Origin of the sequence: Actinoplanes couchii, assembly GCF_016862075.1 — a bacterium.
Classification (GTDB): Bacteria; Actinomycetota; Actinomycetes; order Mycobacteriales; family Micromonosporaceae; genus Actinoplanes; species Actinoplanes couchii.
In genome coordinates, this window is the sequence record NZ_BOMG01000004.1 from 57,672 (window position 1) to 114,281 (window position 56,610).

Below are 56,610 nucleotides of genomic sequence, written 5' to 3' on the forward strand. Positions count from 1 at the left end.
TCGATGACGATGCCGCGCCGGACATGATCCAGCGGAAGGCCCAGCTCCCGGGCGATGCGTTTGCCGCGGTCGGACAGCGAGCGGGCCAGATCGGCCGCCGGTCGCGAGTCGTCGGCGAGCAGATGGCGGCCGTCCAGGAGCGCGGCCCACACCGCCAGCTCCCGCGGCGGTGGTGGATCGGCGGCCCAGGCCCTGGTCAAGGACATGATCAGGCGTTCGCAGTCCGGGCCGAACTCGGCTTCGCAGCGGGATCGCTGCCCGGTGAGGAAGGTGGCGGGATCGAGCGCCCCGGTGCTCTGCGTGGTGTCGAGCAGCCGGGCGAAGACGGACCGCACCCGGGCCTGCGGCACCCTGGTCAGCATGGACACGTAGGCCGCCGCGGCCAGCCGGCCCCGGTTCGGCGTCATGCGGCGGCTCCGTCGTAACCTGCCGCTTTCAGCAGCGCGGTCAGCACCAGCGGCCCCGGATCGGCGCCCGGCAGGCCGAGTCGCCCACCCTTGGCGTGCAGGTGCCGGGACAGGCCGGCGAAACTGTCCCGCCGGGCGGCCAGTAGGTCGGCCGCGACCTTGCCCACGTGTGCCGGATCGTGCCCGCCGAAGCGGTCCTCGAGCAGGTCCGCCACGGTACGGCCGGGACCGGTGACCGGCAGGCCGTCCACCACCGTGACGTCCGCGGGATCCAGATCGCGCACCCGGAACCGGACGTCCTGCTGCCGGCTCCACCGGCGGTGCGCGACGGTGAGGTCCACCGGCCAGGCCGGCAGGTCACCCGCGCCCCAGACCTGAGCGGCCGCGGCGTGTGACAGGACCGGGCCGTCGAGCGGCTCGGCGCCCGGGTCTCGGGCCGGGTCGGCGGCCAGCCAGACGGCCCGCAGGTCCAGCAGGCCCGGCGTGTTCCCCCGCAGCACGTAGATCCCCCGGCGCAGCGGCGTGATCACTCCGGCCTGCGCCAGTCTGCCGAGCGCGGGCCGGGTGATCCCGCCCGCGCCGGCCTGAGCGGTGCTGAACAGCCCCGCCTGTTGTTCTGCCATGGCGGCGAGTATCGCGAGCCGTCGGGCATCCATCCAACGAATGTAACGCTCAGCGTTACAAAAGTCCCCCATTGGAGGTGCGATGTCGTCTCATGTCCGGCAGGTGCGGCCCGCCACCCCGAGAGTGACGGGCCGCGCCGGAGGGGGTCAGGAGGGTAGGCCTCCGACCTGGGTGTTGACCCAGGCCCGGATGGACGGGAGGTCTCCGTAGATGGACGGGGCCGTGGCGCAGGTGGAGCTGTTGTTGCCGGCCCGGCTGGTCACGCCGATCAGGTTCCAGCGGCCGCTCACCTGGCGTACCTGCGGGCCGCCCGAGTCGCCGTAGCAGGCTCCGGCTGTGCCGTTGGTGTTGTTGGTGCAGATCTCGTAGGCCGCGTTGATGCCCGAGCAGCGGCTGTCCGCGACGATCGACGTGTCCAGCTGGTTGGCGACCCTGGGGGCGGAACCGCAGCCACGGGTGGGGCAGGTCTGGCCCCAGCCGATGATGCGGGTGGCGGTGCCCACCGCCCCGGACGTGGTGGGGATCGGGGCGGGGGCGTGGGTCACCGACGTCGACAGTTGCAGCAGCTTCACGTCGATGGTCGGGTGGTTGACCGCGCGGGAGACGGCCACCACCGTGCCGCCGGCCGATCGGTCGGTGCTGCCCACCCGTACCGAAGAAGGGGTGGTGCAGTGTTTTGCCGTGACGGCCCAGTTGGCTTTGATCAGCGAACCGGTGCAACCCGACACGTAGACCATGAACGAGTAGTTCTCGGTGGCGGGGGTGCCGCCGACCACGAACGGGCCGGGGGCGGCGGCCGCGGCGGTGGACGGGGCGAGCAGGCCGGCGATCGCTATCGCGGTGGCCAGCAGGAATCGGCGCATGGAGTGGCCCTTCTGTTCGGGGAACGGGCGTCTACCTGCGCACGAACATTGCCAGATAGTCACAGATATCGATACATCCCAGGGTGGGCCTCTTCCGGGCGGGATGCCTGCCGGGTCGCCTCCTACGATGGTCGTCGTTCGGCACGCCATCGAAGGAGGACAACGTGGACACGGGCATGTTCCGCAGGCCGCCACGGCAGCCGGGACCGGAGCCGGTCACCGGCGGGTCCCCGGTCGACCATCTACGGCAGCTGAGCAGGCAGCGGACCGCGCTGCTCTGGCGGCACCCGGAGCCGGCGTCGCTGGCGAAGATGGTGGGCTCGTCCCGGATGTGGGAGCGGCGTCCCGGCGACGAGGACTTCGCCGAGGTCCGGGTGGCGGTCGACGCGCGTAAACCCACGGTGGACATCGCCGCCCTGGAGCCGCCGGCCATCGAGGACCTGGAGACCAGCACCGCGATAGCCGTGCCGCACCTGCCGCTGTCGGTGCGGCTGCGGGCGTTCAGCCGGGTCACGTTGCGCGGCGAGCGGGAGCCGGTGACCGGCCTGACCCGGGCGATGCTCGCCCAGCTCGCGGTGCTGCACTCACCGGAGGAGCTGCGGATCGCGGTGGTCGCCGCGCCCGGCCGGATGGCCGAGTGGGACTGGGCCCGGCAGCTGCCGCACACCCGCACCCCGGCCGCCACGCTGGTCTTCGAGACGCTGCTGGACCTGGAGAAGACCCTCGGCAAGGACCTGTCCGACCGGCCCCGCTACGACCCGGCCGCGAAGACGCCCACCTCCGGCGCGCACCTGGTGGTGATCCTGGACGGCGGCGAGGTGGCGCCGACCTGCCGGCTGGTCGGCGTGGGCCCCAAGTCGACCACCGTCGTCGACCTGTCCGGCCAGGCCCCCGGCGGCGCCGGCCGATGGTTGCTGCGCCTCAACGTCACCGCCACCGCGGTCGCGGTCGACACCCCACGACAGACCACCCCCTTGGGTACGCCGGACCTGCTCCCCCTGGCCCAGGCCGAGGAGCTGTCCCGCCGCCTGTCCGCCCGGCAGCCCGCCGGGGAGCAGGAGGGCACCGGGAAACCGCCGGTGGAGAAGACCCGGCGGCTGGGCCACAGCGCGGTGCTGACCGACCTGCTCGGCATCCCGGACGCGGCGGCGCTGGACCCGCGGTCGACCTGGCAGCCCGATCCGGGCGCGCAGCGGTTCCGGGTTCCGATCGGGACCGGCGCCGACGGCACGGCCGTCGAGCTGGACCTGGGCGAGCACCCGCACGGGCTGATCGTCGGCGCGACCGGCAGCGGCAAGTCGGAGCTGCTCCGGACGATCGTCACCGCCTTCGCCGTCACCCACACCCCCTCCGAGATCAACTTCCTGCTGCTCGACTACCGGGGCGGGGTGGACACTCCCGACCTGGACGGCCTGCCGCACACCTCGGCGATCCTCAGCGACCTGGAGGGCGAGGTCCACGGGTCGGACCGGCTGCACCAGGCGATCCTCGGCGAGCTGCAGCGCCGCCGGGACCTGCCGGACGTCCCGGGGATGCCCCGGCCCCGGCTGCTGGTGGTGATCGACGGGTTCGACCACGCGCTGGACTCCCGGCCGGACATCACCGACGTGCTCCTGGCGATCGCCCGGGACGGCGCGGACCTGGGCGTGCACCTGCTGCTGGCCGGCAGCCGCTTCGAGGAGGGCCGGCTGCGCGGCCTGGACAGCCACCTGACGTACCGGATCGGCATGCGCACCTTCTCCGCCGCGGAGAGCAGCGCGGTGATCGGCGTGCCGGACGCCCACGAGCTGCCGAACCGGCCCGGCGCCGGCTACCTGAAGGCCGGCGCCTCCAGCCTGCAGTGGTTCAAGGTCGCCGCGGTCTCCTGCCCCTACTCCGGCCCGGACGGCCCGGCGCTGCTCGCGGTGATCACCGGCCGGCTCGCCGACCAGGGGCCGCCGGCCCACCGGATCCTGCTGGCGCCGCTGGTGGTGGCGCCGAACATCACCGACCTGCTGGACGGCGAGCGGCCGGCCCGGCTGACCGTACCGGTGGGCGTCACCGACCGGCCGTACGACCAGCGGCAGGAGCCCTACCTGCTGGAACTCGGCGGCACCGCGGGCAACGTGGCGGTCGTCGGCGGGGACCGGTCCGGCAAGAGCACCCTGCTGCGCACCCTGATCGCCGCGCTGGCCCTCACCCACGGCCCGCGCGAGGTGCAGTTCTTCGGCATCGACCTGGGCGGCGGCGGCCTGCAGTCCCTGGACGGGCTGCCGCACCTGTCCGCGCTGGCCGGGCGCGCCGACACCGACACCATCCGGCGGACCCTGGCCGAGATCGGCGCCCTGATCGACGCCCGGGAGGCCCGGTTCACCGGCCACGCCGACTCCGACGACCCGTTCGGCGAGGTCTTCCTGGTGATCGACGGGTGGGCCGAACTGTGCCAGGACCACCGGGACATCGACCGGTCGGTGCTCGACCTGGCCACCCGTGGGCTCGGCTACGGCGTGCACGTGGTGCTCACCGCGACCCACTGGGCGCAGATCCCCGGGGACCTGCGGGAGGTGCTGGCCACCCGGATCGAGCTGCGGCTGGCCGACCCGAAGGAGTCGGAGATCGACAGGCAGGCCGCGCGCCGGATGCCGGAGACGCCGGGCTGCGGGCTCACCCGGGAGGGACTGCACTTCCTGACCGCCGTACCGCGGATCGACGGTCATGACGATCTTTTCGATGCCGTGCGCGGCGCCGCGGATCTGGTCGCGCGGGCCCGGGCGGACTGGCCGGACGAGCGGGCGCCGAGGCTGCGGCTGCTGCCCCGCCTGCTGCCGGCCGCCGAACTGACCGGACCGGGCATCCCGATCGGGATCGACGAGGTGAACCTGGCGCCGGTCCGGTTCGACGACGCCGAGTCCTCGTCACACCTGGTGATCTTCGGGGATCCGGGGTCCGGCAAGACCAACCTGCTGCGGCTGATCGCCCGGTCGGTGGCGCACCGGTACGCCCTCGACGAGGCCCGGCTGGTGCTGATCGACTACCGGCGCACCCTGCTCGGCGCGGTCGACGGCGAGCACCTGCTGACCCACGCCACCTCGGGCACCGTGCTGGCCGACGCGATCGGCTCGATCCAGGCCGCGATGTCCCGGCGGCTGCCCGGCCCGGACGTGACCCGGGAACAGCTGCGCGACCGCAGCTGGTGGCGCGGGCCGGACCTGTTCATCCTGGTCGACGACTACGACCTGGTGGTGACCCCGGGCAACAACCCGCTGTCCGGTCTGGTGGAGCTGATCCCGTACGCGCGGGACATCGGCCTGCACCTGATCATCGCGCGGCGCTCCAAGGGCGCGGGCCGGGCGGTGTACGAGCCGCTGCTGCGCCGTCTGGAGCAGGTCGACAGCCCGGTGCTGGTGATGTCCGGTGACCCGGAGGAGGGCAAGCTGTTCGGCCGGGTCCGGCCCCGGCCGCAGCCGCCGGGCCGGGGCGTGCTGTCCCGGCACAGCGACGGGACGACGGTGCTGCAGACCGCGTGGAGCGACCCGGAGATGCCGTCGCTGGCGTCTACGTCCGCGCGGACGAGCCCTTGACCCGGTACATGGCGCTGTCCGCGGCCCGCAGCAGCGCCTCCGCGTCGTAACCCACCTCGTCGGTGATCGCCACCCCGAAACTCGATCCCGCCGACAGGTGCAGGCCGTTCAGCGCGAACGGCGGGCGCAGTGCCCCGGCCAGCCGCCGGGCCAGGGCACTCGCCTCGTCCGGGCCGGAGACCGTGCACAGGACCACGAACTCGTCGCCGCCGAGCCGGGCCACCAGGTCCTCCTTGCGGACCGCCCCGGCCAGGCGCTGGGCCACCCCGGTCAGCAGGGCGTCGCCGACGTCGTGGCCGTGGGTGTCGTTGACCGCCTTGAACCCGTTCAGATCGGCGAAGATCACGCCCACCGAGCCGCCGGTCGTCTCGGCCTCGGCGACCGCCTCCTCGAGACGCTCCATGAACAGGGCGCGGTTCGCCAGCCGGGTCAGCGAGTCGTGCTGGGCCTGATCCTTGACCCGTTCGAACAGCAGCGCCTTGGAGACCACCAGCGCGGCGAGGTCGGCCAGGTGGTTGAGCAGGGCGTCGGCCTCGTCGCCCTCGGGCGGGGCGCCGTGCACGGTCAGGGTGCCCAGCTGCCGCCCACCGGCGCTGAGCGGCAGGTGCCGCCCGGTCGCCGGGACCGGGCCGGGGGACAGGACCAGGGTGGCGCTGTCCACCGGGACCTCGGCGGTCACCATCTTCTCCACCTCGGCGATCACCTCGGTCAGGTCCAGGATGCCGACCAGCCGCTGGCTCAGCTCGTGCAGCCGGCGCATGCGTTGCAGCTGCTGCTGGGTCCGCCGCTGCAGCCGCCCGTTGTCCACCGCCAGGGCCACCCGGGTGGCGACGGCCCGCAGCTCCAGGGTGTCGGCGCCGTCGAACGGGATGTCCCCGCGGCGCATCAGCGCCATGTAGCCCAGCGCCTCGTCCCCGGTCGCCATCCGGGCCCACGCGGCGTGCCGGACGCCGTACCGGGACAGCCAGTCCGGCACCGGGATCCGGTCGGCCGGGCCGGCCAGCAGCGAGTCCACGGCGGTGGCGGTGACCACCGCGGCGGGCACCCCGGCCGGGCCGACCGGCATGTCGCGCTCCGGCACGCCCCACGCGCCGGCCGGTTCGGTACGCCCGTCGCGGACCAGCCAGAACATCGCGATCTCGGCGCCGAACAGCTCGGCCACGTCACCCGTGGCCCGGGCCAGGATGTCGTCGGCCTCGCTGAGCCGGCCGAGCATGCTCACCACCTGGGCGATCCGGGTGGCCCTCGACAGCGCCTGGGCCGAGGCGGCGTTCGACGTGGCGATCCGGGCGCGCAGGTCGCGGACCTCGTCCCGCAGGCGGGTCAGTTCGTCGTCGGCCATCAGAACGCCAGCACCGCCACCGTCGCGTTGTGGAAGCCGCTGGAACCGGCCACCCGGGCGAACTCGCCGTAGGTGAACAGCCCGGCCTGCGGCGCCCCGGACAGGGCGGCCCTGATCGCCTGCGCCTCGGCCCCGGACCGTTCACCGAACAGCGCGGTCCGCGCGGCACAGCTGAACACCAGGGCCCCGCGCGACGGCCCGTCGAGCTGGCCGAGGGCCGCGGTGGTCGCCCGCGCGGCGGCGTCGATCAACTCCTCGAAGCTGCTCTCCATGATCTGCACGACGGCGTAGTCGCTGACGTAGCCGAACATGGTCAGCCCGCCCTCCGGGGTGCTGCCCAGGATGTGCCGGATGTCGAACTGCCCGGACGCGTTCGGCAGCCCCAGCGGCCGGTCCATGACCAGACCGGCGAACGACACCCCCTCGACGTCACGCGGGTCGCAGCCACGCATCGCCAGGTAGGCCTCCCGGGCCGGCCGGCCGTCCAGTTCCCGGATCACGTTGCCGTCGGCGCGGGTGACGAACATGGTTCCGTTGCTGGGCCGCCAGCCGTGCGCGGTGGCCACCCCGATCGGGGTCGGCGAGTCGATCCAGACGGCGACCACCCCGTTGTTCAGGACCCGGCCCTCGGCGATCTGGTAGGTCCGTTCCATCCGCAACGGCTCGGCGGCGGTGCCACCGACGATCGGCACGGTCGCCCCGGCCACCGCGTAGGCGCCGCGCATCACCTCCCGCTGGTCCCCGGCGAGGCCGTCGGAGAGGATCATCAGCACGGAGTACGGGTGACCGCCGCCGGCCCGGACCCGGGCGCTCTCCGCGGCCCGGCGGGTGGCCCCGGAGATGTCGCTGCCCAGCGGTTCGGCGGTGCCGACCCCGAACGACACGCCGCCGGACGGCAGGTATGCGGCGGCGCAGCCGGACGGCACCTGCCCGTCGCCGGTGAACGACGCGAACGAGGAGCAGCCCACCACGGTCGCCGCGCCCGCGACGGCGGTGGCCGCGGCCAGCACGGCCTGCGGATCCTGGTCGAAGGTGGGGAAGACGACGACGAGGTCGCCCGGTTCCGGGGTGCGGCCGCCCAGCGCCGCGGTGACCGCCTCGGTGGTGGCGTCCGTCCCGAGCCCGTGTCCGGTTCCGATCATGCTCACGTCTGGTGCACCCGGCCCCGGCCGGCGGCTTTCGCTGCGTACATCGCGGTGTCCGCTCTCTTGATCTCGCTCTCCGGGTCGGCGCCGGACGGCGCCGTGATCACCCCGATGCTGGCGCCCACACCGACCGGCAGGCCCCGGACTTCGATCGGCTCGGCCACCGCGTCGACGATCCGGGTGGCGATCGCGACGGCCTGCTCGTCGGTGGCGCCGGGCAGGATGACCGCGAACTCGTCACCACCGAGCCGGGCCACCAGATCGGTGTCCCGCACGGTCTGCCGGATCCGGCCGGCCACCGTCTCCAGCACGGCGTCGCCGGTCTCGTGCCCGAGGGTGTCGTTGACCGCCTTGAAACCGTCCAGGTCGACGTAGAGCAGGGCGGTCGGCCCGCCACCGTCGGTCAGGGCCTGCTCCCAGCGGTTGTGGAAGTGCCGCCGGTTGGCCAGGCCGGTCAGCTGGTCGGTGTACGCCTGCCCGCGGGCGACGTCCAGGGAGGCGGCGAGCAGCCCGACCACGCCGTGCAGCCGGGCCATCACCAGCAGGAACAGCAGCACGCTGCCGCCCACCACGACCGGGATGTCCAGCGGATCGCCGAGGATCCACTCGATGGTCAGCACCAGCGGGGCCATCAGCCCGGCCACGGCCAGCGCCAGCAGCCGGCCCCGCCCGATCATGCCGTCCGGTGGCGGGGTGGCCTGGGAGACCGAGGCCATCGCCGGGTGCAGGGCGGCGGTGCCGAACAACACGTGCGTGACCATCCAGCCGACGTCCATCAGGCCGCCGGCCGCATAGTTGTCGTGCAGTTCCAGCAGCGTGTACGTGACGTCGGTGGCCAGCAGGACGACCACCCCGATCACCAGCATCCGGTACGGCGCCGGCCGTCGCCCGGATCCGATGGCGACCCGCAGCAGCACCGCCAGGGCGGCCAGGTCCAGGATCGGGTAGGTGAGCGACACCGCCCGACCGAAAACGGTCAGGTCGCCGAGCCGGGCGGTCGGGGCGATCAGGTAGAGCCAGGCCAGCATGGTCGCGCCGGTGGACAGGATCGCGGCGTCCAGCAGCCCGGGCCGGTCCCAGGTGGTGCGCCGGGCCCGGGCCAGCCCGAGCAGGCCGGCGATCAGCGCCAGGTTCGACGGGACGTAGAACGCGTCGGCGACCGAGGGGAACACGTCCTGGCCGAGCAGGACGGTCTGCAGCCAGTAGGCGACGTCACCGGCCGCGAAGAGGCCCACGTTCGCCGCGAGGGCGTACCACGGCCAGCGCAGCGCCGGCCGGTGCCGGCGGACCCCGAGGAGGATCGTCGCCACGCCGGAGAGGTGCACGAGCGTCGCGATCACCGCCTGGACCGGATCCGACGGGATCAGGTTGTAGACGACGGCACAGACCGCGCAAACGGCCAGGTACCACCGCCAGACCGCCATCGCGCCCCCTTCCGTCGCCGTCCTAGGGACCATCGGCATGACGGGGCCAGAAGTGAGATCAACCAAAAAGTCGATGGACGGATGGCGATCCCGAGTAGCGGAACCGGGCATGAATGTGATTCGATTTGATGCGAAAGGCCGGGCATCTTCCCCCGTGGATGCCCGGCCTTTCTATGTGCCCGTTTCGATGTGCCCGTTTCTCCGTGGTCAGGGGGATGTGTGGAGAGCCCGTTCTCCGCGGAGTTCTTCCGCGACCCGTGGCCGGCCTGGTCCGGTCTGCGTGACGCCGCGCCCGCCTGCCCGGTGGAGCTGCCGGACGGCTCCCCGGTCTGGCTGGTGACGCGGTACGCCGACGTCCGGGCCCTGCTCGCCGACCCGCGGCTGTCGGTGGACAAGAGCAGCGGCGACGGCAGCTGGCGCGGGTTCTCGCTGCCCCCGGCACTGGACGCGAACCTGCTCAACATGGATCCGCCGAACCACACCCGGATCCGCCGGCTGGTGTCGCAGGCGTTCACCCCACGCCGGGTGGAGAACCTGCGGCCGCTGATCCAGCGCACCGCCGACGAGCTGCTGGACGCGCTGCCGGCGGGTGAGGCGGACCTGATCCGCGGGTACGCCGGACCGCTGCCGGTGACGGTCATCTGCGACCTGCTCGGGGTGCCGGAGACCGACCGGGACGACTTCCGGGCGTGGACCGACGTGATGCTGGTCCCGCCGCGCGACGACCCCCGGGCCGGGGCGCGGGCGGTTGTCGCCATCCACGCCTACCTGGTCGGGCTGCTCGCCCGCAAACGCGCCGAACCGGCCGACGACCTGCTCTCCGCGCTGATCGCCGCCCGGGAACAGGACGACCGGCTCTCCGAGGACGAGCTGACCTCGCTGGCCTTCCTGCTGCTGCTCGCCGGCTTCGAGAACACCGTGCACGCCATCGGCACCGGTGTCCGCACCCTGCTGACCCGGCCCGGGATCGACCGCTCCGACATGACGAAGACCATCGAGGAGCTGCTGCGGTACGAGCCACCCGCGACCGTTCTGCTGCGCCGCTTCGCCACCGAGGACGTCGACGTGGACGGTGTCGTGGTGCCGAAGGCGGCGACCGTGCTGCTGGTGGTCGGCGCGGCGAACCGGGATCCGGCCGCCTTCCCGGACCCGGACCGGGTGGTGCCCGGCCGGCCCGGCGGGCACCTGACGTTCGGCCACGGCATCCACTACTGCGTGGCCGCCCCGCTGGCCCGGATCGAGCTGGAGATCGCCATCGGCACCCTGCTGCGGCGGTTCCCCGATCTGCGCCTGGCCGTCCCGGAGCGGGAACTGTCCTGGCGCCCGTCCTTCCGGGCCCGCGGCCTGAACACGCTGCCGGTGACTCTTTAGAAGCGCACCCCGCCGTGGCGGTAACCGCCGAGCGTGTCGGCGGTCTTCGCCACCAGGGCCGCGCCCAGGTCGACGCCGAGGTATTCGGACAGTTCCAGGGTCCGGATCAGGATGTCGGCCAGTTCCAGGCTGAGCGCGTCGTCCGGGCGCCGGGCCGCCGGGTCCAGGTCCAGGTCCCGGCTGCGGATCTCCTGCAGGGCCTCGCTGACCTCGCTCTGCAGCAGCGCCATCCGGGTCGCCGCGACATAGGCCCGCCCACTCGGATGAGCCGTCTCGACCTGGTCGGAACCCGAGAAGAGATCGATCTTGCGGGCGTACGCGTGGGCACCGCGCTGTGCGTCCGGCAGAAGTGCCGCCAGCGCCTCGATGTGCCGCAGAGTGTCGCTCACCGGACCACCACCTGTTCTCTCGGTGCGGGCCCGGTCGCCCGCAGGTGCCGGGCGATGCGCAGCAGGTGCGCGGTCTCCCCGGCGATGTCGTCGCCGCCCCGCGGGTCGGCCGTCCAGACCTCGGCGGGCTTCTCGTCGCGGGCCTTGGCCCGGACCGCGGCCGCCAGCACCGCCGCCTGCACCCGGTCCGGGTCGTCGCCGTCGGACTCCCGGGCCACCCGGGCGTCGAACCAGGGGCGCAGCGCCAGCCAGCCGTCGCGGATCTCGACGACCAGCCGGACCAGACGGTAGTCGATGTCCCGGACGGCGCCGCGCCGGGTGGCGTCCGGGTCGAGCGCGATCTCCGGGGTGGCCTCGCTGAGCAGCCGCCACAATGGGTGCAGCCGGTGGTACGTGTACAGCCCCCGCACCTTCGGCCCCCACGCCGGGATGGTGAACCCGATCAGGATCAGCACACAGCCCGGCCCGGTGAGCAGCGGCGACATCTGCTCCTGCACGGCGTCCGGGATCGGCTGCCAGCCGGCGTTGCGGGCGCCGATGTAGAACGCCTTCTCGGCGCAGTACGCCAGCCCGAACACCGCGCCCCAGCCGACCAGCCGCAGCCCGAGGCGCAGGAACGGCTGCCGGGTCCGGCCGGCGAACCGCCAGGACAGCCGCAGGATGTCGGTCAGCGCGATGACGAAGTAGCCGAGGTACACGATCATGTACTCGGCCATGTAGGGCGCGTCGCCGTACACGGTGGTGAATTCCCTGGTCAGGGTCACATCCAGCGGCGCGAGCACGAACAGGACGGTCATCGCGGCGACACCGGCGGCCACCGCGGCCACCCGGAACCAGGTGGCGCGCCGGGGTGGGTCGCTGACCGTCCAGTGCAGCAGGAGCAACTGCACCGACACGGCGAACCCGAGGATGCCGCTGTGCGCGATCAGCCGGGCGATGTTGGGCACGCCGAGCAGTTCGTCGATGCGTACGTAGATGAACGGGGTGTTCGCGGTCGGCGCCCAGACCAGGAAGAACAGCATCGCCGCCAGCGCGCGCCGGGTCGCGCTGCGCGGATCCCGGATCAACGGCGGGATCTTGTACGCCAGCGCGATCAGCGCCAGCAACGCCACCACGGGATAGACCACCGAGGACATCGGTCACCGCCCTCCGGGATCGATCAACGTGTGGTGCAGACGGTCGAGCACCGGGTCCTGGCCACCGGCCGATCGGGGGCGGGCCGACACCGACCGGCGCAGCAGCAGGGACGCGATCATCTCGGCCTCCTTCTCCTCGACCTCGCTGTAGTCGGTGCGGCCCAGCACCGCCTGCACCAGCGACGGGTCCAGGTCGGGCAGCAGCAGGCGGGAGGCCTCGGCGTCCAGCACCGGCGCGGTCAGGTGGCCGCAGATCAGGTGGCCCAGCTCGTGCCGGATGATGTGCTCCTGGTGCAGGCGGCTGGTGCCGGCCTCGTAGAAGACCACGTCGAACCGCTCGGTGCGCACCGCGAGCCCGCACGGGCTGGAGGTGGGCAGGTGCTCGCCGATCAGGTGGATCGGGCGGCCCTGCCGGTCGGCGAGGACGTCGCACAGGTCGCGGACGTCGCCGGTGTCCGGCAGGCCGAGCCCGTCCAGGAGCCGCTCGCAGCGCCGGCGCAGTGCGCGGTGCGCCATCAGCCGGTGCCCTCGTCGTCCAGGCCCTCGAGTTTGCGGCAGCGGTCCACCAGCAGCTCGATCAGGTGCGTGCTGTCGTCGGAGAGGCCCTGCTGGCGCAGCACCCGCCGGAGCGCGACCTGCTGGACCTTCATCTGCCGCAGCTCGTTGAGCATGTCGATCTGCTCGCGCACCCGCCGGGTCACCGCGTCGTCCACGAAGAACCCCGGATCCACCCCGAAGGCCCGGGCCAGCGCCTGTACGTGGGAGGTCCGCGGGTCGGTGGTGATGCCCCGGCGCATCTCCCCGACGTAGGCGGCGCTGATGCTGACCCCGGTGCCGTCCCGCCGCCCCACCTCGTTGATCTTGTTGGCGATCTCCTTGGTGGTGTACCGGCGGCCGGCCTCTTCACCGGGCGCCAACTCGCCCGCGGTCGGCCGGACCCGGTCGAAGAGGAACTCCAGCTTCGCCGCGAGAGTCTCGGGCTGGTTCGGCGCCACCGGTCCTCCTAGATGGACATTCGGTAAACAGCTGTGTCGCGGGGGCGCGCGGCGGTACACGCTCGTTGACATCTATGTGTAAAGACAGCGTATAGTCGCGACGGACGGAACAACACATGTGGCTCGATGTCAGCATTCGGAGCAACAAGTGTGTTCTCGGAGCGCCACCCCACGGGGACTGAGGGGCGGAAACCGCGCCTCCGGGGGCACGGCAACCGGCGGGAGGAGACTTCCGCCGGTTGCCCGGCGTGAGCCCTAGCGAGCGCGCGCACCCTTACGGACGTCGGCGAGCTGGAACGCGAGATGCCCGGCGAACTCGACCGTGGCCATCCGTACCGCCAGGCCCCGGGTGGGGTGGGGGTGGTTCTTCCGGGTCAACCGCGCGTGCCAGCGCTTCTCCAGCTGACGGCGGCCGACCAGCGCCGCCACCGACAGACCCAGCACCCCGGCGGCCAGCGCCGCCTTGCGTTTGTCGAAGACGAACTCCGGGCCCTCGGCTCCGGACGGCGGGTCGGAGACCGGGAACGGGCGCGCGGCCAGCGTGATCTCGTCGTCGTCATCGTCCGGCGCGTCCGGCGTGACGACATAACTCACCGCGGCCAGCGCGGCGACCGAACCGGCCCGGGCCAGCCGGCGGCGGGCCGGGGACAGGTCACGGGCCGCGATCCAGGCGCCGCTGACGCCGGCTTGCAGGGCGGCCATGCCGACGGCGCGCAGGTAGGGAGCAGCAGAAGACATGAGCACGACCCTATCCGCGTACGTCAACGCACCCGAGCCGCTACCGAAGGGAACCGGCCGGCACATCCGGGCCCCGCGATGGTGGGCCCATGACCGCCGCAACGCACACCCGCACCGGTTCCGACACCCCGCTCGCCGCCGCCCGCAGCCGTGACTCGTGGGGCATCGGCGACTTCCGCGACCTCGCCCGGCTCGCCCGCTCCGCGGCCGCCGGCGGCGCCGGGACACTGCCGGCCGGCCCGGTGCACGGCCCGGCCGCCCGGTGGCTCGACGTCCTGCACATCGCCCCCGGCGAGGCGCCCGGCGCGGACCGGGCCGACCTGTCCGCGCTCGCCGCCGAGGCCCGCGCGCTCAACGACGCCGGGGAGGTCGACCGGGACGCCGTCGCCCGCCTCAAGATCGAGGCCCTGGAGCGGATCTGGGCGGTGGTCCGGCACGAGCAGCCCGCCGAGTTCCGGCAGTGGGCCGACGAACAGGGCGACGAGCTGACCCTCTTCGCCACCTGGTCGGTGCTCGCCGGGATCCACGGCGGCGACTGGCGCCGATGGGCGCAGCGGTACACCCACCCGCGCTCCTCGGCCGTCGCCACCTTCACCCGCGAGCACGCCGACCGGGTCCGCTTCCACATGTGGTGCCAGTGGGTCGCCGACCGGCAGCTCGCGGCCGCCCGCCACGACGGTGTCACGATCCACCTCGACCTCCCGGCGGATTCCGGCCCCGCCGACACCTGGCTGCACCAGTGATTCGCCCTGTTCAGGGGCCATCCGGCGGTTAGATTGCAGGGATGACGCGCACGGTCCTGGCCCTGCTGACCGTCGTGCTCTGCGCGGCCTGCGGCACCGCGGCACCGGCCGGCGACGGCCCGACCGTCCTCGGATTCGTCCAGGTCGGTGACGGCGGAGCGTGGCACCGGGCGAACACCGAGTCGATCCAGGCCGCCGCCACCGCCGCCGGGGTCACCCTGGAACTGCGCGACGACGGCAGGATGCAGGAGCAGCAGATCGCCGCCATGCGCGAGCTGATCGGCCGCAAGGTCGACGTGATCGCCCTGTCCCCGGTCGTCGAGTCCGGCTGGGACGGGGTGCTCCAGCAGGCCAAGGACGCCGGGATCCCGGTCCTGCTCACCGACCGGGTGGTGGACACCACCGACACCTCGCTCTACGCCTCCGCGCTCGGCTCCGACTTCACCGCCCAGGGCCGCAAGGCCGGCGAGTGGCTGGTCGCCAAGTACGCCGGCGCCACCGGCCCGGTGAAGATCGTCGAGATCGAGGGCACCACCGGCTCGGCCGCGGCCAACGGCCGGCTCGCCGGATTCCACACGGCCATCGACGCCGACCCCGACCTCGAGGTGATCGCGTCCCGCGACGGCGACTTCAGCCGCGCGGGCGGGCAGCAGGTGATGGCCGGGTTCCTGACCAAATACCCGGACATCGACGCCGTCTACGCCCACAACGACGAGGAGGGCATCGGTGCCGTCGCCGCCATCGAGGCAGCCGGGAAGAAACCCGGCACGGACATCGCGATCGTCACGGTGGACGCCAGCCGGGACGGGCTCACCGCTCTCGCCGAGGGCAAACTCGACTACGTCGTCGAATGCAACCCGCTGTTCGGTCCCCAGCTCATGGAACTGGTGGACGAAGTCACCGCCGGGCGGACCCCGCCCCGCCGGGTGATCGTGACCGAGACCGCGTTCGACGCCGAGGCCGCCCGCAAGGCCCTGCCCACCCGCGAGTACTGAGCGCCCCGCGCGGACTGAGCGCTCAGCCCAGGTCCGGCAACAGGCTGGCCAGATCGCCGAAGGTGCCCCGGTGCTCCCGCAGCATCGGCGCCAGCGTCTTGCGGAACGCGGTCGAGTCCACCTCGTTGGTCCACGCGCCCTGCGCCTCCGCTGCCCGCACCTGCTCGAACGTCGCCGCCGTCCACAGTTTCAGCTGCTCGTCCCGGGTCAGCACCCCGGCCTGCACGATCGCGTCCCGATCCGCGGCCGGCAGCGTCGACAACCAGGTCTTGCTGGCCAGCAGCGTGTCCACGGTCTGCTGGTGCCGGGTCCAGGAGAAATGCCTGGCGTACTGCGTGTGCTGCTCGGTGGCGTAGAAGACGGCGCTGTTCTCGGCCGCGTCCACCAGCTTCTGCTCCAGCGCCGACGCGATGTCGTTGGTGGCCAGCGGCACCGCCTCGGCCCCGAGCGCGTTCACCATGTCGATCGACACGATGTTCTGCGGCACCCGGATCCGCATCCCCTTCAAGTCGGCCGGGGTGTAGACCTGCCGCAGCCGGTTGTAGACGTTGCGGTCGCCGCCGTAGAAGAACGCCAGCACCGTCAGGCCGTGTTCGTCCAGGATGCTCGCGCACCGGCGGCCCAGCTCACCACGGATCGCCTGCAGGCAACCGCCCTCGCCGTGGAAGACATAGGGCAGATTCACCACCCCGAGCCTCTTGTCGTACGCGGTCAGATTCGCCAGCAGCGTCTTGCAGAACGCGAGCTGACCGGTACGGACCATCTCGGTGACCCGGTTGTCGTCGCCGAGCACCCCGCCCGGCTTCACCTCGACCGTGATCCGGCCCTCGGTCAGCCTCTTGACCTGGTCCCCGAAGAAGTTCTCGGCCACCACCATCGGGCTGTTGCCCTTGACCGGCTCACCCAACTGCGTGGCGATCGGCCCGTCGGTGCCACCGGTCCGGTCTCGTTCGCCGCAGCCGGTCACCAGTCCCGCGCCGGCGACCGCGCACACCGATGTCAGCAGGGCCCGGCGATCCACCAGGCCAACGGTAATCGCGCCGGGCGCCTCAGACCGCGGTAATCGCCAGATCCCGGGCCAGCCAGGCGGTCAGGTCGGCGGCCGGCAGCGGCCGGCTGATGTGGTAACCCTGCGCCTCGTGGCAGCCCAGTTCGCGCAGCGCCCGCATCGCCGACTCGTCCTCCACGCCCTCGGCGACCACCCGCAGGTGCAGGTTCTTCGCCAGATCGACGACGGCCCGCACGATCGTCTCGTCGCGGGAGTTCTCGCTCATCCGCATCACGAAACTCCGGTCGATCTTCAGCTCGTGCGGGGGCATGTCCCGCAGATGCGCGATCGACGAATAGCCGGTGCCGAAATCGTCGATCGAGATCTTCACGCCGTACGCCCGCAACTCCTGCAGCACCTCACCGGCCAGCTGGGTGTCCCCGATCACCGCGCTCTCGGTGATCTCCAGGGTCAGCAGCCCCGGCCGTACGCCGTGCCGGGCCAGCGCCTCCACGATCGTCACCGGGAACGAGTCGTCGGCCAGCGACCGCGCCGGGATGTTCACCGACACCGGCAGCGCGTACCCGATCCGCTCCCACTCGGCGATCTGCGCCAGCGCCTGCTCCAGCACCTCGGCCGTGACCAGGTCGATCAGCCCGCTCTCCTCGGCCAGCGGCACGAACGCGGCCGGGCCCAGCAGCCCCCGCTCCGGATGCTGCCAGCGCACCAGCGCCTCCGCCCCGCACGCCGCACCGGTCGCCAGCTCCACCTTCGGCTGGTAGAACACCACCAGCTCACCACGCTCGACACCCTGCCGCAGCTCGCTCAGCAGGGTCAGCCGGTTGGTGTCGCCGCCGTCCAGCGCCGCGTCGTACCCGACCACCCCGCCCCGGCGGCGCTTCGCCGCGTACATCGCCACGTCCGCGTGCTGCAGCAGCCCGGCGACGTCGTCACCGTCGGCCGGATACATCGCGACGCCGATGCTCGCGTCGATGTCGACCATCAGCCCGCTCAGCTCGATCGGCCGGCGCAACGTCTCCAGCAGCCGCTGCCCGGCCTCCAGCGCGGCCTCGCCGTCCGGGGTCGACGGCAGCACCACCGCGAATTCGTCACCACCCAGCCGCACCACCGAGTCACCGGCCCGGCACGTCCGGGTCAGCCGCTGCGCCACCTCGCACAGCAGCTCGTCCCCGGCCGGGTGCCCGAGCGTGTCGTTGACCTCCTTGAACCGGTCCAGGTCGATCAGCAGCAGACTGAACGGCTCCCCGGAACGCGCGCCCTCGGCCACCGCGGCGCCCAGCCGGTCCTGGAACATCGTCCGGTTGCCCAGCCCGGTCAGCGGGTCGTGGGTGGCCTCGTGCAGCCGCCGCTCGGCCTGCCGCTCCGCCCGGCGCTGATAGCCGACCAGGACGAACGCGCACACCGCGAACAACAGCACCACGATCGGGATCATCAGCTCGGCGATGGTCCGGACCAGGACCGTGCGCCGGTCCACACCCTTGAGGTAGTCGGCCAGCTCCTGCTGACTGTTGTGCACGTTGCCGAGCACCTCGTCGCGCAGCGGGGCGAACGTCAGCGCCGACAGCTCGGCGTAACCCTGCACGTTCGCACCACGCTCGGTCTGCGACATGATCTCCACGACGATCCGGCTGTAGTTGGCGTACGCGCCCCGGATCGCGTCCAGTTCCACCTGGTCGACACCCTGATGACGCTGCAACCAGTCCAGATCGCCGCGGGCCGAGTCCATCGTCGCGGCCAGCTGGTCGCTGCGGTACTTGGTGCCACCGGTGGCCAGGTACTCGCGCAACGCGGCGTCCTGGGCGTTGATCCGTACCGAGATGTCGTTGAGGACCTTGGTGATCTCCTGCGTCCGGCGGACCTCGCGGGTCGCGTCGGCGGTGACCGTGGAGGCGAACACGGCCGCCGCCGCCAGGATGACGATGCCCACCGCGGTGCCCGCGATGGCCGCCCGGGCCACCGCGCGACTGGCCATCAGCCGGCTCCACCGCCCGGGCGGCTCCCCCCGATGGTCCGATCCTGCGCTCGCGGTCACGCAGACACCTTCGGCCACCCGGCAGCGAAGTTAAAGGTTCGCCCGGCGCACCACGGCGGTGAGACGGTCGGCGGCCTGCACCCCGGACAGCCGCCGCCCGTGGATCAGCGTGAGATCCTCCACCGCGCAGGCCGGTGGCGTGTGCCCGACCGCCCCGGCCAGCGCCGGATCGTGCCGCGCCCAGGCCGCCACCTCGGCGAACAGTTCCCGCTCCATCTCCGCCGGGGACATCGCCGCGGTCAGCCGCTGGGTGAACCGTTCCCGGAACGGCCAGAACGACCAGACCTTCGCCTCGTCGATCAGCTGCTCCACCGGGTCGGTCCGCAGGTAGCGCAGCGCGATCTGCAGCGACTCGTCCCGTCCGTCCCCGAGCAGCGCGTCGATCATCCGGTGCCGGGCGTGCTGACCGGCGACCTCGTAGAAGGTGCTGCGGCAGCCCTTCGGCTGGGCCGCCGCCACGATCGTCTTCCAGGTCATGTCGGCCCGGGGGCCGTTGTTGAGCACCGAGGTGGCTGCCCGGTAGTACGTGGTCTTGGTGTTCCAGTGGTTGCGGCGCGGCGAGGTGTTGCCGGCGAGCCGGCCCACCCACCCGCCGACGACAGTCCTGTCGAGACCCGTGAATGCCGTCATCGTCCCCAGTCCTTCTGGTGCCGTCACCTGGATCCGGCTGTTGCGATCCGGGAGACGAGCCTCTCGGGACCGGCCCGGTGGCCGCATCACGTGTTCACGTGATCCTGCGGTCCCCGGTCTCCCGGGCCACCCGGGCGGCCAACTCCACCCGGCTGTGGATGTCCAGTTTCATGAAGACCTTCCGCAGGTGACTGTCCACCGTGTGCGGCGACAGATTCAGCTGGCGGGCCACCGCGATGTTCGTCATCCCCTCGGCGACCAGCAGCGCCACCGGCCGTTCCGCCTGGGTCAGTCCGGGCAGGACCGGCGGCCGCTCCCGGGCCCGGCCCGCCCCGTCCGGGCCCAGCCACGCGCCCAGGCCGTCCCGCAGCCGGCGCCGCACCCCGTGCGCGCCGGCCGACACCGCCAGCAGCAGCGCCTCGTCGTACCGCTCCCGCGCCACCGGGCGATCCCCGGCGTCCCGGGCCAGGCCGGCCGCGTCCTCACCCGCCGCGGCCTGCTCGATCGGGCGCCGGGCCAGCCGGAACGCCGTCACCGCCGCCGCCAGCCGGGCCGGATCCCGGGCCAGCACCCCGGCGGCGTGCCCGGCCGCACCGGCCGCCGCCCGCGACTCCGGGTTCGCCGCGGCCAGCCGGGCCGCGGCGGCCACCGCCAGCGCCGCCCGCCCCGGATCCCCGGCCGCCAGCGCCAGCCGGACCAGGACCGCGGCCACCGCCGGCTGCTGCACCAGCAGCGCCGGCCGGGCGCCGATGGTGTCGTACACGTCCCGCATCAGCCGGAACGCCCCCAGCTGATCGCCCTCGGCGGCCAGCAGCGACGCCCCGGCCCACGCCACGTGCTCCGGCGGCCCGGTCACCCCGGCCGCGGTCAGCTCCCGGATCCGGTACAGCAGATAACGGCCCTGATCCAGGTCACCGCGCAGCACCGCCAGCCGGATCAGCGTCCCCAGCAGCGGCACCACCGGCTGATACGTGCTGTGCTGCTCGGCCTGCCCCACCCCGGCGTCGGCCTCGGCGGCCGCGTCGTCCAGCCGGCCCCGCGCGGTCAGCAGCACCGCCCGGTAGTGGTGCCAGAGCGGCTGCGCCCACGCCGTGCCCAGCGCGTCGCACTCCCGGTGCCCCTGGTTCAGGGCCCGCTCCGCCTCCTCGTACCGGCCCAGCGAGGTCAGCGCGCTGGCCAGCCAGATCCGCGGATGCCGGTGCAGCGCCTGCCCGCGGACCCGGTCGGCCAGCTCGGTGGCGGTGCCCGCGTGCGTCAGCGCGTCCGCCAGCCGGCCCTCGGCGTGCGCGACCAGACTGCGCGCGGTCAGACCGGACACCGCGGCGCCCGGCTCGTGATCCCGGCCCAGCCGGTCGGCCTCGGCGCCCGCCTCGTCGGCCGCCGCCAGATCGGCCAGCCCGAACGCGGCGTGCGCGCGGATCGCGTACAGCCGGGCCCGCACATCCGGCGGCACCGCGGGGCCGGCGAGACCGGTGTCGGCGTACCCGGCGGCCTCGACGTCCTGCCCGGCGTGCTGGAACGCCTCGGCCAGGCCCAGCCGCACCGTCGCCCGGGTGGCCGGCTCCAGATCGCCGCGCAGCGCCTCCTGGCCCAGCTGGTTCGCCTGCACCAGCCGCCCGGCCGAGGCCAGCAGGCCGACCGTGTCGGCGATCACCGCCGGCCGCTGCGGGTCGTGCTCGCCGAGCGCCCGCAACGCCTGCAGCATCAGGTCCGCGGCGGTCGCCGGAGCGGTCGCCGCCACCCCGGCCGCGGTGCCGCGCAGCATGCCGACCGCCGCGCCGGCCCCGCTCCGGCCGCTGCGCAGCAGATGCCCGGCGATCTCGGCGGCCGGGCGGTTCCGCTCCCGGGCCAGCACCGCGGCCTTGCCGTGCAGATGCTGCGACTGGGCCGGGCTCAGCACGCTCTGCACCGCCTGGTGCACCAGGGCGTGCCGGAACACCAGGCCGGCGTGGTCCTCGACCAGCAGCCCGGACGCCACCGCCTCGTCGATCGGGCCGAACAGCCCGGCCGGGTCGAGACCGCCCATCAGCCGGGCCGCCGCCTCGATGTCGATCGGCCCGTCCAGCACCGACGTGGCCCGTAGCAGCCACTGCGCGTCCGGCGACAGGCTCCCGGCGATCTCCCGGACCGTGGTGACGAAACTCGACGGCAGGTCGTCGCCGACCACCGTGGCGACCCCGTCCTCGATCACGATCTGGTCCGTCGCCAGCAGCGCGTCGATCAGCTGCTCGACCCGCAGCGGAACCCCGCCGCAGCCCTCCACCAGCGCCAGCACGGTGTCGTCGGCGGCCGCGCCGATCCGGTCCTCGCACAGCCGCCGGATCGCGTCGTCGTCGAGCACGTCCAGATGGATCGGGGTGACCCGGTGCGACAGCCAGTCCAGGGCCTGCCAGCCCGGGGCGTCGGTCTGCCCCGGCCGGCTGGCCAGCAGCCACCGCACCGGGAACGACGCCAGCGCCGGCACCAGCTCCCGCACCGCGAGGGCGCTCAGCTCGTCCATCCAGTGCGCGTCGTCGATCACGATCAGCAGCGGCTGGACGGCGGCGAACCGCTCCAGCGAGTCCCGCAGCCGGTGGATCCTCGCGTAGTTGCCGGCCGGGTCGTCGTCCGATCCGGCCAACCAGGCGAAGTCCGCGGTCGGCGGGCTGCACGCCCGCAACGCCCCGGCCAGCGTGACCAGCGGGGCGGTCCGGTCGTGCTTGAACGCCTCCCGGGCGGCCACCGCGACGGCCAGGTCGTCGGCGTGGTCCCCGGCGGCCAGCAGCAGCCGCGACTTGCCGATCCCGGCCCGCCCGAAGATCACGTGACAGCCGCCGCGACCCTCCTTGGTCTCGTCCAGGGCGGTGCGGAGGATCTTCAATTCCCCGGTACGCCCGACGATACGGTCGCTCACGCCGGCCTCCCATCGGCTCGAGAGTCGAGAGTGGACTGCCGATTCTGGTGGATGGCGGTGGCAACCGCATCGTCCGATTGTGGCGCGAGTCAGCCCGTCACGCGATGGCCCGCACCCGATCGTGGAGTTCGGCCGCCCGGTCGATCAGTTCCTTCACGTTCGCGGTGGCGGCCGGCAGGGTGACGTAGACGTGATCGGCGCCCGCCTCGGCCAGTGCCGCCACGTCCTCGGCCAGCTGGCGCACGTCACCGGCGTACGGCGGCCGCGGGGTTGCCGTTGATCTGGTCAGGTCCATCGTGCCGATCTGGACCGTGCAGCTGACCGTGGCCGGATCGCGCCCGGCCTCCTCGGCCAGCCGGCGGAGGAACGGCAGCCGCCTCGCGACCAGCTCCGGCGTGGCGGCGCTGGCCAGCCAGCCGTCCGCGCGCCGGGCCACCCGCCGCAGGGCGCGATCGCCGGCCCCGCCGAGCAGGACCGAGATGCGGCGGGCCGGTTTGGGGCCGATGTCGACGGCGTCCGCCCGGAACCGGGACGTCGTGAAACTCACCGGGTTCGGGCCCCACACCGCGTCGGCGATGTCCAGGAACTCGTCCATCGCCCGGCCGCGCTCGGTGAGCGGGACGGCGCCGGTCGCCGCGAACTCGTCGATCGACCAGCCGGTGCCCAGGCCGGCCAGAACCCGGCCACCGCTCGCCGCGTCCAGGGTGGCCAGCTGCCGGGCCAGGCGCATCGGCAGGTGCAGCGGCACCACCAGGATGCCGGTGCCCAGCGCGATCCGCTCGGTCACCGCCGCCGCCATCGACAGCGTGACCAGCGCGTCGGTGACCCCGCGGTAGCGGTCCGGCCAGGGCAGGTCCGGCACGTCGTAGAGGCCGTGCGGGCCGCTCTGGTCCTCCGGGACCAGCACCCGCTCGAACACCCACAGACTGTCGTAGCCGATCTCCTCACAAGCGCGTGCCGCGTCGACCACGTCGGCGCCGGGGTCGAAGTGCTGGTACTGAGGCAGATTCACACCGAGCTTCACCATCATTCCATTGTGTACGTGGTCAGCCGGTCCCGCTGTGACCCTACTTATATTTACGAACGGTCGGTCGTTTTGTAGGTTCGGGGGTATGACCCAGGACGGCCGGCTGATCCGCGGCGAACGCACCCGCAGCGCGGTGCTCGACCAGGCACTGCTCCTCGCCACCGTGTCCGGCCTCGACGGGCTGTCGCTCAGCCAGGTCGCCGACGCGCTCGGCGTCAGCAAATCCGGCCTCTTCGCGCACTGGCGCTCCAAGGAGGCGCTGCAGTTGGCGGTCGTCGACCAGGCCCGCGCCCAGTGGACCGACCGGGTGATCCGGCCCGCCCTCACCGCCCCCGCCGGGGTCCGCCGGCTCTGGGCGGTGCACCTCAGCCGGCTCGCGTTCTACGAGGCGAAAGTGCTGCCCGGCGGCTGTTTCTTCGCCAACGCCCACTTCGAGTTCAACGCCCGCCCCGGCGCCGTCCGCGACCGTCTGGCCGCCGAGCAGACCGACTGGATGACATTCCTGACCGGCCTGGCCACCGACGCCGTGACACTCGGCGACCTGCGCCCCGGCACCGACCCGGCGGTCCTCGCCTATCACGTGGAGGCGCTCGGTGTCTGCACCGTCATGCAGGCGCCCGTCCTCGGCCCCGGGATCACCTATCCGCACGCCCGCCGAGCCCTGCTCGACCACCTGCGTGCAGTCAGCATCGACCCGACGATCCTTCCGGAGCAGCCATGAGCAGCACCACCGCACTTCCCCTCACCTACGGCGACGTGATCCACACGCCGGTCCACTTCGACGACCTCGACGCCATGGGCGTGCTGCACAACTCGCGGTACGCGGTTCTCGTCGAACGGGCGGTCGGCAAGTGGTGGGCGGCCCGCGGGGTCACGTTCACCGGCGGGCGCCCGACGTCCCCGGACGCCTTCAACGTGGTCCGCGAGTACGGCATCACCTTCCACGTCCCGGTCACCACCATCGGGGACATAGCGGTCCACTTCTGGCTGGAGAAACTCGGCACCACCAGCGCCGACTACCGCTTCCGGGTGACGTCCCCGGACGGCGCGGTCGTCCACGCCGACGGCCGCCGCGTGAACGTCCGCCTCGACCCGGCGACGATGCGCCCCGTCCCCTGGACCGACCACGCCCGCGGCATCGCCCAGCCCCTGCTGAAGCCCTGACCCGTCCCGCCGACCCACCGCCCGTGCCCGCGGCGAGTCCCACCTTCACCGCTGTCCATGGGTGCGGTGAGTGCCACCTTTACCGCCGATCTTGGATACGGTGGATCTTCACCTTCATCGCTGTGTGGGTGACGCGAAGCCCGCCCATCACGACGCCGGCCGGCTCGGCGCGTGGTTCCTGGCGGCTGGTGCGGTTTGCGGGTGGGGTGGCGGTGACCATCGCATCCGGCCCGGCGGTCGCGGGTCGGTCTTGAGGCGCGCCTTCCTTGCGTGTCGCCACGGGACCTTGGCCGGCTCGTAACAAAGCGGGGTTGAAGGGGTTTCCCCGGGTCGGGATGCGGTGCGGTGCTCGGAGACCTCGGACAGGCCGAGAGGGGCAAGCGAAAGCCGCCAGGAAGGCCCAGGGTGAGCGGCGAGGAACGGGCGGCGGAGGGCGGCGGCTTGAAACAGGGCGGAGGACGAGAAACAAGGTCGAGGGCCGGCGGCGAAGAGTGGCCGCGGGCTTGGGGGAGGGCCGAGCGCGCCCTCGCAGGCGCGCCCGGAAGCTGATCAGATTCGGTCGGCGGCGATGAGTAGGTAGTGGAAGCTGCCCTCCTGGTAGGCGGTCAGGAAGGCCTCCTCGATGCCGGTGGCGACCTCGGATTCGGCGCGTAGCTGCCAGTACGGGATGGTGGCCTCGGTCAGGTCGACCACGTTGATCGGGACCAGGTTGTTGGCGGCGAGGGCTTTGAAGTAGTCGCTGCGCGGGTGGATGTCGCACGTGTAGTGCTCGTTGATCTTGCTGACCGCCTTGGAGCGCCGGCCGGCCAGGTCGTTGGCGCAACCGGTGATGCAGACGTAGCGGCCGCCGAATTTCAGCAGGCGGGCGAACTCGCCATACAGTTTGTGCAGGTCGACGTACATTGTCGTCTCGTTGGTCCAGATCGCCTGGCGGGTGTCGGACTCCAGCCGGGTCTCCAGCATGTTGCGGAAGTGGAAGCGGACCCGGTCGCTGACGCCGCGGCGGGCGGCCTGCTCGTTGGCGAAACCGACCTGGTACTCGGAGATCGACACCCCGTCCACCTCGCAGCCGAAACGCTGGTTCGCCATGATGCTGGTGCCGCCCCGGCCGGAGCCGCCGTCCAGGATCATGTCGGTGGGCCGAATCGGTCCCAGGTGGTCGAGCAGCAGGTCGGCCTGAGCGGACTCCAGGCGGTGCAGTTCGGCGATGATCCGCTTCTCGCGGGTCGCGGCCGGGCCGTCCAGCACCGTCGGGTCGTAGGGGCCCACGCCGTAGTGGTGGTGGTACAGGTCGTCGACCTCGCCGAGGCGCAGGTTGACCGGGTCGTCCTGGTTGGTGTTCCAGTAGTTCGCGACGGACTTCTCGAAGTCGGTGCGCAGGATCGTGCTGGTCATCTCAACTCCCGTTGGGTTTGTTGTAACGTCCGGTGGTCGCGTGCCATCGGCGGCTGCCGCCCACCCAGGCCCAGGTGTCGGCGAGGAACCGCCGCAGGTTCGGGGAACCGACGGCGCTGAGCCGGGTGGCCAGCTCGACGTAGGTGTGCATCAGCTCGTTGTGGATCTCGACGGTGCGGGCGACGGCCTGCTCGTGGGTGAGGCCCTCCTCGCGGGCCAGCACCCGGGGCAGGTTGTGGTCGTTGTCCGATTCGGACGGCCCGGAGTGCAGGTCGTTGACGAGCACCGCCGCGTTCCCGGCGGTGGTGAAGGCGCGCCGCACCTCCGGGTGGTAGAACTCGTGCGCCGGCAGTTCGTACCCGGCCAGCACGTCGACCAGGATCATCGGCGGCAGGTAACTGTTGAGGTGCCGTTGCACCAGGTACTCCCAGACCGGGGGAGTGCGCCGGTTGACGTGCCAGTCCGCCTCCTGCGTCCACGCCAGGAAGAGGACCGCCATCTGGTGCTGGAACCGCCCCAGCTGAGCGGTGGTGGCGTAGCGGGACAGGTGCTCGACCGCGGTACGGAACGCCTCGGAGATCGGCTGCAGCCGGTGGTAGTCGGCCATGTCGGCGGCGTACCGCGGGACCAGCTGGGCCGGGTCGATGGTGTGCAGCAGCCGGGCCAGCCGGGAGCCGACCACCCGCGGATCGGCGCCGAGTTCGATCTCGTCGACGTAGTAGTCGTCGGTGGCCCACTCGGCGACCAGGCATTTCGTGGCCATCAGCAGCCGGTCCGGGTCGTTGCAGGCCGGGTGGGCGAGCATCATGTAGCGGCCGAACCCGTACGACCGCAGCTTGTCCAGTCTCCCCTCATAAATCCCAACATGTCGTGCCCAATCGATCAGCTGTTCGTCGACCAGGTCACCGAGACCGGGGTCATCACGGATCGCGTCCGGGCAGAAGAGTTGATCATCGGGGGGAGAGGGCGCGAAGGCCCGCAACGCCGACATCCCCAGCCCGGGGGCCAGATCGGTCAAATGCCGAGGCGGCGCGAACCGGACATCAGTCAGCACCGACATCAGTGTGACAACTCGACGTGGTCGAGGATCCCGAGCGCGTCCGGAACCAGCACCGCCGCCGAGTAGTACGCGCTGACCAGGTACGACATGATCGCCTGCTCGCTGATCCCCATGAACCGCACGTTCAGCCCCGGCTGGTACTCGTCCGGGATCCCGGTCTGGTGCAGCCCGATCACACCCTGGTTCGACTCCCCGATCCGCATCGCCATGATCGACGTGGTGTGCGTGTGGCTGATCGGGATCTTGCCGGACGGCAGGATCGGCACACCCCGCCAGGACGGCACGGAGCGGCCGTCCATGTCGACGGTCGGCGGGTAGATGCCCCGCTTGGTGCACTCCCGCCCGAACGCGGCGATGGCCTGCGGGTGTGCCATGAAGAACTCGGTGTTGCGCCGCATGCTGAGCAGCTCGTCGAAGTCGTCGGGGGTGGGCGGCCCGCCCCGGGTGTGGATGCGCTGCCGCAGGTCGGCGTTGTGCAGCAGCCCGAACTCGCGGTTGTTGATGAGTTCGTACTCCTGGCGTTCGCGCAGCGCCTCGATGGTCAGCCGGAGCTGCTGTTCCATCTGGTTCATCGGCTCGTTGTAGAGGTCGGCGACCCTGGTGTGGATGCGAAGAACTGTTTGCGCAACCGACAATTCGTACTCGCGCGGGGCGACCTCGTAGTCGACGTACGTGCCGGGCAGGGTCGGTTCGCCCCGGTGCCCGGCGGTGACCGCGATCGCGGCCTCACCGTGCTTGTTCTGCGGTTTACGGCTCTTGTCACGGAACCTGTCGACGTGCCGGCGCAGGTCCTCGCTGTGGCTGATCACCTCGGCGAACGCGGCGCGGGGCATCTCCAGCATGGTCACCGCGGTCATCGCCTTGGCGGTGTAGTCCCAGATGGTGTCGTCCTCGACCAGCACCCGTTCGCCGAACATCTCCCCGTCGGCGAGCACCCCGATGCTGACCGGGTCGCCGTACGCGCCGACGCCGATCTTGTCGACCTTGCCGTGCGCGATCAGGTACAGGTTGTCGGCCACCGAACCGAACTCGACGATGACCTGGCCCTGCTCGTACTCCCGCTGGACGAACCGGCCGGCGATGCCGCGCAGCAGGTCCTCGTCCTCGAGCCCGGCGAGGACCGCGATCTCCCGCAGTTCGGCCGGGACGACGTGCACCGACGCGCCGGTGTTGGTGAAGGTGAGCCGGCCGTCGCCGACCCGGTACGTCATCCGCCGGTTCACCCGGTAGGTACCGCCGCCGACCTGGACCCAGGGCAGCTTGCGCAGCAGCCAGCGGGACGAGATCTCCTGCATCTGCGGGACGGATTTGGTGGTGTGCGCGAGGTTGCGGGCGGCGGCAGTGCTCAGGCTCTGCCGCTGCTGATGGTCTTGTTGTTCTCGCGTTTCGACGGGTTTAACAGAACTAGTCACGTTTCATCCTCAATGTCGACTCTCTTCAGCCCGTTTTATCCCAGCTCAATCCTTGTTTCCCGGTTTTTGCAGATAACCGAAATTCGCGACCTAAGCTCCGAGGGCATGGAAGTCCTCCTCGCCGCCCCGCGCTCCTACTGCGCCGGAGTCGAACGCGCCGTCGGCATGGTCGAACGCGCCCTGCGCCTGCACGGATCCCCGGTCTACGTGCGCCGCCAGATCGTCCACAACGCCCACGTCGTCGCCGGTCTCGAAGCCCGCGGCGTGATCTTCGTCGACGAACTGGACGCGGTGCCGGACGGCGCGGTCGTGGTCTTCTCCGCGCACGGGGTCGCGCCCGCGGTCCGGGCCGAGGCCGCCCGGCGGGACCTGGACGTCATCGACGCCACGTGTCCGCTGGTGGCCAAGGTGCACGCGGAGGCGCGCCGGTTCGCGGCCCGCGGGGACACCGTCCTGTTGATCGGCCACGAGGGGCACGACGAGGTGGAGGGGACGCTGGGGCAGGTCCCCGGCGTTCAACTGATCTCCGAGATCTCCGAGATTCCGGACCTACGGGTTCCGGATCCGCGCCGCGTCTCCTATCTCACCCAGACGACGCTGGCCGCCGACGAGACGACGGCCGTGGTCACTGCGTTGCGGGCGAAATTTCCTGATCTATCCGGCCCGGACACCTCGGACATCTGTTACGCCACCACCAACCGCCAGGAAGCGGTGTCCGCCATCGCCCCCGCATGCGACCTGGTACTGGTCGTAGGCTCGGCCAACTCCTCCAACTCGGTCCGCCTGGTCGAGGTGGCCCGCCGCCACGGCACCCCGGCCCACCTGATCGAGGACGCCGGCGAGATCGACCCCGGCTGGCTCGACGGCGTCCACACGATCGGCCTGACCGCCGGCGCCTCCGCCCCACCCCACCTGGTCGACGAGGTCATCACCGCCCTGAACCCGGCCCGGGTCACCGAACACCGCGTCACCGACGAGAACATCACCTTCGTCCTGCCAGGGAAACCGGGAAAATCAGAAAACCTCCGAAGATCCCTTTCTGGTACGCCTACCGAAACGGTCCCGTAGCGCACCGCGAGGCAGGCGGACCACCGGACCGACCCGCGACCGCCGGGCCGGACGCGGTGGAGACGTCCGAGCTAAACTGCACGACGACCCCGGATCACCGGCCCGGGATGGATGTCGCAGAGGGGCCGGTGACCTCGCGAGACCGAGGAGGGAGTGGCGGCGCGATCCCTGCTGGCCAAGCAGACCGCCACCCTGGACCGGATGTCCGGTGGCCGCTTCGTGTTCGGCGTCGGCATCGGCGGGCGCGCCGACGACCACCGGGCGGCCGGGGTGCCGGTGTCGCAGCGGGGCCGGATCCTCGACGCCCAACTGGGTGACCTGCGCCGGATCTGGGCCGGTCAGGCGTACCGGCAGAGTCTGATCGGCCCCGCACCGGCGACCGTGGGCGGACCGCGGGTCCTGATCGGCGGGTTCGCGCCCGCCGCGCTCAGCCGGGTCGCCCGGTTCGCCGACGGATTCCTCTGCGCCGCGCCGCTCACCTGGGCCGGCCGTCTGGTCGGCACCGTCCGCGACCAGTGGGCGGAAGCCGGCCGCCCAGGCCGTCCTCGGCTGGTCTGCCAGATCAACGTGGCCATCGGCCCGGCGAGCGTGATCGACCGGGCCCGGCAGGCGATCGGTTCCTACTACGCCTTTGTCGATCGCCCGGACCACCGTCCGGGACCGATCACCGATCCGGTCCGGCTGGCCGAGACGGTGGCCGCCTACCGGGAGTTCGGCGCCGACGAGCTGATGCTCTACTGCTGGGCCGACGACCCGCACCAGGTCGAGGCCCTGGCCCCGCTGCTGACCGCCGGACCAGCGATCAGTCCAGGAACGCCGTGACCAGGTCGCGGAAGAAGTCCGGCTGCTCGGTCCACGGGCGGTGCCCGGACTCGGTCATGACCTCCAGCCGGGCGTGCGGGTGGGCGGCGGCCACGACCCGGGCCGGCGCGGTGCCGATCAGGCCGTCCGAGGCCCCGGCCAGCACCAGCACCGGACCCGGGACCGGTCCCGGGGTGGCGACACCGGCGTAGAACGCGTCCCGGTACCACGGATGCCGGTTGGCGTGCCCGCGCACGTACTCCCGGTTCCGTTGCGGGGTCCACCGGTGCCAGTGGAACGGCACACCCAGCGCCGCCGCGAGGGGGCCCCGGGCGGCGGCCGCCCGCGGGTACCACGGTTCGCCGGACCGCCCGGCCCGGATCGCGGCGACCTCGGCCGGGTCGACGTCCCGGCCGGCCCGCCCGATCGGGGTGACCAGGATCAGCCGGCGCACCCGGCCGGGATGCCGGATCGCGTACTCCTGCGCGGTCAGCGTCCCGGCCGAGTGCGCCAGCAGGTCCACCGCGTCCAGCCCGAGGTGCCGTCGCAGGGTCTCCACGTCGGCGGCCTGGGCGGTGAACGACACGGCCGCCGGATCACCCGGTGTCTCGGAACGGCCACCGCCGCGGGCATCCAGCCGGATCAGCCGCCGGGTCGCCGGCAGCCCGCCGAGATCACCCAGGTACCGCACGTCCATGCCGGGCCCGCCGGGCAGCACCAGCAGCGGCGGGCCGTCCCCGGTCTCGTCGTAGTGCGGGCGCGGTCCATCGCCGGCGGGCAGGTACGGCATCCGAAGATCCTGTCACGGTGATTGGATTCGCCGCGGCCGGGCAATCTTGGAAGGGTGAACTGGCTCGAATTCGCTCTGACCCGTGTCGGCGAGCCGTGCTCCCTCCGGCTGGAGGCGCCCGGCCGGCGACCGATCCCGATCGGCCCGTGTGTCGTCGCCCGCCACGACGGGGGCACGACGATCCTGTGCCCGCCGGACACGATCGCCCCACCCGGTTCCCGGGTCACCCTGCCGGACGGGGCGACGGCCGAGGTGGTCGCGTCGCTGCACCTGGCCGCGCACGGCACCCGCCTGCCCGCCCACCAGCAACTGGACGTCGTGGTCGCCACCAGCAGCCGTCCCTGCCGGGCCACCGGCAGATCGGTGTGAGCCCGGACTCAAGATCGGTGGCCGGGCTCCGATAGGTCCGCTGTGCGGCCCGGTTCACTCTTCACGGGGATGACACGCCGCGAACGGGCGGCGTGGTGGACGCTCGGCGTCCTGCTCGCCGTCGAGACGGTCGTCTGCCTCCTGGTCGATCTGGGCCGGCCGGTCCGGGACACGGTGCCCGCCGGGTTGCTGCAGAGCGTCTGTTACCTGCTGCCCGGGCTGCTGGCCACGGCCGGTGCCCGGCGGTCGCCCCGCCCGGTGCGGCTGGCCTGGAGTTTGCTCGCGTTCGGCCTGACCACCTACGGGGCCGGCAACCTGTACTGGTATCTGTTCGTCCGGCAGCTGCGTCCCGAGCCGATGACCACCCCGGCCGACGTGATGTGGCTGCTGTTCTATCCGGCGTGCGGGATCGCCCTGATCATGCTGCTGCGGTTCCGGTTGCCGGCGGTCAGCGTCCCGGCCCTGCTGGACGGGGTGATCGCCGGGTCGGCGGTGGCGGCGCTGGTGTCGATCCCGGTGCTGGCGGCGGTCGAGCCGGCCCCGCACAGCACCCTGTTCGGGGTGGTCGTCAACGCGGCCTATCCGCTCGGCGACATCGCGCTGGCCGGGTGCCTGCTCGGCGCATGGGCACTGTGCGGCTGGCGCGCCGACCGGGTGACCGGCCTGCTGCTCGGCGGGATGGGCCTGTTCGCCGGCCTGGACACCGTCAGCATGCTGATGATCTGGCAGGGCGTCGGCCCGGTGCCGGCGCTCCTGGACCCGCTGTGGATCACCGGCCTGTCGATGCTGGCGCTGGCCACCGCCCAGCGGGCCGGCCGGACCTGGGCGGGCCGGCCCAGTCTGTGGCTGAGCACCGCGGTGCCGGTGGTGCTGGCGATGCTCTGCCTGGCCGTGCTGATGTGGGCGGCGCTCACCCCGCACGACGTGGCCGGGCTGACCAGCTGGCTGGCGTTCGCGGCGGTGACCGCGGCGATCGTCCGGATGATGGCCAGTGTGCGGACCGCGGAGGCGCTCGGCACGGCCCGCCGGCAGGCCCGGACCGACGAGCTGACCGGGCTGGCGAACCGGCGGTTCTTCGTCGAGAAGCTGGAGACCGAACTGGCCGGTGGTTGCGTCCGGCTGGCCGTCGCGTACCTGGACCTGGACCGTTTCAAGGAGGTCAACGACAGTTTCGGGCACGACGTCGGGGACAGCCTGCTGCGGCTGGTCGGCGCCCGGCTGCGCAAGTCCCTGGACGGCGACGTGCTGCTGGCCCGGCTCGGCGGTGACGAGTTCGGCCTGGTGATGCCGGGTAGCGGCCGGGCGGAGGCGGCCGGGATCGTGGACGGTGTGCTGCGGAACCTGCGGGAGCCGTTCGTGCTGCCGGAGGTGGACCTGCACGTGGACGCCAGCATCGGCATCGCGGTGCACCCGGACGACGGTTCGGACCGGTCCACCCTGCTGCGCCGCGCCGACGTGGCGATGTACGCGGCGAAGAGCGGGCACGGCGCCGGCCCGGTCTTCGCCACCGGCCTGGACGACCACGCCAAGGCCCGGCTCACCATGCTCGAGGAGTTGCGGGCCGGCCTGGACCGGGGCGAGCTGGTGCTGCACTACCAGCCGAAGGTGACGGTCGACGACGAGCAGCGGGTGGACGGGGTGGAGGCGCTGGTGCGCTGGCAGCACCCGGTCCGCGGGCTGGTCTACCCGGACGCGTTCCTCTACACCGCGGAGAGCGCCGACCTGATGGGCCGGATCACCGAGACGGTGCTGGAGATCGCGTGCCGGCAGAGCCGCCGCTGGCGCGACCAGGGGCTGACGATGCCGGTGGCGGTCAACCTGTCGGTGTCGAACCTGCGGGATCCGGACTTCCCGGAGCAGGTGTCGGCGCTGCTGCTGCGGTTCGGGCTGCCGCCCGGGGCGATCGAGCTGGAGGTGACCGAGAGTGTGCTGATGACCGACGCCGACACCGCGCTGATCCAGCTGGGCCGGTTGCGGGACATGGGCCTGCGGATCGCCGTGGACGACTACGGCACCGGCTACTCCAGCCTCAGCTATCTGCGGGTGCTGCCGGCCGACGAGCTGAAACTGGACCGGAGTTTCGTGCTGCGCTGCGGCACCGACCCGCGCAGCGCCGCGATCGTGCAGAGCACCGTCGGGCTCGCCCACTCCCTCGGCATGCGGATGGTCGCCGAGGGAGTGGAGGACATGGAGACCTTCGAGCAGCTCCGCGGTTTCGGCTGCGACCTGGCCCAGGGCTACGTGATCGCCCGCCCGGCCGGAGTCGAGGCCGTCACCGCCTGGCTGTCAGAACGCGCCGGTGTACAGCAGCCGGTTCGGTGACCCGCTGCCCGGGCTGGTGACGACGCCGGTGGTCGCGTTGCCCACGATCGCGGCGTGCACCTGGGCCGGGGTGTCCGACGGGTGGTTCGCCAGGTAGAGGGCGGCGGCTCCGGCCACGTGCGGAGCGGCCATCGACGTACCGCTGATGGTGTTGGTGGCCGTGTCGTTCGTGGCCCAGGCCGAGGTGATGCTGATGCCGGGCGCGAACACGTCCACGCAGGCGCCCCGGTTGGCCCAGGACTGTTTGGCGTCGCTGCTGTTGGTGGCGGACACGGTGATCGCGGTGGCCACCCGGGCCGGCGACTGGGTGCAGGCGTCCAGCGCGAACAGGCCGAGGAATCCGTTGCCGGCCGCGATCGAGTACGTCACCCCGGACGCGATCGACGCGCTGACCGCGTTGTCCAGCACGGTGTCGGCGCTGCCACCGAGGCTCATGTTCGCCACCGCGGGTTTGACGGCGTTCGCGGTCACCCATTCGATCCCGGCCGCCACCTGCGCGGTGGTGCCGCTGCCCTCGCAGTCCAGCACCCGCACACCGACCAGCTGAACACCTTTGGCCACGCCGTACGCGGTGCCGCCGACCGTGCCCGCCACGTGCGTGCCGTGGCCGTGGCAGTCGTCCGCCGCGCCACCGTCGACGGCGTCGAACCCGCTGCTCGCCCGGGTGCCGAAGTCGGTGTGGGTGGTGCGGATCCCGGTGTCGATGACGTAGGCGTGCACGTTGCTCGCCGTGGTGCCGTAGTTGTAGGCCGCATTCACCGGCAGGTTGCGCTGGTCGATCCGGTCCAGTCCCCAGGACGGCGGGTTGGTCTGGGTCGCCGAGATCCGGTGGATCACGTTGGGCTGCACGAACGCGACGTCCGCGTCGGCGGCGATCTGCCGCGCCTGCCGCGCGGTCAGGGTCGCGGCGAAACCGTTGAAGGCTTTGCGGTACGACCGGAGCACTGTCGCGTCGTGCTCGGCGGCGACGGTGGTGCTGAGCTTGCCCGGCTTGAGCACGACGATGTAGCTGTCCGGAACCACTTCGGCCCCGGGCACCGCGCGGACCGCGGCTTCGGCGGGCGCGGCCTGCGCCCCGGCGCTGATCCCGAAGGTGGACAGGACGACGGCGGCCGTTGCGGCGGCACCTCGGCGGACGACTGAACGCATAGAACCCTCCCGGCATAGGGTGGTCACGCCATCACGTCAGGTGAAGCTAGCAGGTCCATTGACTCCTGTGAATGCGCTGTGGTGTGCCGCGGCCCGGGTCGTCAGATCGCGCATGCCGCCGCGTCAGGGTCGCCGGTGCGCAGGTGCACCCGGCCGAGCATCGACAGCGCGTACGCCCGGCTCCGTCCCCCGGCCCGGGCCAGCGCCCGGTCCAGCAGCTCACGTGCCCGGCCGAAGTCGGCGCGGTCACTGGCCACCGAGCCCAGGTAGGTGAGGATCCGGGCCGCCGCCGGGCCGTCCGGGTCCACGAGTGGATCAGCGCCGGCGGATCTCGGTCAGTCCCCAGCGCAGCTCTCGGTCAGTCCCCAGCGCAGCGCCCGCATCGGATCGTCGGCCTCCGGGTAGAGCAGCCCGGCCAGCCGGGCCCGGGACGGCGGCCGCTCGGCCAGCAGCAGGCAGGCCAGCAGCGCCCAGCTCTTGCGGCTGCGCACCTGATAGGGCCGGTTGGTCGCGGGCGGGCCGAGCAGCCGCACGGAGAGTGCCATGCCGCCCGGCCCTCCCGGCTTCTCAGCCCTCGGCGCTGATCGGGTAGATCTCGTCGGCGACCAGCCCGTGCGCCTTGCGGTGCACGGCGGCGGCCGCGTCCGCGTCCGGCGCCTCGACCAGGCAGAAGATCTTCCCGGCCTCCTCGTCCACCCAGTACCGCAGATAGTTCACCCCGAACTCGCCCTGCGCCGCCAGGTCCTTCTCGTGGGCCGCCGCGACGTCGGCCGCCGCGACCCCGCCCTCGATGTGGTGAACGTCCATGAATGTGCCCATCACCGTTCCTCTCGTCGGGTCCGTCGTGGACCATCCGATCGCGCCGGCGTTCGACAACTCGTTTGACGCCCGCGGCCGGGCTCGACACCATCGACCACAGTGAACATGTGAGCGGGGGGACAGGGTGATGACCGGGGCACAGCGGTCACCGGCCCGGCTGCCAGGTGAAGAAGGTGCCGGCGACCGAGGCGGTGGTGCCGGGTTCGATCGTCGCCGACCTGCGCCCGGCGGTCGATCCGTCGGGGGAGTAGGTGATCCGCAGCCGGACGACGGACGAGCCGACCCCGGCCCGGGTCGCGACGATCTCCCCGGCGCCGGGCACGCCGGTGTCGGCGGTGAGCGGCATGCTCCGGCCGGCCAGCGGCAGCTCGTGCGCGGAGTTCCCGGCCCGCTCGATCAGCACCGAGCCGGTCAGCGCCGGGGTCAGCCGCCGCTGCCGCCACCGCAGGGCCGGCAGCAGCAGGGCGGCCAGCAGGAGCAGCGCCCCGAGCCACCGCCAGAGACTGCCCCGCTCGGCGGACAGCTCCCGCTCACCCGGGGTGCCGGCCAGGGTGAAGGCCGGGGTGAGCCCGAGATCCCCGGTCAGCACCGGCGCCCACGGCGAGGACACGATCCCGGTCAGGCGCAGGGTGACCAGGTCGTCGACGGATTTGAACGGCGCCGTGGACACCGGCCCGGCGTTCCAGTCCAGTCGCACCGGCACGGTGACGTCCCGGTTCGGCGGCAGCTCGATCACCCCGGCCGGCACACTCACCGCCACGTCGGCGTTGTCGCTGGTCACCGCCAGGTTCTCCAGGATCAGCGGGACGTGCGGCATCGGCGACTCCAGGCGTACGACCGCAATGCTCCTTCCCTCGCCGCTCGCGGTGACCGGCCAGGAGACCGCGACCGGCAGGGTGATCTCCTCCGCCAGCAGACTGCGGGCCTTGGCCTGGCGCGCCGCGTCCTTGGGCCGGGTCAGCTGCGCGGTCAGCTTGTCGACCGAGGCCGGGGCCAGCACCCGGGCCGCGGGGAAGACCTTCTTCAGCAGGCCGGCGCCGGTCGATCCGGAGAGCGGCACGGCGTACGCCTCCAGCGAGATCTTGTCCAGTGCCGCGGCCCGGCCGGCCAGCACGTTCCAGTTGTGCCCCTGGGTCAGTGGGTAGGCGCTGCGCGGCCCCGGCTCGTGCTGCCCGTCGGTCAGCAGCACCACGGTGGCCAGCGGCGGCGCCCCGGGCCGGCTGAGCGCGGTGACCGCCACCTCGAGGGCCGCGCCGATGTCGGTGCCCTGCCCGGTCGCGTCCTTCGGGAGCCCGGCGGCCAGCTCTGCGGGTTCCCGGCCGACCTTGCGGGTGGTGGCCTTCGCGGTGCCGTCGAACGGGATCAGGGTGACGAAGTCCTCCGGGGCGAGCGCGGCGAACCAGCCGGTCAAACTCTTGCGCAGCGACGTGTACCGGGCGCCTCGCATGGATCCGGACACGTCGACCAGCACCACGTGATCGGCCGGCACCGAGTCGATGCCCAGGGTCGCGTAGACCTGCTCGAGCGACGGCGGTGGCCCCGGTTCCGCCCGGGCCGGGACGGGCCCGGTGAGGACGGCCAGCAACAGGGCCACGACGGCCGATCCGATCCGCGGCGCGCGAATGATTCTCACGTCGAGTACTGACGGACAGAACCTGTCCGTCAGTTACCGGTACCAGTCTGAAGTGGAGGCGTGCGTGGAGGACGAGCTGTTGGCCGAGTTGGCCGCGTTACGGGCCCAGATCGGCCGTGACCACGACCGGGCCGCCGCCCGCGAGCAGATCATCGACCGGTTGCACGAGGACAACCAGGCGCTGCGCTCCGGGGAACGCCGTCTGCTGCTGCAGCCGCTGCTGACCGATCTGCGGCGACTGCGGCACGAGCTGCTGCGCACCGCGGCCGGGCTGCCCGGCGAGTTCTCCGGGCAGCGGGCCGCCGAGCTGCTCCGGTCGTACGCCGACGATCTCGAACTCACCCTGGAACGTGGCGGCGTCACCGTGGTCAGCCCGGCCCCCGGCGACCCGCTCGACCCGTCGGAGCACCGGGCCTCCGGCGCGGTACCCACCGGCGACCCCGGACTGCACGGCACCGTCGCCCGGGTGCTGCTGGACGGATACCGCGATCACGAGTCCGGGCGGGTGGTGACCCCGGCCGAGGTGCTGGTGCACCACCTCGCCGCGGCAGAGGAACAGGAGGTGGAAGCCAGTGTCTGACGAGATGACCTTCCTCGGCATCGATCTCGGCACCACGTACTCGGTGGTGACCTACATCGACGAGACCGGGCGCCCGTCGGTGATCCGCAACGTCATCACCAACACCGAGACCACACCCTCGGTGGTCTACTTCGAGGAGGAGTCCGGCGAGGTCATCGTCGGGGAGGCGGCCCGCAACGTGGCCCGGGTCTACCCGCACCGGGTCGTCGAGCGGGTCAAGCGCAGCATGGGCAGCGAGGTCCAGTGGGACTTCGACGGCCACAGCCACAGCGCCGAGGCGATCTCCGCGCTGATCCTCAAACGCCTCGCCGAGGACGCCCGCGACTACATCGGCCGGGAGGTGAAGCAGGTCGTCATCACCGTCCCGGCGTATTTCGGGATGCTGGAGCGCGACGCCACCCGCAACGCCGGCCGGATCGCCGGGCTGGACGTGATCGGCATCGTCCCGGAGCCGGTCGCCGCCGCCCTGCAGTACGAGATGCACCGCGGTGACCAGCCGCGCACGGTGCTCGTCTACGACCTCGGCGGCGGCACCTTCGACACCACCGTCATCCGGATCTCCGCCGACCTGATCGAGGTGCTGTGCACCGACGGCGACCAGGAGCTGGGCGGCGTCGACTGGGACCGGCGGCTGGCCGACCACCTGCTCACCGAGTTCATCGCGCGGGCCGAGCCGGACGGCGACCCGGCCGGTGACGAGCAGTTCCTCAGCGAGCTGCAGCAGACCGCCGAGGAACTGAAACGGCACCTCAGCCAGGCCACCACCCGGAAGGTGCCGATCCGGTTCGGCGGCTCGGTCGCCAACGTCGAGGTCAGCCGGGAGACGTTCGAGGACATCACCCGCGACTACCTGGACCGGACCATCGAGTACACCGAGCGCACCCTGGGCAAACTGGCCGCCAAGCTGACGATCGACGACCCGGCCGCGGCGATCGACGAGGTGCTGCTGGTCGGCGGGTCCAGCAAGATGCCCGCGGTCCGGGCCCGGCTGACCGCGCGCTGGCCCGGCTGGCAGCCGAAACTGCACGACCCCGACCTGGCGGTCGCCAAGGGCGCGGCGCGGTACGCGTTCAGCCGCTCGCTGTGGGACTGGGAGCGGTCCGGGGCCGCCGCGCCGACGCCGGAGGAGCAGAACGCCCGGATCACCCACCTGGCCCAGCGGTCCGGGGTGGACGAGGACGCGCTGCGCGAGATGGCCGCCAAGAAGATCGTCAACGTGCTGCCCAAGTCGTTCGGGGTGATGCTGACCGACCCCACCGTGACGCCGTACCGGCACTACGTCGAGCACCTGGTGCACGCCGACGAGGCGCTGCCCAGCGGCGAACGGGTGCTGAACGCCCGCACCATCGAGGACGGCCAGACCTCCGTCTCGATCGAGATCTACGAGCAGGCCGGCGCCACCGAGAGCCCCGACCTGGACGCCAACAAGGCGGTCGACCACGGCTCCGGCGAGATCGGCGGCCTGCCCCCGCTGAAGGCCGGCTCCCCGGTCGACATCACCATGGTCGTCGACGACGAGGGCCTGCTGCGGCTGCACGCGGTCGAACCCAGCACCGGCAAGGAGCTGGACATCGAGGTGCGGGTCAGCATCCTCAGCGAGGCCCAGGTGAACGAGGCCAAGGAGGTCGTCGCGGGCATCACGGTGAGGTCCTGACCGCGGATGGCCTTCGATCCCAGGACGTACCTGCGCGACGTCGTCAACCCGCTGCGCGACCGGGCCGGCTCGCTGCCCGGCGACCTGGCCCGGCACTACGCCGTCGGCCCGGGCATGAGCTCCACCGAGATCACCGGGCAGCTGGTCAAGGTCCGGTCGCTGTGGCGGCGGCAGTCCGGTGGGGCGGGCGCGGCGGCCCGGGTCTGCGCCCGCATGATCACCCGGGACGAGCAGCTGCGCCGGGAACACGGCGACCGGATGCACGACCCGGCCTGGTGGCGGGAGCGGGCCGAACAGGACCGGCGGGGCGCGGTGGCCGAGGGCGGGCGGCTCGCCGACGAGCTGCGGGAGGCGTACGGCCCGGTCGGTCTGATCAGCCGGGACCGCCTCGACGCCGTGGCGCGCCACTATCCGGCCCTGGACCGGGCCGCGGTCGGCGAGGCGCTGCGCCGGGCGGGGCTGACCGTCGCCGAACCGGTGGCGCTGCCCGCGGACAGCAGCCTGGACGCCCGCGCGTACCGGAACCTGTCCGACGTGCTCGGCAAGATCGGCGTACCCACCGTGGTGCACCTGCTGCACCCCGGGCTCGGCACGTTCACGCTGCTCAACGGCGCCCCGCCACTGGACCGGGAACTGCTCGCCGAGCGCCGGGCGGCCGCCAACACCGCCGCCGACGCGATCGGCACCCGGCTGCGCAAGGAGGCGTACGGCATCCTGGCCACCGCCCTGGACACCGGCGCCGACCTGCGCCGGCTGGCCCTGTTCCAGCTCGTCGACCTGCTCCGCCGGGACCGCGGCGACCGGCCGGACAGCTCGCTGATCCGCACGGCCGTCGACACCGGCCTGGACCCGGCCGAGGCCCGCACGCTGGTCTTCAGCCTCCCCGCCGAGCAGGCCGCCGACCCGGCCGGCCGGATCCGGGCGCTGGTCGAGGACGGCCGGCTGCTCGCCGCCCGGCAGGCCCTCGCCGCGCTGCCCGCCGCGCACCCGGAGAACGCCGAGCTCAGCGACCTGGTCACCCGCCGCCTGGACGAGGCCCGGGCCCTGCGGGACCGCTCCGACCAGGCGCTGCACGCCGGGCGGGAGTCCGAGGCCGCGCTGATGCTGCGGGACGCGCAGCGGATCGCCGCCGACGACGAGGACCTGGAACGACGGCTCGCCGCGCTGCCGCCGCCCCCGGCCCGGGACCTGGTGGCTCGGCCCCGGGACCACGGCGTGGTGCTGTCCTGGACCGGGCCCGGCCCGGGGCCGCTGCGCTACCGGGTGGTCCGCGGCGACACCCCGCCGACGACACCCGGCGACGGGGAGCTGGTCGGTGAGGTCGACGGCACCGAGCTGACCGAGGAGCTCACCGAACCCGGCCGGCCCCGCCACTACGCGGTCTTCGCCGGCAGCGGCGCCGGCACCTGGTCGCGCCCGGTGACCGTGGCGATCACCGTGCTGCCGCCGGTCAGCGCGGTCCAGGTCCGCGCCGGACCGGCCGAGGTGTTCCTCTCCTGGCAGGCGCATCCCCGGGCGGAACGGGTCCGGGTCCGGCGCACCGTGGGCCGGCGGCCGGCCGGTGACGACGACGGCGAACCGATCCCCGGTGGCGCCGGCGGACTCTACGACCGGATCCCGGCCGACGGCTCGGACCGCTGGTACTCGCTGGTGGCCGTCTACCGGGACGCCGCCGGGGCCGAGGTGACCGCCCCGGCCGTGGTGGTGCGGGCCGGCGCCCCGACCGACGCCCCGCCCTGGGCCGAGCGGCTGACCGTGCACCTCACCCCGCTGGACCGGGGCACCGCCACGGCCCGGATCACCTGGGCCACCCCGGCCGCCGGGCGGGTGTCGGTCCGCCGTTCGGAGCGCCCGCCCGGGTGGGCCGCCGGGGACACCGTCGCCGAGGCCGAGGTGCTCGCCTGGGGGGAGCCGCTGATCGCCGAGCGCCTGGTCCAGGGCCCGGAGACCCGGATCGAGGTGACCGTGCCCAGCGGCCGCCAGGTCTACGTGCCGTTCACCCTGGACGGCTCCGGCACGGCCGTGGTCGGCGAACCGGCCGCGGTCGGGGTGGTCGAACCGGTGCGGCAGCTGCACGCCCGCCGCACCGGCGACGAGATCACCCTGACCTGGGTGTGGCCGGCCTCGGTCAGCCTGGTCGAGGTGGTCTACACCCCGGACGACGGCCGGGAGGTACGCCGCCGGATGACCCGTGGCCAGGTCGCCGACACCGGCTGCCGGATCACCGCGCCGGTCGCCGGGGAGATCGCCGTCCGCGCGGTGCTGCGCGGCCGTGGCGGTGACCTGATGTCGCTGCCGGAGACGGTGCCGGTCGACGGCGTGGCCACCGTCCTGCACTACCACCTGCCCCGGGTGGGCGGGCTGTTCGGCCAGGGCAGACGCCTGCTGCGGGTCACCGTCGACCGGGTCTGCGAGGACGTCGAACTGCACCTGGTCGTCGCCGGTGGCCCGGCCATGCCGACCCGGCCGGAACAGAGCGAGAGCCTGCTCCGGTTCACCGGTCTCACGCTCGCACCCGGGGATCCGTGGGAGGTCCCGTTCACCGTGGCCAAGCGCCCGAAACCGTACTGGCTGCGCTGTTTCGTGGTGCGGCCGCACGGCATCCGGGTGGTGGACCCGATCGACGACATGAAGGTGTCCTGATGGCTCTGGCCTGCCCCTACTGCTACGAGCGGATCAATCCACGACGGCTCTGGTTCCGCTGCACCGGGCGCAAGGGCCCGGGCCGGCCGGCCTGCCTGCCCCGGCACGACCCGGTCCGCCGGGAGCTGACCGGCATCGACGAGCTGGTGCTGCCGGCGTTCCCGGCGCCCGGCCGGCTGCTCGGGACGGTCCATTCGGCGGTGCACGAGGACTGCAACACCGCCTCCGGCATCAAGGTCTGCCCGCACTGCCACAGCCGCCTGCCGGCCACGTTCGGCGAGGGCGACAGCCCGCTGATCGCGATGGCCGGCGCCCCGCACACCGGCAAGAGCGTCTACCTGCGGATCCTCGCCGACCAGCTGCGTCACGGGATGGGCCGCCGGTTCGACGCCGACGTCCGGCTGACCGGTGACGAGCAGTTCAACAACGAGTCGGGGCGGGCCGACTTCCTGGACGTGGCCGGGGACCTGTTCCCCAACGGGCAGCTCTACGCCAAGACCCAGGCCGCCGTCAGCGGGCGCCGGGACCCGGTGGTGTTCGCCTGGCGGCAGCGCCGGCGCATCGGCGGGCACAGCACCACGTTCCTGTCGTTCTTCGACACCGCCGGAGAGGACCTGGCGGCCATGGAGACCGTCGACAACCTGCGCTATCTCGGCGCCGCGGACGCGTTGATCCTGTTGCTCGACCCGTTCCTGATCCCCCGGGCCCGTCAGGAGATCAACCTGCCGGAGTCGGCGTACAAGACCCGGGCCTCCACCGTGGACGTGCTCAACCGGGTGACCGACAACCTGCGGGAGAGCCGGCACCTGGGCGGCCGCAAGAACATCCCGATCCCGGTCGCCGTGGTGTTCGCCAAGATCGACGCCTTCTTCGACCTGTGGGGACAGGACCATCCGCTGGTCCGCAAACCGCAACCGGGCCCGTTCTACGACGAGACCGCCGGCCGGGCCACCCACGAGTACGTCCGGGCCCAGCTCGCCGAGTGGGGCGCCGACGACATCGACAACCACCTGATCCACAACTACAAGCAGTTCCGGTACTTCGCGGTCTCCGCCCTGGGCATCGAGCCCGACTACGACAACGACCTGGTCAATCCGCGCGGGGTGCACCCGTTCCGGGTCGACGAACCACTGCTGTGGCTGCTCAACCGGTTCAACGTGGTCCCCGGAAAGGGCTGAGCCGTGGACGGCAGCTTCGAGACGCTCGTCTACACCGACTGCCGGCCGGGGCAGGGCCTGACCGGCGGCGCGGGCCTGCAGTTCCAGGCCCGCTCCAGCGACCGGGCCGGCGCCGCGCAGAACCTGGTCCGGGACCGGCTGCTCTACGAACCGCCGGCCCGCTGGATGGCCGACCGGCGGCCCGCCGACCGCTACCCGCCCTCCTTCGGCCACCTGTCCGCCTCCGGTTACCTCGCCACCGCGTCCGGCCTCTACCTGGGCCGGGAGGCCAACGGGGTCCGTGAGGGCAACCAGCTCACCCACACCATCGTCACCACCGACCCGGACGACTACCGCGGCCTGCGCCCGGCCCAGCTCTACGGCGCCGCGTTCTGGACCACCGTCCCGGCCGGGACCACCCGCTGCGCGCCGGTGACCGTCAGCCCCGAGGACACCCCCTGGTCACCGGGCCGGGCCAAACGGTTCGTGCAGGCCCAGCCGGACGGCCCGGCCACCCTGCTGGCCCTGGTCTCCGCCCTGGACCGGGCCGGAACGGCGGACGGCGGGCGGATCCTGTTCCTCGGCGACGACCCGGCCACGATCGTCGAGTGGCTGGTCGCCGGCACCCTGCTGATCCCGCGCGGGCGGGCCCTGCACCTCGGCTTCAAGATCTACTCCAACGATCCGGCCCGCTCCGGCGCCCCGATCGTCGCCGTGCACCCGGACTTCGCCAGCCCCGCCACCCAGGTCGGCAACACCCTCGGCTACCTGGTCTTCGACCTCACCACCCACCGGCACACCGAGGTCGCCGCCACCCCCGCCGCCCGCCGCTGGGTCGGCCTCTTCCTGGACGACGACCCCCGCGACGCGGTCGACGCCCTGGACGTGGCCGCCGAGTCCGGCATCGCCGACGAGGCGGCGGCCGCGGCCCTCGGCACGGCCGCGATCCTGCACCGGGAACCACCCGCGCGGTACGCCGAGACGGTGGTCGCCTGGCTGCGCAGCGGTCCACCACTGCTGCGGGACGCCTACGGCGCCGACATCACCGACCTGTTCGCCGACATGCCCGAGCGCTGGCCACGCGGGGTGCTGCGACGGCTGGACGAGGCGGGCGGCGACGGTCTGCTGCCCGGGAAAGCCGCGGACGTACGGATCGCGCTGCTGCTCAAGGACGTGGAGGAGGCCCTGACCGGCGGCCGGGTCACCGCCGAACGCCCCGGGCCGCTACCCGCCGGCGAGTGGGATCCGGGCCGGGACCAGCAGGTCCTCGACCTGCTCACCGAGGCCTTGCAGGCAGCCGGGCGCTCCGGCGCGCAGATCGAGGCGCTGCTGCGGCTGGCCCGCCGCTACGGCGCCCCGATCCACCCGGCCGGACTGGGCGAGGCCACCGGGGCGCTGGTCCGGTACCTGGCCGACGACCCGTCCCGGCTGCGCCGGCAGGACTGGCCGCACGGCGATGAGATCGAACCCCTGCTGCTCGCCGAGTTGCAGGGCCGGGTGCTGCGCGGCGGAACCGCCCCGGAACGGGTCGGCACCGAGTGGGGCCGCTGGCTGACCGCCCGCCGGGCCGACCTGACCGCCGAGCTGGAGGCCGCCGTGCTGGGAGCGGCCGTCCGGACGGCCGGCACCAGCCGCGAGGCACTGATCCGGGCCGAGCTGACGCCGCTCGCCGGTGACCCACCGGCGTACGCCCGGCGGGTCACCGCCCTGTTCAGCCAGAGCACACCGCGCCACGACGAGATGCTGCTGATCCTGGAGCACGCGCCGGAGAGCACCCCGCCGATCGACGGCGTGTTCACCACGGTCACCGGCCGGGCGACCGCCGACGCGCCGGTCAGCGCCACCGACCTGCAGCTGTCCCGGCGGCTCGCCGCCCAGGGGCTGATCCCACCGGACCCGGCGCTGGACGCCGTGCTGGCCCGGGACGCGGTGGTCACCGACACGCTGGCCCGGATGCGCCGGGATCCGGCCGACGACCTGATCCCCGGCCTGCTGGAGGCGCTGGCCGGCAGCCCGCCCCGGCTGGTGTCGGCCCGGCTCGCCGCGGTGGCCGCCGCCCTGCTGGACCTGCCACGCTTCGACACCGCGGTGACCAGCGTCCTGGAACAGCATCCGGCCCTGCTCGATCCGCTGCTGGACCGGCTGACCGGCGCGTTGCGGACCGAGACCCGCCCGGAGCTGGCCGCCCTCGGCTACTACCTGTTCTTCGGCCCGCTGCGCGCCTCCTCGAACTACTTCGAGCCGCTGGCCACCGCGGTCGACCACTGGCTGGTCCGGGTGCCGGACCGCGCGGTGGAACAGGCCGGGCGGCAGCTCGCCACGGCCGGCCGGCGGTGGACCGGCCGGTGGGACGAGCGGGTGGAGGCGCTGGCCGGCCGGCGCACCAGGTACCGCCTCACCCATCCCTTCGGCGGGCGGCACACCTGATGCCGGTCGTGATGGTCGTCGTCGTCATCGTGCTGGGCCTGTGCTGCCTGTGGCTGGTCGTGGTGCCGCTGAGCCTGGCCCTCGCCCCGGTGGCGGTCATCGCCGGGACCGTCGCCGCGCTGATCGGCGGCCTGATGACGTTCGCCGGGGGCGGTCCCGTACCGCTCACCCCGGCCGGGGCCCGCACCTGGCTGCCGGGCCGGGTGCGCGGCGAGTTCGTCCGCCGTGACCACGCCTGGCCGCACTACTTCGCCGCCCAGGTGGTGCTGGACGGCGCCGACGTGCTGGGGCGGGCGCTGCGCTGGAACCGGGCCCTCGGCAAGCACCTGTTCGGATTCCTCGGTCAGGAGTCGATCGCCGCCGCGGTGCCGCTCACCCTGCTGCCGGTGCTGGTGATGCGGGTCGGCGGCGCGCTGGGCCTGCTCGCCGGCACCCTGGCGGTGCTCGTGGTGACAGTCGCGGTGACGGCGGTGATGTGGCTGATCGGGCTGCCGGTGGTGCTGCTGATGCGGGGAGTGGACCGGGTCTGGCGGGTGGTCCGGCGGTCCCGGGCCAGCTGTGTGGTCTGCTTCGCCACGGCGGCCGTCCCGGCGTACCGCTGCCTGGGTCCACACCTCGACGCCGACCGGATGTCCGGCGACGACCTGCACCGCGACGTCCGCCCCGGTCGCCTCGGCGTGCTGTGGCGGCGCTGCTCGTGCGAGCTGCGGCTGCCGACCACCGTGCTGCGGGCGGCCCGCGACCGGCGTCTGGAGGGGCTCTGCCCGAGCTGCGAGCAGCCGCTGTTCAGCGGGGCCGGGGTGCACCGCGAGGTACGGCTGCCGGTCTTCGGCGCGGCGTCCGCGGGCAAGACCCAGTTCGTGATGTCGGCGCTGGTCGGCCTGCACGCCGCGGCACAGCGGGCCGGGATCCCGATCGAGATGGCCGACGACCGCAGCCGGGCCGTCTACTCGATGTGGTCCGGGCTGACCGCCCGGTCCGCCCCGGCGCCGAAGACCGCCACCAACGCCCCGGTCACCGTCACCACCCGGATCCGGCAGCGCCGCGGCACCACCCTGCTGCACCTGTTCGACGCGGCCGGCGAGACCCTGGTGGACCGGCGGCAGAACGCGACACTGGCCTACCTGGACGCCGCCGGGACACTCACGTTCGTGCTCGACCCGTTCTCGATCCCGCGGATCCGCGACGAGCACGGCACCGCGTCGGCGGCGGTCTTCCGCGAGGCCAGCGCGGCCCTGCACGATCCGCAGGACGGTTACGACGCCACCGCACAACGACTGCGGGAGTACGGTGTGCCGACCGGCCGCCGGCGGCTGGCGTTCGTGGTCACCAAGGCCGACCTGCTGGCCCGGCTGCCGCTGACCCCGCCCACCGCCGAACCGGCCGCGGTCCGTGCCTGGCTGTGCGACCAGGGGCTGGAGAACCTGGTGGTGACCGCGGAACGGGACTTCCGGACGGTGGGCTGGTTCCTGGTGTCCGGCCGCGACACCGGGCCGGACGGCCCACCGGCGGTGCTGCGCTGGGCCCTCGGCCGGGGATGGGGGAACCTTGCCTGACTCCGGGATGCCGGTCACCCACGTGGTGGGCCGGATCATCGTGCTGCTGGTGCTGGCCGGGCTGCTCGGATGGCTGATCTGGACCGGTCTGCCGGCCCGCTTCGGCGAGTGGGTCCTGATCGAGACCCTCGGCCTGATCCGGCGGATCTGGTCACTGGACTGACCGATATCGATCACCTCACGGGGCCCCGGGTCGTCATCGGGCCGCCGGATTCCGCCTTTCAGCGGCTTGTACGCCTTCCGGGGCCGGGATAGCCGGAATGGGTCGACTGTCCACCGGAGGGCGGTCTCCGCCGATCATGTCGATTCCCGCCTCGGACGGTCCAACCGCTGTTCGGCGTCTCCCCGGCGGAGGTCGTTTGGAGCATCCTTCCGAATGTCGGAAGGAGTTGCCGGTGGTCACTACCTACAGCCCGGTGGCGCAGCTGCGTGCGCTGGCCGCGGCCGGCCGTCTCGCCGAGGTGGCCGACGGCCCGGAGCGCGGTGGCCTGGTCGCCGCCGCCTACGAGCTGGTGTGGCCGATCGTGTTCGCCCGGGTGACCTGCCGTTTCGAGCGGCAGCGCGGGCACAGCGTCTGCGCCTCCGGGGTCGGCAACCTGGCCGACGAGTGCCTGGACCGGTTCCACGACGACGTCGAAGCGGTCGTCGACGACCTGCTCGGGCACGCCCGGCAGCCGATCCGGCAGCTGGAGGCGTGGATCACGCCCCGGCTCAACGCCGCCACCGTGAACGCGCACCGCCGGCGCCGGGGTGCCCGCGGCGCGCTGCAGCGGCCCCGGCTTCCCGGCTGGCTGGTGACCGGTTTGGCCCAGGACCCGTGGCTCACCGCGCTGGCCACCGACATCCTCACCTGGGTCGGCACCAGCGGCACCGCCGGCGGTCGGCTGTGGCCGGTCGAGTCGTGGTCGCAGAAGCGCGGCCTGGCCACCGGGGACTGGCCCGGCAGCGACCCGGCCACCGTCGGCCGGGAGATCGAGCAGGTGCTGTCGGTGATGCGCGGGCACCCGAAGTGGTACGAGTCGTACGTGGAACGCCCGCTCGGCGCCAAGCAGCCGCCGGTGGTGGCGATGGCCACCGACACCTACGGCGAACCGCTGTTCCCGCTGGCCCCCGCCGACGGCGCCGACCGGGTCGAGGCGGAGCTGCGGGACCTGGCCGGCGCCGCGGTCCGGGCGATCGCCGGGCGGATCGGGCAGGGCGAGGCCGCCGAGTCCGTGGTCGTCGAGGTGATCCACACGATCTTCGGCGGCGCCTGCGCCGGCACCCTGGACCAGATGCCGCACGTGACGGCCGATCCCCTCGGCGGGATCATCGGCGGCCTCACCGACCCGGCCCGGCTCGACCGGATCGTCGCCGCTGTCCTGGAGATGGTTGGGTGAGGGTCTATCGATGTGATTCCATGTCGGCATCCGACCGCACACCGGCGCCGGGGATTCCGGATTTCTCCGCGTTCCCGGCCGCCAATCCGGCGACAGGAATCCACCATGGTGAGTGAGGGCGACCCGGCGTGGGCCCCCGGTTCCTTCCTGACACTGCTCAGCGACGCCGAACGCGAGGAACTGCTCGGTCTCGGCACCACCCGCAAGGTCCCCGGCGGCCGGCACCTGCTCATCGAGGGCCGCAAGGACACCCAGGTCGAGGTGATCCGGCAGGGCCACGTCAAGGTCACCAGCACCGTCGGCGGCACACCCCGGCTGCTCGCCATCCGGCTGCCCGGCGACCTGGTCGGCGAGTTCGCCGCCCTCACCGGCAGCGGCCGGATCGCCACCGTCACCACCTGCGGGGACGTCGTCGCCACGGTGATCCGGCAGGCCGGGTTCCTGCGGTTCGTCAACGAGCACCCGCTGGTCGCCGCCCAGCTCACCGTCTCGGTCGGGCGGCGGCTGCACTGGGCCAACCGGCGGCGCACCGAGTTCACCGCCTTTCCGGTGCAGGTACGGCTGGGCCGAGTGCTGCTGGACATCGCCACCAGCTGCGGCGAGGCGGTCGCCGACGGGGTGCTGATCCGGGTCGAACTCAGCCAGACCGAGCTGGCGTCACTGATCGGGGCCCGGGAGGACACCGTCCAGCGGGCGCTGCGGGACCTGCGCCGGGCCGGGCTGGTCCGGACCGGTTACCGCCGGATCGTCGTCCTGGACGAGGCCGGGCTGCGGGCGCTCACCGAATCGGCGGAGTGGATCTGACCGGCGCCGGGGGAGTCCACGCCAGGCCGTAGCCGTACCCCTCGCGCAGGCCGTGGAACTCCCGCATCACCTCGCCCAGCGCGGACGGCTCGATCAGCGCCCGTTTCTCCGGCGGCTCGCGCAGATCGGTGTACGGCACCTCGTCGATCAGCCACACCTCGGCCGGGCGCCGGTCCCCGAACCGCACCCGCACCACCCCCGACTCGCACGGGTCCAGCGGCACGATCGCGTAGTGCGACCAGGTCGGCTGGCCCGGCGGCAGCACCACCCGCAGCCACAGCTCGTGCGTGTCGCCGGGCAGCATCCGCTCCGGCAGCCGCAGCACCACCTTCTGACTGCTCCCGCCGTTACGCTGCTCCACCGCGCTGATCCGGGCGCCGAACAGGGCGTCCACCTCGGCCGCCCCGACACCGGCCGGCGCCTCCGGCAACCCGATCCGGATGGTGATCTCGTCGATCTCCCGGGTGGCGGTGATGGTGCGCATCTCGTACAGCTCGGGGGTGCAGGTGTCCAACCGGAACAGCGCCCGCAGCGACGACACCCGCCAGCCCGACCCGGCCGCCGGATCCTCGGGCGCCGCCGGGACGTCCTCACCGGCCACCGCCATCGCGGCCAGCGCGTCGTTCATCCGGCGGCGGGCGGTCCGCACCGACACCGTCTGCAGATCGGCCAGCCGGCTCTCCCGGTCGGCCAGCGTGGCCAGCCGGAACTCCCGGTCCAGCCCGAACGCCAGCTCGGCCGCCCGGCGCAGGTCCGGGGCCAGCCCGGCGGCCAGACCGGACAGCATCGCCACCACCGCGGCGCGCACCCGGGACTCCTTGTCGCCGGGGCCCAGGCGGCAGCGGCGACGGGTCTCCGGGCCGATGTAACGGCTCAGCCCCGGTCGGTCGACACCCCGCCCTCTGCGGAGTTTCTTCAGCTCCTCGTACAGATCGGAGTCGGGCACAGACAGACCGTAGTCCATATCTGCGGTCCCGTTGAGAGGCCCGTCGAGTGGCTACGGACCGTCATCACCCGGATGGCCATCGTGGCGGCCAGAAACCTGGCCACTGAAGGGCCGCAATCCGGAATTGGCACACGCCAGGATGGTTCGATGAATTGGGGGGATGGGGTCACTGACAGTGACGATCAAACGTCGTCACTCACCCGTGCGCGCACGAACAGCGGGCCGGCCTCGCGGCCACGGATCCCGCGCCAGCGTGACGGGGCCGCCGAGGAGCGGGCCCGCCTGCGTCATCTGGCGACGCAGGGCCTGCTCGGGACACTCGGCGCCGAGGAGCGACGGCGGCTGCTCCCGGCCGCCTTCGAGGTGGCCTATCCGATCGTCTACGACGTGATCACCCGCCGGGTGGCCCGCAACCGCGGTCACAACCAGTGCGGGCACGGTCTGCACCAGATGGAGGACACCTGTCTCGACGGGTTCCAGGACGACCTGGAAGCGGTCATCGACCATCTGATGTCGGCCACCGCGCCGATCAGCGACCTGGAGGGCTGGCTCGCCCGGCGCGCACAGAACGCCGCCATCGACGGCCACCGGCGCCGCCGCGGTGAACAGGGCGCCCAGCAGCGCCCGCGGATGACCCGGGCCCTCGCCGAAGCGCTCGACGACCCGTGGCTCGAGGAACTCGCGCTGAAGATCCTCACCTGGGTGGGGCTGCCGGCCGGGGTCGGCGCCACCGAGTGGCCGGTGGGCAGCTGGGCCCGCGACCGTGCCGACTTCACCGGCGACCACCGGGGCAGCACCCCGGACCGGGCCCGCGCCGACGTCGACCGGGTCCTCGCGGTGATGCGCCGCCGCCCCGGGTGGTACGAGAAGAACATCGACCAGCCGCTCGGCCGCAAGACCGCGCCGGTCGGCGGGTCACCCGGGGAACAGCCCGGCGAACCCCGGCCACTGCTCGCCGCCGGTCCCGCCGAGATCCTCGAAGCCCGGATCGGTGACCTGGCCGGGCTGGCCGTCCTGGCCCTTCAGGAGCGGCTGCGGCGCGGCGACGACCCGACGTTCACGGTCGTCGAGGTGCTCACCACACTCTTCCTGGGCGGCACCGGCGCGGACGAGATCGATCACGGCCCGATCGGGGCGCCGGCCTCCGACGAGCGGGTGTCAGCGCTGCTCACCGACCCCGCCGCCCTCTCCGTCCTGGTCCAGCACGTCCTCGGGATCGTGCGGGCCGGCTGACATCTGCTCCAGGGCTCGGCGGCGGTCGGTGATGAAATCGCTGACCGCCGCCGCGTCGTGCTTCTCCAGGGCAGCCCGGCCGGCCTCCCGCAGCGCCTCCTCGAGAAGGCCACGGATCCGCTCCTGCTGCCCCGGCGTCAGTTCCATCCGGCCGGCTACCGAACGCATATCTTGATCATGAGTCAGGGCCTCTTCTCCGCGACGGTCTGGCTCGCACACTGGTAACTGGCGGACAGGTTCAGCCCTGCGTCAGCGCCGGAACGAGCCGGACCTGGTATTCCACCATTCTCGTCGCGATCTTGTGAACCTCCTGCAGCCGCCCCTCCGGGCTGAAGTCGCGGCCCGGCTTGAACTCGGCGACGTGCCGCTCGGCCCGTTCCACCAGCCGCAGCAGATCGGTCACCGCACCCGGATGCTCCCGGCACAGGTCGATCGCGACACGCAGCCGCCGCTCCGGGATACCCACCAGGTAGGCGGGCAATCCGGCCTCCCACGCCAGCGGGTGCACCAGATAGCCGGCCGGCAGGTTGCCCGGGCCACCCATCGGCGCCAGGATCTGCAGCGTGTCCAGCCGCAGCGGCGGTGCTTTGACGCCGGTGTAGGCCAGACCGCCGAGCCCCAGCGCCACCACCACCATCATCGCCAGCACCGGATCCCCGGAGCCGGCCGCGAGGATGATCCCCAGCGCCACCAGGACCATGCCACCCGCGGCCAGCGTGCTGGCACTGCCGGTGGTGTCACACACCTCGCTCCGGGCTTCGTCGATGTACTTGCGGATCACGTTCTCCAGCAGCGGATTCGACGGTTTCCACCGGTCGTCCCGAACTGGCACAGGCAGCCGCGTAACTCTGTTCATGATTGTTGCCGAGTCCTTCCCGCTCATCCGTGTGCGGTTCTCGGAGCATCACTGCCCGGCTCTCCAGCCGGGCTCTTCTCCGGTAGTGCCGCGAGAATCGGCAGCCCCGGCCCCCACATGAGCTCTTCCAGACCCGTCTCCGAACTCCGCCCGCCCCGCCCCTCCTCCGCCTTCCTCTCCGCCCTCCCTGCCCTTCTTCCTCTCCGGCTCTCCGCCTTCCGTGCGGTTCGCTCTTCCGCGCGGTTCGCCCTTCTAGCCCTGGCTTCCCTCCGCTCTCCTCGCGGGCTTGCTCCTTCTCCTTCCTTCTGCCTTCCGCGTTCGGCCTGCCTTCTTCCTTTACCTTCCTCGCTGGCCTTGCCGGTCGGTCGCCGGTTGCCAGCCGTCGGCACAAAGCAAAGCGCGATGTCCCGAAAAATCGGGACATCGCGTCCTTCTAGCTTCGTGTTGCCGGTGGTCAGGACAGCGGTGAGGTGAACTCCCGCCCGGTCCCCGGAACCATGGTCGGCAGGCCCCGCCGCGCCCGCTCGGTCCGCACCGCCACGTCGGCGATGTCCCACACCGCCCCGACCACCGCGAAGATCATCACCGAGTTGCCCAGCCAGCGCGCCGGATCCACCGTCCCCCAGTCCAGCGTCGCGACGAACTCCGGATTGAAGAACCCGCCACTGGCCGCCAGCCACACGACCGGCCCGGAGAACAGCACCGCGAGCACCGCGTTCACGATCGTCACCGTGTGCCCCCAGCCACCACGCCGGAAGAGCCAAGCCGCATAACCGACTTCCAGCACCAGGACCACGATCAGGTACGGCCACCAGAACGTCCAGTTACCCGGATTCAACACGGGCACCTCGGTGAACGTGAACTGCTGCAGCACCAGAGCCGCGATCAGCAGCACCGGCCACAGTGCGGCCGCCGCGAGCTGCCCCGGAGTCATGACGCCCGGCTCGTACCGCGGCAGATCCTCCAGACCCCAGGCCCGCCGCCCCCGGAGCTCGCCCCGCCCGACCCCGGCCCGCTCGATGATCGCGAAGGTCAGCGTCACCCAGAACACCAGGTGCGCCCCCACCGTGAACAGTGTCCCGAAGACGGTGCCGACGACTTCCCCGAAGGTCGCGCCCCCGAGCACCCGAAGGACAACGGCGACGATCACCACAATTGGCAGTACGGTCGCCACCAGCGTGATCAGCAACCGCCGCCACACCGGGTAGAACTCCGGCCCGATCAGATAGGACCGCCGCTCCGCGTACCCGTCCGCCAGCCGGTCCGGATCCCCCAGTTCGAGGAGCGTCCGTTCCACGGCGGGTTCCCGGTCCTCGCCCCCGTCGACCCGGGCGTCCACGGCGTCCTCGATGGAGGCCCGCAGTTCCCGCTCGATGTCCGTCCGCTGCTGCTCGGGCACCCGGCGCAGCACGGTCCAGACGTACCGGTCAATGATGCTCGTCATCGCTCTCTCCCCAAGTCCGTCCCGCAACCGCCACCGAACCGCCCACCGGATCCACCCCGACCCGACGCCCCACCTGCCCGAACCGTCCACCGCTGTTCCCGGCCGGGCCTTTCCGGGCGCCGCGGCATTCGCGCCGTTCGCCGCCCTGATGTGCATTGGTGCTGGTCCTTCTCATGTCTCGCCGGTGTCGTCGCCGGCGGGCGCGTCCAACTCGTTGACCGCCTTGTCCAGCCGGCCCCACTCGCCCCGAAGCGCGGCCGCGATCGCGTCGCCCTGTGCCGTGGTCCGGTAGAACTTCCGCGGCCGGGCCTCATCGGTGTTCCACTCACTGGTGAGCAGTCCCTGAGTCTCCAGCCGCCGCAGCAGCGGATAGAGCGTGTTCGCTTCCACCTCGAACCCGGCCGCACCGAGCGTTTCCAGTAGCGAGTACCCATATCCCGGCTCCCGCAGGACGGTGAGGCTGGCGACCACAACAGTGCCGCGCCGCAACTCCTGCAGATGCCCTGCGAGCGTGGCATCCATTGTCATGCCAGAAACGATACTGTGTCTCACACACCATCACAACCCCCACACCATTGTGCAGAGCGCTCCGGTGCTCGACGGGTCTCCCGGCCACCCATGCCGACCAGCGGCGCAGCAGGTTTTCAGCCCTCCGAATTGACCCCGGCGACACCAGCGCGGGCGCTCCCATCGATCCGCCGAGTTCGGAGCCCGCTTCGAGGCAGTCTTCGATCCCCGGTCCCGCTGACCACCGGCAACAAGGAGAAGCCAAGGCGAGGCCCCGGCTGGTTCTCCAGCGAGCGGGCCCGCATCAGGGCCTCGTCGGGCACGAAGGCGAACACGGCCGATCCCACCGGGAAGCCAACTGGCCCGTAGGTCAGGCGGCAGGTGAGCGGGCCACCGGGAGAACTGAGCGCCCGGCCGAGGAGGGGTTGCGCGTCGGCCAACCCGAGGCCCGGCTGCGAGGAATGGTGGCGAAGAAGGGTGGGCGAATGCCGGGTCAGGGGCGGGGAGTGCTCACCCGCTCGCGGTTACCAGGCACCGAGGCTGCCAACGGCTGACCCGATGGCTCCCATCAGGGGAAAGGCGGGATTCCTGGCTCCCGTCAGGGGAAGGGTGGGACTCCTGGCTCTTATCAGGGGAAGGGTGGGATTCCGGTGGTCACCCAGTGGGCCAGGGCGGCTCGGTCGACCAGGGTGATTCGGCAGCGGCGGGCCACTTCGACAGCCTGGCGGGTGGGCTGGCCGGTGGTCACCAGGAGGGCCACGTCGGCTTTGTGGATCTCGCGGGCGGTGCCGGCGAAACGTTGGACGTGTGGGCTGCCCAACGAGCCCGCGTAGCGTTTGCACTGGACCACCAGGCGGCGGCCGTCGGGGGCGCGACCGGTCACGTCGGCGCCCATGTCGCCGGTTCCACCGGAGACCCGCACGCTGCTGCAACCGCTGTGCCGCATCAGGCGGGCCACGAACTGTTCGAACTCCGGGCCGGACATGCCGTCGGTCACCGAGATGTGCCGTTCGTGGTCGGCCAACCGCCGTTGTTTCCCGGTGAGCAGGTGGAACCAGGCCCCGGCCACGGCCAGCACCGTCCCGGCCACCGTCGCCGCGATCACCGGATGCGCGCGAACCGCCTCGACCAGCAGCCCCAGCGCCAGGATCATCCCGGAGAGGCCCACCAGCGCGACCATCGGATGGATCCGGCCACCACGCTTCCGCCGCCGGCGCCGAGTCATCGTGAACCGCCCCCGCCGAGCCATCGAACCCCTCCCTACCGGACCATCCCCACCGCACCTGCCGTCGCAGCCCTCCAGCGCTGCCTCACCCCCCCGCCACCGCGGTCCTCCCGAGCAGCGACGGCCCGCGCCCGCGACCGAGTCGGCACCGCGAGCCAGTCAGCCGGTCGGTAGCCCCCGCGAGTGAAGGGGTGGAACCGCTCGAGGGCGAGTCACCCACACGAAGGCGCAGGAACGTCCGACGGCGAAGCGGACCGGGCCCACCGCTGTCGACTCCGAGTCGGATCCACGACTGCGGAGCAGGTCCACGATCCGCGGGATCGGCCCGCCACAGCGGACCTGACCAGCGGCCGTGGAGCCGGGCCCGGCCGATCGCCCCACGTCGAGGGATCGAAAAATTCCTCTGTGGAGTCGACCGCACACGAACTGTAGGTGAGGGGTACGACAAAAATGACGTGGCGCGTTTTCGCGAGTAGACCGAGGAACTTTCACTAGTAGGCTTCGAGCCGGATCTGATTCGGCACGGCGAGAAGGCGCGGTAGAGACGGATATGAGTGACAAGGCCGAGTTCCACGCGGACCGTACGCAGGAGTTCTACCTGTCGGCCGTGGTCCCGGCCGTGCCGCCGGCGCACGGGGGTGCCGAGGTGATCGAGGTCGCGGCGTTCCGTGGCGAGACGAAGTTCGAGCGCGAGGTCGTCGAGAAGATCGCGTCCGCGGCGGCCCGGTCGGTGCCGGGTGTGGTGGAGCTCGGCGGTGACGTGGCGCGGTTCTTCAACTCGGTGCTCGACAAGATCGGCCTGGACAAGGTCGGCGACGCCACCCGTGGCGTCTGGGCCAAGGTGGACGGCACGGATGTCGAGGTCACGGTGATCCTGGTGATCTCCGCGGGCGA

General features: G+C 72.5%; 52 protein-coding genes (2 of these 52 running past the window's edge). 21 read left to right on the forward strand and 31 right to left on the reverse strand.

All coding sequences use genetic code 11. From position 1 onward, the window contains the following. The 3 genes from Aco03nite_RS00795 to Aco03nite_RS00805 form a co-directional block, all read right to left on the reverse strand. A protein-coding gene (locus Aco03nite_RS00795) for a nucleotidyl transferase AbiEii/AbiGii toxin family protein (RefSeq protein ID WP_203792532.1) crosses the window boundary here: on the reverse strand, positions 1–407 show its 5' portion. 826 nt of this gene lie to the left of the window's left edge; the window shows 407 of its 1,233 coding nt (coding positions 1–407); its start codon is at positions 405–407; its stop codon lies beyond the left edge, outside the window. Continuing rightward, a complete protein-coding gene (locus tag Aco03nite_RS00800) occupies positions 404–1,063 on the reverse strand; it encodes a type IV toxin-antitoxin system AbiEi family antitoxin domain-containing protein (protein ID WP_203792533.1) in 660 nt (219 codons plus the stop codon). Before Aco03nite_RS00800 ends, Aco03nite_RS00795 begins: the two co-directional genes overlap by 4 nt. A 114-nt stretch (positions 1,064–1,177) precedes the next feature. Next, entirely contained in the window at positions 1,178–1,894 is a 717-nt protein-coding gene (locus tag Aco03nite_RS00805; protein ID WP_203792535.1) for a S1 family peptidase, read from the reverse strand. 164 nt (positions 1,895–2,058) lie between these two features. On the opposite strand from Aco03nite_RS00805, the gene eccCb reads away from it, so the two are divergent. Further along, positions 2,059–5,454 carry a type VII secretion protein EccCb gene (gene eccCb / locus Aco03nite_RS00810; protein WP_203792537.1) on the forward strand — a complete coding sequence of 1,132 codons (3,396 nt, stop codon included), beginning with the start codon at positions 2,059–2,061 and terminating at the stop codon, positions 5,452–5,454. Here the strand turns inward: eccCb and Aco03nite_RS00815 are convergent. Genes Aco03nite_RS00815 through Aco03nite_RS53955 form a run of 3 tightly spaced genes read right to left on the reverse strand, consistent with a single transcriptional unit; the run spans position 5,429 to position 9,365 of the window. Further along, positions 5,429–6,796: a sensor domain-containing diguanylate cyclase gene (locus Aco03nite_RS00815; protein ID WP_203792545.1), complete on the reverse strand. Its 1,368-nt coding sequence runs from the start codon at positions 6,794–6,796 to the stop codon at positions 5,429–5,431. The genes eccCb and Aco03nite_RS00815 overlap by 26 nt on opposite strands. Then, complete coding sequence (locus Aco03nite_RS00820; RefSeq protein WP_239144824.1) at positions 6,796–7,938, reverse strand: FIST signal transduction protein; 1,143 nt, start codon at positions 7,936–7,938, stop codon at positions 6,796–6,798. Before Aco03nite_RS00820 ends, Aco03nite_RS00815 begins: the two co-directional genes overlap by 1 nt. 2 nt (positions 7,939–7,940) lie before the next feature. Beyond that, on the reverse strand, positions 7,941–9,365 hold the full coding sequence (locus tag Aco03nite_RS53955) for a GGDEF domain-containing protein (RefSeq protein WP_203792552.1): 1,425 nt from the start codon (positions 9,363–9,365) through the stop codon (positions 7,941–7,943). Between the two features lie 219 nt (positions 9,366–9,584). On the opposite strand from Aco03nite_RS53955, the gene Aco03nite_RS00830 reads away from it, so the two are divergent. After that, positions 9,585–10,736, forward strand: a complete 1,152-nt coding sequence (locus Aco03nite_RS00830; RefSeq protein ID WP_203792553.1) for a cytochrome P450 family protein — start codon at positions 9,585–9,587, stop codon at positions 10,734–10,736. On the opposite strand, the gene Aco03nite_RS00835 is transcribed toward Aco03nite_RS00830, so the two are convergent. The 5 genes from Aco03nite_RS00835 to Aco03nite_RS00855 form a co-directional block, all read right to left on the reverse strand. Further along, positions 10,733–11,125, reverse strand: coding sequence for a nucleoside triphosphate pyrophosphohydrolase family protein (locus Aco03nite_RS00835; RefSeq protein ID WP_203792554.1), 393 nt, complete (start codon positions 11,123–11,125; stop codon positions 10,733–10,735). The two genes, Aco03nite_RS00830 and Aco03nite_RS00835, sit on opposite strands and share 4 nt — an antisense overlap. Beyond that, positions 11,122–12,261 (reverse strand): MAB_1171c family putative transporter, encoded by a 1,140-nt coding sequence (locus tag Aco03nite_RS00840; protein ID WP_203792555.1) that lies wholly within the window; start codon positions 12,259–12,261, stop codon positions 11,122–11,124. The genes Aco03nite_RS00835 and Aco03nite_RS00840 overlap by 4 nt, the downstream gene beginning before the upstream one ends. Before the next feature lie 3 nt (positions 12,262–12,264). Continuing rightward, positions 12,265–12,777 (reverse strand): hypothetical protein, encoded by a 513-nt coding sequence (locus Aco03nite_RS00845; RefSeq protein ID WP_203792557.1) that lies wholly within the window; start codon positions 12,775–12,777, stop codon positions 12,265–12,267. Further along, positions 12,777–13,256: a hypothetical protein gene (locus Aco03nite_RS00850; protein WP_203792559.1), complete on the reverse strand. Its 480-nt coding sequence runs from the start codon at positions 13,254–13,256 to the stop codon at positions 12,777–12,779. The genes Aco03nite_RS00845 and Aco03nite_RS00850 overlap by 1 nt, the downstream gene beginning before the upstream one ends. 255 nt (positions 13,257–13,511) lie before the next feature. Further along, positions 13,512–13,994 carry a hypothetical protein gene (locus Aco03nite_RS00855; protein ID WP_203792561.1) on the reverse strand — a complete coding sequence of 161 codons (483 nt, stop codon included), beginning with the start codon at positions 13,992–13,994 and terminating at the stop codon, positions 13,512–13,514. Between the two features lie 89 nt (positions 13,995–14,083). Between Aco03nite_RS00855 and Aco03nite_RS00860 the strand changes: the two genes are divergently transcribed. Continuing rightward, complete coding sequence (locus tag Aco03nite_RS00860) at positions 14,084–14,737, forward strand: 4-alpha-glucanotransferase (RefSeq protein WP_203792563.1); 654 nt, start codon at positions 14,084–14,086, stop codon at positions 14,735–14,737. A gap of 41 nt (positions 14,738–14,778) precedes the next feature. After that, entirely contained in the window at positions 14,779–15,732 is a 954-nt protein-coding gene (locus tag Aco03nite_RS00865) for an ABC transporter substrate-binding protein (RefSeq protein ID WP_203792565.1), read from the forward strand. Positions 15,733–15,754: 22 nt separating this feature from the next. Here the strand turns inward: Aco03nite_RS00865 and dctP are convergent, their stop codons facing one another. The 5 genes from dctP to Aco03nite_RS00890 form a co-directional block, all read right to left on the reverse strand. After that, a complete protein-coding gene (gene dctP / locus Aco03nite_RS00870) occupies positions 15,755–16,753 on the reverse strand; it encodes a TRAP transporter substrate-binding protein DctP (RefSeq protein ID WP_203792567.1) in 999 nt (332 codons plus the stop codon). Between the two features lie 28 nt (positions 16,754–16,781). Continuing rightward, positions 16,782–18,713, reverse strand: coding sequence for a putative bifunctional diguanylate cyclase/phosphodiesterase (locus Aco03nite_RS00875; protein WP_203792569.1), 1,932 nt, complete (start codon positions 18,711–18,713; stop codon positions 16,782–16,784). A gap of 90 nt (positions 18,714–18,803) precedes the next feature. After that, positions 18,804–19,403, reverse strand: coding sequence for a hypothetical protein (locus Aco03nite_RS00880; protein ID WP_203792571.1), 600 nt, complete (start codon positions 19,401–19,403; stop codon positions 18,804–18,806). Positions 19,404–19,497: 94 nt separating this feature from the next. Then, positions 19,498–22,296 carry an AAA family ATPase gene (locus Aco03nite_RS00885; protein WP_203792573.1) on the reverse strand — a complete coding sequence of 933 codons (2,799 nt, stop codon included), beginning with the start codon at positions 22,294–22,296 and terminating at the stop codon, positions 19,498–19,500. A gap of 97 nt (positions 22,297–22,393) precedes the next feature. Continuing rightward, positions 22,394–23,308, reverse strand: a complete 915-nt coding sequence (locus Aco03nite_RS00890; protein ID WP_239144819.1) for a TIGR03619 family F420-dependent LLM class oxidoreductase — start codon at positions 23,306–23,308, stop codon at positions 22,394–22,396. Positions 23,309–23,408: 100 nt separating this feature from the next. Between Aco03nite_RS00890 and Aco03nite_RS00895 the strand changes: the two genes are divergently transcribed. Further along, positions 23,409–24,044 (forward strand): TetR/AcrR family transcriptional regulator, encoded by a 636-nt coding sequence (locus Aco03nite_RS00895; protein WP_203792579.1) that lies wholly within the window; start codon positions 23,409–23,411, stop codon positions 24,042–24,044. Further along, positions 24,041–24,487 carry an acyl-CoA thioesterase gene (locus Aco03nite_RS00900; protein WP_203792581.1) on the forward strand — a complete coding sequence of 149 codons (447 nt, stop codon included), beginning with the start codon at positions 24,041–24,043 and terminating at the stop codon, positions 24,485–24,487. The genes Aco03nite_RS00895 and Aco03nite_RS00900 overlap by 4 nt, the downstream gene beginning before the upstream one ends. 549 nt (positions 24,488–25,036) lie before the next feature. Here Aco03nite_RS00900 and Aco03nite_RS00905 read toward each other — a convergent pair. The 3 genes from Aco03nite_RS00905 to Aco03nite_RS00915 are packed head-to-tail and all read right to left on the reverse strand — an operon-like array spanning position 25,037 to position 28,354. Continuing rightward, positions 25,037–25,882, reverse strand: a complete 846-nt coding sequence (locus Aco03nite_RS00905; RefSeq protein ID WP_203792583.1) for a geranyl diphosphate 2-C-methyltransferase — start codon at positions 25,880–25,882, stop codon at positions 25,037–25,039. Position 25,883: 1 nt separating this feature from the next. Continuing rightward, positions 25,884–26,942 carry a family 2 encapsulin nanocompartment cargo protein terpene cyclase gene (locus tag Aco03nite_RS00910; RefSeq protein WP_203792585.1) on the reverse strand — a complete coding sequence of 353 codons (1,059 nt, stop codon included), beginning with the start codon at positions 26,940–26,942 and terminating at the stop codon, positions 25,884–25,886. Then, positions 26,942–28,354 (reverse strand): family 2B encapsulin nanocompartment shell protein, encoded by a 1,413-nt coding sequence (locus tag Aco03nite_RS00915; RefSeq protein ID WP_239144820.1) that lies wholly within the window; start codon positions 28,352–28,354, stop codon positions 26,942–26,944. The genes Aco03nite_RS00910 and Aco03nite_RS00915 overlap by 1 nt, the downstream gene beginning before the upstream one ends. Before the next feature lie 105 nt (positions 28,355–28,459). On the opposite strand from Aco03nite_RS00915, the gene ispH reads away from it, so the two are divergent. Beyond that, entirely contained in the window at positions 28,460–29,422 is a 963-nt protein-coding gene (ispH, locus tag Aco03nite_RS00920) for a 4-hydroxy-3-methylbut-2-enyl diphosphate reductase (protein WP_203792593.1), read from the forward strand. A 153-nt stretch (positions 29,423–29,575) separates the two neighbouring features. Further along, on the forward strand, positions 29,576–30,244 hold the full coding sequence (locus tag Aco03nite_RS00925; protein ID WP_239144821.1) for an LLM class flavin-dependent oxidoreductase: 669 nt from the start codon (positions 29,576–29,578) through the stop codon (positions 30,242–30,244). On the opposite strand, the gene Aco03nite_RS00930 is transcribed toward Aco03nite_RS00925, so the two are convergent. Next, on the reverse strand, positions 30,225–31,013 hold the full coding sequence (locus Aco03nite_RS00930; protein ID WP_203792594.1) for an alpha/beta fold hydrolase: 789 nt from the start codon (positions 31,011–31,013) through the stop codon (positions 30,225–30,227). The two genes, Aco03nite_RS00925 and Aco03nite_RS00930, sit on opposite strands and share 20 nt — an antisense overlap. A gap of 54 nt (positions 31,014–31,067) precedes the next feature. On the opposite strand from Aco03nite_RS00930, the gene Aco03nite_RS00935 reads away from it, so the two are divergent. Both Aco03nite_RS00935 and Aco03nite_RS00940 read left to right on the forward strand, forming a co-directional pair. Then, complete coding sequence (locus Aco03nite_RS00935) at positions 31,068–31,382, forward strand: hypothetical protein (RefSeq protein ID WP_203792595.1); 315 nt, start codon at positions 31,068–31,070, stop codon at positions 31,380–31,382. A 69-nt stretch (positions 31,383–31,451) separates the two neighbouring features. After that, a complete protein-coding gene (locus tag Aco03nite_RS00940) occupies positions 31,452–33,704 on the forward strand; it encodes a putative bifunctional diguanylate cyclase/phosphodiesterase (RefSeq protein ID WP_203792596.1) in 2,253 nt (750 codons plus the stop codon). Here Aco03nite_RS00940 and Aco03nite_RS00945 read toward each other — a convergent pair. The 5 genes from Aco03nite_RS00945 to Aco03nite_RS00965 all read right to left on the reverse strand — a co-directional run bounded on the left by Aco03nite_RS00945 (position 33,669) and on the right by Aco03nite_RS00965 (position 37,305). Further along, on the reverse strand, positions 33,669–34,853 hold the full coding sequence (locus tag Aco03nite_RS00945; RefSeq protein ID WP_203792597.1) for a S8 family peptidase: 1,185 nt from the start codon (positions 34,851–34,853) through the stop codon (positions 33,669–33,671). The two genes, Aco03nite_RS00940 and Aco03nite_RS00945, sit on opposite strands and share 36 nt — an antisense overlap. A 101-nt stretch (positions 34,854–34,954) precedes the next feature. Beyond that, the gene (locus Aco03nite_RS00950; protein ID WP_203792599.1) at positions 34,955–35,161 is read right to left on the reverse strand and encodes a tetratricopeptide repeat protein; all 207 of its coding nucleotides are present in this window, start codon (positions 35,159–35,161) and stop codon (positions 34,955–34,957) included. 27 nt (positions 35,162–35,188) lie between these two features. Further along, the gene (locus tag Aco03nite_RS00955; RefSeq protein WP_203792601.1) at positions 35,189–35,398 is read right to left on the reverse strand and encodes a hypothetical protein; all 210 of its coding nucleotides are present in this window, start codon (positions 35,396–35,398) and stop codon (positions 35,189–35,191) included. 22 nt (positions 35,399–35,420) lie between these two features. After that, on the reverse strand, positions 35,421–35,672 hold the full coding sequence (locus Aco03nite_RS00960; protein ID WP_203792603.1) for a nickel-binding protein: 252 nt from the start codon (positions 35,670–35,672) through the stop codon (positions 35,421–35,423). Between the two features lie 145 nt (positions 35,673–35,817). Continuing rightward, entirely contained in the window at positions 35,818–37,305 is a 1,488-nt protein-coding gene (locus Aco03nite_RS00965) for a vWA domain-containing protein (protein ID WP_203792605.1), read from the reverse strand. A gap of 64 nt (positions 37,306–37,369) precedes the next feature. On the opposite strand from Aco03nite_RS00965, the gene grpE reads away from it, so the two are divergent. The 9 genes from grpE to Aco03nite_RS01010 all read left to right on the forward strand — a co-directional run bounded on the left by grpE (position 37,370) and on the right by Aco03nite_RS01010 (position 49,505). After that, the gene (gene grpE, locus Aco03nite_RS00970; protein ID WP_203792607.1) at positions 37,370–37,885 is read left to right on the forward strand and encodes a nucleotide exchange factor GrpE; all 516 of its coding nucleotides are present in this window, start codon (positions 37,370–37,372) and stop codon (positions 37,883–37,885) included. Then, complete coding sequence (locus tag Aco03nite_RS00975; protein WP_203792609.1) at positions 37,878–39,539, forward strand: Hsp70 family protein; 1,662 nt, start codon at positions 37,878–37,880, stop codon at positions 39,537–39,539. Before grpE ends, Aco03nite_RS00975 begins: the two co-directional genes overlap by 8 nt. A gap of 6 nt (positions 39,540–39,545) precedes the next feature. Beyond that, the gene (locus Aco03nite_RS00980; RefSeq protein WP_203792611.1) at positions 39,546–42,182 is read left to right on the forward strand and encodes a hypothetical protein; all 2,637 of its coding nucleotides are present in this window, start codon (positions 39,546–39,548) and stop codon (positions 42,180–42,182) included. Further along, entirely contained in the window at positions 42,182–43,360 is a 1,179-nt protein-coding gene (locus Aco03nite_RS00985; protein WP_203792613.1) for a hypothetical protein, read from the forward strand. The genes Aco03nite_RS00980 and Aco03nite_RS00985 overlap by 1 nt, the downstream gene beginning before the upstream one ends. Positions 43,361–43,363: 3 nt before the next feature. Further along, positions 43,364–45,766, forward strand: a complete 2,403-nt coding sequence (locus tag Aco03nite_RS00990) for a GTPase-associated protein 1-related protein (RefSeq protein ID WP_203792615.1) — start codon at positions 43,364–43,366, stop codon at positions 45,764–45,766. Further along, positions 45,766–47,322 carry a TRAFAC clade GTPase domain-containing protein gene (locus Aco03nite_RS00995; RefSeq protein ID WP_203792616.1) on the forward strand — a complete coding sequence of 519 codons (1,557 nt, stop codon included), beginning with the start codon at positions 45,766–45,768 and terminating at the stop codon, positions 47,320–47,322. The genes Aco03nite_RS00990 and Aco03nite_RS00995 overlap by 1 nt, the downstream gene beginning before the upstream one ends. Beyond that, the gene (locus Aco03nite_RS01000) at positions 47,315–47,485 is read left to right on the forward strand and encodes a hypothetical protein (protein WP_203792617.1); all 171 of its coding nucleotides are present in this window, start codon (positions 47,315–47,317) and stop codon (positions 47,483–47,485) included. The genes Aco03nite_RS00995 and Aco03nite_RS01000 overlap by 8 nt, the downstream gene beginning before the upstream one ends. A 232-nt stretch (positions 47,486–47,717) precedes the next feature. After that, positions 47,718–48,701, forward strand: a complete 984-nt coding sequence (locus Aco03nite_RS01005; RefSeq protein ID WP_203792618.1) for a hypothetical protein — start codon at positions 47,718–47,720, stop codon at positions 48,699–48,701. Between the two features lie 105 nt (positions 48,702–48,806). Continuing rightward, a complete protein-coding gene (locus Aco03nite_RS01010) occupies positions 48,807–49,505 on the forward strand; it encodes a Crp/Fnr family transcriptional regulator (protein ID WP_203792619.1) in 699 nt (232 codons plus the stop codon). On the opposite strand, the gene Aco03nite_RS01015 is transcribed toward Aco03nite_RS01010, so the two are convergent. After that, complete coding sequence (locus Aco03nite_RS01015) at positions 49,480–50,451, reverse strand: hypothetical protein (RefSeq protein WP_203792620.1); 972 nt, start codon at positions 50,449–50,451, stop codon at positions 49,480–49,482. The genes Aco03nite_RS01010 and Aco03nite_RS01015 overlap by 26 nt on opposite strands. Before the next feature lie 147 nt (positions 50,452–50,598). Here Aco03nite_RS01015 and Aco03nite_RS01020 point away from each other — a divergent pair, with 147 nt between their 5' ends. Continuing rightward, positions 50,599–51,684, forward strand: coding sequence for a hypothetical protein (locus Aco03nite_RS01020; protein ID WP_203792622.1), 1,086 nt, complete (start codon positions 50,599–50,601; stop codon positions 51,682–51,684). On the opposite strand, the gene Aco03nite_RS01025 is transcribed toward Aco03nite_RS01020, so the two are convergent. The 5 genes from Aco03nite_RS01025 to Aco03nite_RS01045 form a co-directional block, all read right to left on the reverse strand. After that, the gene (locus tag Aco03nite_RS01025; RefSeq protein WP_203792624.1) at positions 51,610–51,852 is read right to left on the reverse strand and encodes a hypothetical protein; all 243 of its coding nucleotides are present in this window, start codon (positions 51,850–51,852) and stop codon (positions 51,610–51,612) included. The genes Aco03nite_RS01020 and Aco03nite_RS01025 overlap by 75 nt on opposite strands. A gap of 70 nt (positions 51,853–51,922) precedes the next feature. Next, the gene (locus Aco03nite_RS01030; RefSeq protein WP_203792626.1) at positions 51,923–52,516 is read right to left on the reverse strand and encodes a hypothetical protein; all 594 of its coding nucleotides are present in this window, start codon (positions 52,514–52,516) and stop codon (positions 51,923–51,925) included. Positions 52,517–52,994: 478 nt separating this feature from the next. Further along, positions 52,995–53,984 carry a permease prefix domain 1-containing protein gene (locus tag Aco03nite_RS01035; RefSeq protein ID WP_203792628.1) on the reverse strand — a complete coding sequence of 330 codons (990 nt, stop codon included), beginning with the start codon at positions 53,982–53,984 and terminating at the stop codon, positions 52,995–52,997. Positions 53,985–54,155: 171 nt separating this feature from the next. After that, the gene (locus tag Aco03nite_RS01040; RefSeq protein WP_203792630.1) at positions 54,156–54,512 is read right to left on the reverse strand and encodes a PadR family transcriptional regulator; all 357 of its coding nucleotides are present in this window, start codon (positions 54,510–54,512) and stop codon (positions 54,156–54,158) included. 607 nt (positions 54,513–55,119) lie between these two features. Then, complete coding sequence (locus Aco03nite_RS01045) at positions 55,120–55,740, reverse strand: restriction endonuclease (RefSeq protein WP_203792632.1); 621 nt, start codon at positions 55,738–55,740, stop codon at positions 55,120–55,122. A 526-nt stretch (positions 55,741–56,266) separates the two neighbouring features. On the opposite strand from Aco03nite_RS01045, the gene Aco03nite_RS01050 reads away from it, so the two are divergent. Next, positions 56,267–56,610 carry the 5' portion of an Asp23/Gls24 family envelope stress response protein gene (locus Aco03nite_RS01050; protein WP_203792634.1) on the forward strand. It continues 121 nt past the right edge of the window, so only the first 344 of its 465 coding nucleotides appear in the window; its start codon is at positions 56,267–56,269; the stop codon falls past the right edge of the window.

Bases quoted from the DNA above. Each gene is read 5' to 3' on its own strand.
- Aco03nite_RS00800 (WP_203792533.1), bottom strand. From the start codon at position 1,063: ATGGATGCCCGACGGCTCGCGATACTCGCCGCCATGGCAGAACAACAG.
- Aco03nite_RS00805 (WP_203792535.1), bottom strand. From the start codon at position 1,894: ATGCGCCGATTCCTGCTGGCCACCGCGATAGCGATCGCCGGCCTGCTC.
- Aco03nite_RS00815 (WP_203792545.1), bottom strand. From the start codon at position 6,796: ATGGCCGACGACGAACTGACCCGCCTGCGGGACGAGGTCCGCGACCTG.
- Aco03nite_RS00820 (WP_239144824.1), bottom strand. From the start codon at position 7,938: ATGATCGGAACCGGACACGGGCTCGGGACGGACGCCACCACCGAGGCG.
- Aco03nite_RS53955 (WP_203792552.1), bottom strand. From the start codon at position 9,365: ATGGCGGTCTGGCGGTGGTACCTGGCCGTTTGCGCGGTCTGTGCCGTC.
- Aco03nite_RS00840 (WP_203792555.1), bottom strand. From the start codon at position 12,261: ATGTCCTCGGTGGTCTATCCCGTGGTGGCGTTGCTGGCGCTGATCGCG.
- Aco03nite_RS00845 (WP_203792557.1), bottom strand. From the start codon at position 12,777: ATGGCGCACCGCGCACTGCGCCGGCGCTGCGAGCGGCTCCTGGACGGG.
- Aco03nite_RS00855 (WP_203792561.1), bottom strand. From the start codon at position 13,994: ATGTCTTCTGCTGCTCCCTACCTGCGCGCCGTCGGCATGGCCGCCCTG.
- Aco03nite_RS00860 (WP_203792563.1), top strand. From the start codon at position 14,084: ATGACCGCCGCAACGCACACCCGCACCGGTTCCGACACCCCGCTCGCC.
- Aco03nite_RS00865 (WP_203792565.1), top strand. From the start codon at position 14,779: ATGACGCGCACGGTCCTGGCCCTGCTGACCGTCGTGCTCTGCGCGGCC.
- Aco03nite_RS00875 (WP_203792569.1), bottom strand. From the start codon at position 18,713: ATGGCCAGTCGCGCGGTGGCCCGGGCGGCCATCGCGGGCACCGCGGTG.
- Aco03nite_RS00880 (WP_203792571.1), bottom strand. From the start codon at position 19,403: ATGACGGCATTCACGGGTCTCGACAGGACTGTCGTCGGCGGGTGGGTG.
- Aco03nite_RS00895 (WP_203792579.1), top strand. From the start codon at position 23,409: ATGACCCAGGACGGCCGGCTGATCCGCGGCGAACGCACCCGCAGCGCG.
- Aco03nite_RS00900 (WP_203792581.1), top strand. From the start codon at position 24,041: ATGAGCAGCACCACCGCACTTCCCCTCACCTACGGCGACGTGATCCAC.
- Aco03nite_RS00905 (WP_203792583.1), bottom strand. From the start codon at position 25,882: ATGACCAGCACGATCCTGCGCACCGACTTCGAGAAGTCCGTCGCGAAC.
- Aco03nite_RS00910 (WP_203792585.1), bottom strand. From the start codon at position 26,942: ATGTCGGTGCTGACTGATGTCCGGTTCGCGCCGCCTCGGCATTTGACC.
- ispH (WP_203792593.1), top strand. From the start codon at position 28,460: ATGGAAGTCCTCCTCGCCGCCCCGCGCTCCTACTGCGCCGGAGTCGAA.
- Aco03nite_RS00930 (WP_203792594.1), bottom strand. From the start codon at position 31,013: ATGCCGTACCTGCCCGCCGGCGATGGACCGCGCCCGCACTACGACGAG.
- Aco03nite_RS00940 (WP_203792596.1), top strand. From the start codon at position 31,452: ATGACACGCCGCGAACGGGCGGCGTGGTGGACGCTCGGCGTCCTGCTC.
- Aco03nite_RS00945 (WP_203792597.1), bottom strand. From the start codon at position 34,853: ATGCGTTCAGTCGTCCGCCGAGGTGCCGCCGCAACGGCCGCCGTCGTC.
- Aco03nite_RS00955 (WP_203792601.1), bottom strand. From the start codon at position 35,398: ATGGCACTCTCCGTGCGGCTGCTCGGCCCGCCCGCGACCAACCGGCCC.
- Aco03nite_RS00960 (WP_203792603.1), bottom strand. From the start codon at position 35,672: ATGGGCACATTCATGGACGTTCACCACATCGAGGGCGGGGTCGCGGCG.
- Aco03nite_RS00980 (WP_203792611.1), top strand. From the start codon at position 39,546: ATGGCCTTCGATCCCAGGACGTACCTGCGCGACGTCGTCAACCCGCTG.
- Aco03nite_RS00985 (WP_203792613.1), top strand. From the start codon at position 42,182: ATGGCTCTGGCCTGCCCCTACTGCTACGAGCGGATCAATCCACGACGG.
- Aco03nite_RS00995 (WP_203792616.1), top strand. From the start codon at position 45,766: ATGCCGGTCGTGATGGTCGTCGTCGTCATCGTGCTGGGCCTGTGCTGC.
- Aco03nite_RS01010 (WP_203792619.1), top strand. From the start codon at position 48,807: ATGGTGAGTGAGGGCGACCCGGCGTGGGCCCCCGGTTCCTTCCTGACA.
- Aco03nite_RS01020 (WP_203792622.1), top strand. From the start codon at position 50,599: ATGAATTGGGGGGATGGGGTCACTGACAGTGACGATCAAACGTCGTCA.
- Aco03nite_RS01025 (WP_203792624.1), bottom strand. From the start codon at position 51,852: ATGCGTTCGGTAGCCGGCCGGATGGAACTGACGCCGGGGCAGCAGGAG.
- Aco03nite_RS01035 (WP_203792628.1), bottom strand. From the start codon at position 53,984: ATGACGAGCATCATTGACCGGTACGTCTGGACCGTGCTGCGCCGGGTG.
- Aco03nite_RS01040 (WP_203792630.1), bottom strand. From the start codon at position 54,512: ATGACAATGGATGCCACGCTCGCAGGGCATCTGCAGGAGTTGCGGCGC.
- Aco03nite_RS01045 (WP_203792632.1), bottom strand. From the start codon at position 55,740: ATGGCTCGGCGGGGGCGGTTCACGATGACTCGGCGCCGGCGGCGGAAG.